The organism is Rothia gullae, from assembly GCF_024294905.1.
GTDB lineage: Bacteria > Actinomycetota > Actinomycetes > Actinomycetales > Micrococcaceae > Rothia.
Genome location: NZ_JANCOC010000016.1, coordinates 1 through 57671 on the forward strand (window position 1 = coordinate 1; position 57671 = coordinate 57671).

A 57671-nucleotide genomic window follows, 5' to 3' on the forward strand; every position below is an offset into this window, starting at 1 on the left:
GCAAGCACTAGGAGGCGCGGCGGCGAGAACGCAGCACCATCGCAGTGCCGGCACCAAGCACCAGCGTACCGCCCAGAGCCACAGACACCGCACCGAAACCAGTACGCGCCTGGCCGCCTGTGCCTTCCGATGAAACCTCCTGCGCTGCACGCCTTGACGTTTTGCGCCTCCCGTGAGGCACCCCTGTTTTAGTCGTCCCCGTTTTAAGAGAAGATAGAGTCATGGAAAAAATGAACGTCGAATCCTTCAACCTCGACCACCGTGCCGTAGCCGCACCCTACGTGCGTATCGCAGACCGCAAGGTCCTGCCCGGTGGCGACACCCTCATCAAGTACGATATCCGCTTCACCCAGCCGAACACCGCGCACCTGGAAATGCTGACCGTACACTCCATCGAGCACCTGAGCGCCGAGCACATGCGTAACCACACTGACCGTCTGATTGACTTCTCCCCGATGGGCTGCCAGACCGGTTTCTACGCGCTGACTCTGGGCCTGGAGCCCGAGGAGTTCTTCCCCATCCTGGAAGCAACCCTCAACGATATCCTTAACGCGACCGAGGTCCCGGCAGCGAACGAGGTGCAGTGCGGTTGGGGCGCCAACCACACCCTCGAAGGTGCGCAGGCTGCGGCTCGTGAGTTCCTCGCGGCACGCGATGAGTGGGCGCAGGTGATGGCATAATGAGCGCACAGATCCCGGAAGCTTTCGCATCCGCCTTCAACCCGGTGGACTTTGACCCGAACGCTTTTGACCCGGCTGAGGCATTCAACAGCATGTTTGAGCTGATGGACGGCATGTCCAACGCCATCATCATTCAGGTGGCTATGGATGAGGAGCTTGCACCCTTCCTGAAGGTGACCGAGGAGCTGCAGCCGTCCTTCACCGAGGGCGCGGCGGTATTCCACCCGCGTTACCTGCAGGTGGGTGAGGACCAGGTTCCGCTGCTGCTGGTTCGCTCCAAGATCGGTCTGGTGAACGCGGCGAGCGCCGTCACCGAGGCGATCAGCTACTCCTCGAACTGCCTGGGCGTCATTAGCGCAGGTACCGCCGGCGGTTTGGCTCGCGGCATTAACGTGGGCGACGTGCTGATTGGCGAGAACTACACCTACACTGATGCTGACGCGACCGCGTTTGGTTATGCGCGCGGCCAGGTTCCGGGCATGCCCGAAAGCTACGACGGTCAGGCGGACGAGTGGCAGGACGCTCTGGAGCATGCGCTCGCCGCACTGGAGCCTGTGCGTGAGCAGGCTGAAAGCCCGTGGGAGGTGCGCCGCGGCCAGATGCTGGCGGGTAACTCCTTCGTAACCGCCCACAACGTGAAGGACACCCGCGAGGCGTTCGAGGGTGCCATCAGCACCGACATGGAGACCACCGCGATTGCGCAGGTCTGCCACAACTACGAGATTCCGTTTATCGGGGTGCGTTGCGTCTCTGATCTGTGCGGCCCGGAGGCTGACCAGGACTTCCACCTCTCCGTGGATGTGGTGGCTCCTCGTTCGGCTTGTTACGCGCTGCAGCTGGCTGCTGAGCTGTGGACCGAAGCGCAGCTGGAAGTGCTGGATCTGGCTCTCTAAAGCTCTAGAACTAACGCTCTAGAGCATGCGGCACGATGTGAGCTCGCATGCGGCAAGTGCCGGGGCGTGAACCTGACGGGTTCGCGCCCCGGTCTTTTTGTGCCGCTCTTTGCGCCCCGGTCTTTTTGTGCCGATCTTTTTGTACTGGTTTTTGTACTCCAGTCTTTTTGCGATCAGGCACTTTGATGTATCCGGTCCGTAAGAAATGCAGAAATATTAACCGTGGTGAATATACATTCTGTGTGTCGTGGAGTACTATGAATGTGGAAACTGTCCGATCTCACAGAGGAGTACGTCGTGAAGTTCTGCCCGACTCTCGCCTCCGTCACCGGTCTGCTCGGTGGCTACAAGGTTGCATCTAGCACCGGCATCCGCCCGCTCGGTGGCGCTATTCTGGCACTGTGCGGTGCCGTGGCTTACAAGAATTGGAAGCGTAAGGCTGGCGCAGGCCGTGCCACCTTCCTCACCGCTGTCTACCTGGGCGCGTTCGGCGCCGCTCATCCGCTCGCCAAGAAGCTTGGCGCGTGGCCTGCAGTCTACACTGTGACTGCTGCAACCGCTCTGTGCTCTATCGTCATTGGACGTAAGCGACAGAAGTAGTCTTTGACGAAAAGACGGCGGAAAGGCAACGTTGCCTTCCCGCCGTCTTTTGCGTTCCCTCCCACCGTACCGGTTGGGTAGGGATGCGCCGGGGCGATGCGTGAAGGCAACACCTTCTGCGCAACGCCCCATCACTCGATGGGGAGTGCATCAACCGGTACCGCTCTCAGTCACCTGCTGAGCTGCGGCACCACCCGATAAGTTTCCCCGCCACCGGCGGGTACACCCCACGAGGTAAAGGAAAAGAAGAAGATGAATACCACTCCGGACTCATCCCCGGTACAGCAGGGAGTAGCAGTCTCCGAGAGCCCGCAGCTAGCGCGTGGACTCTCCCTGCGTCACATCATGTTCATCGCCCTCGGCTCCGCCATCGGCACCGGCCTGTTCTACGGCTCGGCATCCGCCATTCAGTTGGCGGGCCCCTCCGTGCTGCTTGCCTACGTTATTGGCGGCGCGGCAGTGTTCATGGTGATGCGCGCAATGGGCGAACTCGCCCTGGCACACCCGGTCTCCGGAGCGTTCTCCGAATACGCGACCCGCTACCTCGGACGCTGGGCGGGTTTTGTGACCGGCTGGACCTACGCCCTGGAAATGGCGCTGGTCGCCATCGCAGACGTCACCGCGTTTGCCGTGTACATGAAGTTCTGGTTCCCGAACAGCCCCTCCTGGATCTGGATTGTCTCGGTTCTGCTGATTCTGCTCGCCATTAACCTGGCGAAGGTCAAGGCGTTCGGCGAGACCGAATTCTGGTTCACCCTCGTGAAGGTCAGCGCCATTATCGCCATGATTGTTGGCGGAGTGGTTCTGCTCTTCGTGGGTGTGCAGGCACACGACTCTGTTGCGCCCTCCGTCACGAACCTTTGGGCTCTTGAAGGTGGCTTCTTCGCGAACGGATTTACCGGCTTCCTCGCTTGCTTTACCGTGGTGATGTTTGCCTTCGGCGGTATCGAGAACATCGGTATTGCCGCCGGTGAGGCGAAGGACCCTCGCACCTCGATTCCCAAGGCGATTCGCGCGGTGCCGTTCCGCATCCTCATCTTCTACATTCTGACCCTGTCGGTCATCATGTCCCTGTACCCCTGGCACTCGGTGACGAAGGCGAACTCGCCGTTCGTGCAGATCTTTGAGGGGCTGGGCATTCCGGCTGCTGCTTCGATTCTGAACGTGGTCATCATTACCGCCGCTATCTCTGCGCTGAACGCGGACGTGTACGGTGCCGGCCGCATGATGTACGGCCTGGCGAAGCAGAACCTCGCCCCCGCATCCTTTGCGAAGGTTACGAAGAACGGTGCGCCCTGGATGACCACCCTCATCATGGTGCTGGTTATGGCGGTCGGCGTGATTGTGAACGTGCTCTTTGAGAACGCGTTCGAGGTGGTCGCCTCCCTGGCAACCTTCGCGACCGTATTCGTGTGGGTCATGATTCTGCTAGCGCACATTGCCTTCAAACGTAGTGGCGCCGATACCGAGGCGCAGCCGGTACGCCAGCCCCTGTGGCTGAGCTACCTGGCGTTGGCGTTCATGATCTTTATCGTGGTGCTCTTCGGCTGCTTTGCCGATACCCAGCTGGCGCTGGTGATGGGCGCAATCTGGTGCCTGTTCCTGCTGGGCTACTACCGCCTCGTGGTGGTGCGCGCTCGCGCTGAAGCAGCAGAAGCATAGGGAGCAGAAGCACAGACACCGAATAAACGTAGAGCCCACTGAATAAACGTAGAGCCCGGGGCGAGGACTCGGCGTGAGAACCCGGCTGTGAAGCCCGGCGACCGGTAGTGTGATGAGCTACCTGTCGCCGGGCTTCTGCTCACCCTTCCACGAAAGCGCCCCGGTAGCGTAGAATGGAAAGAACGCGTCTGCAGTCCGCAGTAGACGACGTGTATTACAGGGCGTAAGCCCACCACCCGGCGGCAACCGTCCGTACGGGACGTATGCGGTACTAACTCTAGGAGTTAAAAGTGGCACTGGATCCCGCTGTCAAGCAGGCAATCATCAAGGAATACGCAACCCACGAGGGCGACACCGGTTCGCCCGAGGTTCAGATTGCAGTTCTGTCTCGTCGTATCGCCGACCTGACCGAGCACCTGAAGTTCCACAAGCACGATCACCACTCCCGTCGTGGCCTGATGATCCTCGTTGGTCGTCGCCGCAACATGCTCGGCTACCTGAAGAGCGTCGACATCGAGCGTTACCGTTCGCTGATCGAGCGCCTGGGTCTGCGCCGATAAAACAGGAGCGTCTTGACGCTTTTGTGGTGATTAATCGCCTTTAGGCGGTGTGTGCGGACGTGCTGTCAGCACTACCAACCCTCCTACACGGAGGCAGGTAGCGCCAGCGCGTCCGTACTGCCGCGTTGAGGGGCGCATCTTCCGCTCGCTAGATTCCAGCGCTAGATTCACAGCAAGAAATCGGTAGAAGACGCCGCCTCACCTGAAAGAAAGAATAGAAGGCCGTGCCGGCACACACGCCGCGGTCCTCGGTAGCGAATTACGGAACAACACCACCCCCACCTTGCCGACACACGTCGAGCACACGAAAAGGCGGAGGAGAGGTGCCGTGGTTTCCTATCGAAGGCCGACTCGTGCGCCGTACGGCCTGCCAAGAAGAAAGAAGGAACCGTGGAAGGTCCCGAAATCAAGTTTGCTGAAGTCGAAATCGACAACGGCATTCACGGTAAGCGCCACGTGCGCTTTGAAACCGGCCGCCTCGCAAAGCAGGCTGCTGGCTCCGTCCTCGTCACCATCGATGACGAGACCACCCTGCTCTCCGCAACCGCAATCGGCAAGTCTCCCCGTGAGGGCTTCGACTTCTTCCCGCTGACCGTGGACGTGGAAGAGCGCATGTACGCAGGCGGCAAGATCCCCGCATCGTACTTCCGCCGCGAAGGCCGTCCCAGCACCGAGGCAATCCTGGCTGCACGCCTGATTGACCGCCCGCTGCGCCCCGCCTTCACCAAGGGTATCCGCAACGAGGTTCAGGTCGTTGTGACCGTCCTGACCTACGAGCCGGACGAAATCTACAACACCTTCGCAATCAACGCTGCATCCGCATCGACCTCCCTGTCCGGTGCGCCGTTCAGCGGCCCCATCGGTGGCGTGCGCATGGCACTGATTGACGGCCAGTGGGTTTGCTTCCCCAAGTACTCCCAGCTGGAAAACGCTGTGTTCGACATGGCTGTTGCAGGTCGTATCGTCACTAAGGTTGACGGTACCGAAGATGTCGCCATCATGATGGTTGAGGCAGAAGCAACCGATAACTCCTGGAAGCTCATCAAGGAAGACGGCCAGACCGCCCCCACCGAAGAGATCGTCGCAGAGGGCCTGGAAGCAGCTAAGCCCTTCATCGCAGCACTGTGCAAGGCGCAGGCTGACCTGGTGGCTCGCGCAGGCAAGCCCGCTCTGGAACTGCCCTTCTTTGGCGGCCACGGTGAGGACGTCGACGCAGCAGTTGAGGCATTCGCAGCAGACCGCCTGGCAGAGGTGTACTCCATCGCTGGCAAGCAGGAACGCGAAGCAGCGGCAGCCGAGCTGCAGGAAGAGCTCATGGAAGCTCTCACCGGCGAAGGTAAGGAATTCGAAGAGCGCTCCAACGAGGTCTCCGTAGCATTCGCTGCCCTGACCAAGCACGTGGTTCGCCAGCGCATCCTCACCGAGCAGGTCCGTATCGACGGCCGCGGCCTGACCGACATCCGCCAGCTCACCGCTGAGGTTGAGATCCTGCCCCGCGTTCACGGCTCCGCTCTCTTCGAGCGCGGCGAAACCCAGATTATGGGTATCACCACCCTGAACATGCTCAAGATGGAGCAGCAGCTGGATTCCCTGCACCCGGTCAAGTCCAAGCGCTACATCCACCACTACAACTTCCCGCCGTACTCCACCGGTGAGACCGGCCGCGTGGGTTCGCCCAAGCGCCGCGAAATCGGCCACGGTGCACTCGCAGAACGCGCAATCACCCCGGTGCTGCCCTCCCGCGAAGAGTTCCCCTACGCAATCCGTCAGGTCTCCGAGGCTCTGGGCTCCAACGGCTCGACCTCCATGGGTTCGGTCTGCGCATCGACCCTGTCCCTGCTGAACGCCGGTGTGCCGCTGCGCGCACCCGTTGCAGGTATCGCAATGGGCCTGGTCTCTGACGAGGTTGACGGCGAGACCCGCTACGCAGCCCTGACCGACATCCTCGGTGCGGAAGACGCACTGGGCGATATGGACTTCAAGGTTGCAGGTACCTCCGAGTTCGTGACCGCTATCCAGCTGGACACCAAGCTCGACGGTATCCCCGCATCCGTGCTCGCTGGCGCGCTGACTCAGGCACGTGAGGCTCGCCTGCACATCCTCGAGGTTCTCGTCAGCGCGATTGACGCACCGGATGAGATGAGCGAGTTCGCACCGCGCATTATTTCCGTGAAGATCCCGGTTGCCAAGATCGGTGAGGTTATCGGCCCCAAGGGTAAGATGATCAACCAGATCCAGGAAGACACCGGCGCAGACATCTCCATTGAGGACGACGGCACCGTGTACATCGGTGCAGCTGACGGCCCCTCCGCCGAGGCTGCCCGTGCAGCAGTGAACGCTATCGCTAACCCGCAGGTTCCCGAGGTTGGCGAACGCTACCTGGGTACCGTGGTGAAGGTGACCGACTTCGGTGCGTTCATCTCGCTGACCCCCGGTAAGGACGGCCTGCTGCACATCTCCGAGATGCGTAAGCTCAACGGCGGCAAGCGCGTTGTTGACGCTGAGGACGTTGTCTCCGTGGGCCAGAAGGTCCAGGTGGAGATCACCAAGATTGATGACCGCGGCAAGCTCTCGCTGGCACCGGTCGTTGAGGGTGACGACGACGAGTAGTCGTAACCCCCGCTAAGCGATGAGGGGCGTTCGGCGCACCCGGTGCGGTTCATTCCCCGCCGGATGCACCGGGCGCCCCTTCGCTGTGCTTGCCCTGCATCTTTTGATGCTTACCCGCCCTACCAACTGTGGGACTGCCTACAGGTAGTGGGGCGGGAATGCTTACCTTCAGACGTACCTGTTGAAAGGTTCTTCTTTCTATGTCTATTTCCCTGCCCGTCGAGCTTGAGGCGATCGCCGAAGAGCTCAACTATGAGCACGGCCGCCTCATCTACGAGGGCGTAGGCGGTAACGAGGTGCGCCGCTCCATCCTGCCCGGTGGCGTACGCGTGATTACCGAAAAAATGCCCGGTACCCGCGGCGTATCCATCGGATTCTGGGTGGGAGTCGGCTCCCGCGACGAAGCCCCCGGCATGCTCGGCTCCACCCACTTCTTGGAGCACCTGCTGTTCAAGGGCACCGGCACCCGCACTGCCCTGGACATCGCATCCTCCTTCGATGCGGTAGGCGGCGAATCCAACGCCCTGACCGCTAAGGAACATACCTGCTACTACGCGCGTGTGCTCGACGATGACGCACCCATGGCGGTGGACGTCATCACCGACATGGTCACCAACGCCCTGCTGGACCCTGCTCACCTTGAGCAGGAACGCGGCGTGATCCTTGAAGAGATCGCCATGGACCAGGATGACCCAACCGACGTTGCTTTCGAAAACTTCGTGGAGCAGCTCATGGGTGAGAACCCGCTGGGTCGCTCCATTGGCGGTACCCCGCAGGAGATTACCGAGGTGCCGCGTGACGCCGTGTGGGAGCACTACAAGCGCTACTACACCCCGGATCGCCTGGTCATTTCTGCCGCAGGTTCGCTGGAGCACAGCACCATGGTCCGCCTCGTGCTGGAGGCGCTGACCCGCTACGGCTGGAACCTGCAGGAGGGCGTGGCACCGGCACCGCGTCGCGTACGCACCGACAGCGGCATTGTTCCGCTGAGCGAGCTGCGTGAGGTGGAGAAGGGCTTCGAACAGACCAACATTGTGATGGGCTGCCCGAGCATTATCGCCGGTGACGACCGCCGCTACGCGATGAGCGTGCTGACCAGCGCATTCGGTGCGGGCATGTCCTCGCGCCTGTTCCAGGAGATTCGTGAGAAGCGCGGCCTCGCCTACAGCACGTTCGCGTTCTCCGGTGCGTACTCGGATGCCGGATACTTCGGCATGTACGCGGGCTGCCTGCCCGCTAAGACCGAGCAGGTGCGTGAGGTTATGGGCTACGAGTTCGATAAGCTCGTCACCGCCGGTATTACCGAGGAGGAGCTGACGAAGGTCCGCGGTCAGCTGGCTGGCTCCACCGTGCTCGGTAGCGAGGATTCGGGTTCGCGCATGTCCCGCCTGGGCCGTGCCGAGCTGGACTCTGGACTGTTCACCAGCACCGATGAGCTGCTGGAGAAGATCCGCGCGGTCTCCCTGGAGGAGGTTCGCGACCTGGCGGCATACCTGGGGCAGCAGCAGATGATTACCACCATCGTGCGCTAACCCCTGAACATCCCTAACGCACAACGCTGATAAGGCATAGAATGCCCGTTCCCACACCCCATCTGAGGGGAGGGAACGGGCATTTTGTGTGCATCGGCATCTATCGAAGAGACGATTCCAAGAAGTGCTTCCGGGTGTTCTGCCGCCCACGCTCTTGACGCTCAGCATGAGCGGCAGCACAGAAAAAAGCTACTTCTGAGAGCTACTACTTCTGTGCCTTGGCAATAGCTTCCATCAGCACCTGGGCGTAGAGCTCCTGACCGGCAGCCTCCGGGTGAACACCATCGGAGGAGAGCAGACCGCTCTGAGTCTGCAGAGCCTGGCGGATCGTAGAGTTCCAATCTGCAATAATCACACGATTAGAATGCTGAGCCGCAAACTCACGAATCTTACCGTTCGAGTAGTCAATCCAGGTCAGGTTGCGCGGACCGTAACCGGTCACCAGCACCAGCTTCGCATCCGAAGGCATAGCAGCCAGCACCTGATCAAGCTGACCGTCCAGAATGGTCGAGTTCGCGGTCACCGACAGCACGAAGGTCTTACGAATCTGGCCGTTGGCACCCATGGACTTAATAATCGGCAGGGCCTTGGCGATGGTGCGCGCCTCCGCCGCATCAATCTGTGCCTCGGGCATCTTGTCGTATAGCTCGGGGGATACCGCGACCACAATGGAGTCACCCACAATGGTCACCTGCGAAGAGTCCACCGGACCGGTTGCAGCCTTCGACGCCGAGGGGCTTGCCGAAGCCTTCGCGTCCTTACCCGTTGCGCTCGGGCTTGCCGATGCGCTCGCAGCCTGCGCCTCCTGACGCGCTTTCAGGCGTTCAGCGGCGGCACGCTTGCCGTCCTCAACGGACTGCTGGGCGGTAGTCATCGCCGGAGCGGTGTGCACCGCCAGACCGGTCGAAGCGGCAGTCACCACAACAGCCAGAATCACTGAAATCGGCAGGAGCCTAGTGCGTGAAGACTGGAACAACGCCATAAAACGGTTCGCGCTACCGCGGAAACCGTAGCGGCGAATCGGGGTCTCAACCCAGCGGTACGACATCTCCGCAATAGCGAAGGTCGCCACCAGAACGCCCACGTTCACCAGCGGGGAGCGGTCCGCACCCATCAGGTAGTGCATGACCACGGCGAGCGGCCAGTGCCACAGGTACAGGCCGTAGGAACGTTCGCCCACCCAGCGCAGGGGAGCGAAGTTCAGCAGGCGGCGCAGCACCTCGGAGGCGCCAGCAAGCATGTCGGGAAGCATGCCCTGAATCACGCCCAGCGCCAGCAGGGAGGCGCCAAACAGGCCCCAGGGAATCGCACCGGGTGCCGATTCGGGAACAAGGATCGCGTAGGGAATCAGCGCGAACAGGGACAGCCAGCTAATCATGACGCGGGCGAAAGCAACCATGCCAAAAGGCTGAGCCACGCGGTACAGCACGGACTGCTGTAGCGGCGGGTACAGCGACCAGGGGCGCGCAAACGCCAGCAGGGCGCCGAGCAGCAGGCCGTACAGGTGAGTATCGGTGCCGTAGTAGACGCGGCTAATGGGTGCGTCGGACATCAGAAGAGCGGTAGCAACGCTCAGTGATGCAATAATGCCCAGCACTATAACCACGCTAAAACGACGCCACGAGCGGCGCAACAACAGGCCAAAACCAAGAATGAGCAGCGGCCACACCACGTAGAACTGTTCTTCCACTGCCAAGGACCAGAAGTTCGTGAAGAGCTCCGGAGAGGTCTGCGCGAAGTAGTCGTTACCGGCAAAAATGGAAATCCAGTTGGACGAGAAGGTCGCCGCACCGGCGAGCTGTCGGCCGAGGTTCACCTGAATATCGCCACCAATGAGCAGGCTGACCGGTCCCATGACCAGAATCAGCAGGGTAATGGCGGGAAGCAGACGGCGGGCACGGCGGATCCAGAAGTTACCCAGGGCAATTTTGCCGGTGAGGGCACCTTCACGCAGAAGCAGGGAGGTAATCAGGAAACCGGAGATGACGAAGAAGATATCCACGCCAATCATGCCGCCGGGTAGTACGGTGGGCCAGAAATGGTACACCATCACGAGGAGCACAGCGATTGCTCGCAGGCCGTCCAGACCCGGCAGAATATAACGCCGGTTAGCCTCATCTGGACGCACGGAGGAGGTAAAGAGGGACTTCATACTGTCTGTGTACTCCGTAGGACGGAAATTATAGAAATACTTCCTAATTATATGGTTGCTATCTTTAGATGACATACAAATGCCTGTATATGACGCATATAAGATTTTGTTTTTATACTGCTGAGGTTCTGCAGGGTATCTCACCCCGTGTGTGCGATGGTGTGAACTGTGCCCACACGGGGGATAATAGAGGCTGTACGTCACAGCATATGCCCCATCGTCGGGGTGCTCATAAGTTACGGAGGAGAGAATCATGACCCGCGAGGGTAACGAAAAAATCTGGAAGGTAGCGGTACTCGGTGCCGCGGGCCGTATGGGTTCTGAGGCGGTGCGCGCCGTCAACACCTCCGCAGACATGGACCTGGTGGCGGCACTGGGCCGCGGCGACGACCTGCAGGAGCTGGTCGATGCCGGCGCAGAGATTGTTATTGACCTGACCGTTCCCGAATCCAGCGAGGCGAATGTGCGTTTCGCGGTGGAGCACGGTATGCATGCTGTGGTTGGTACGACCGGTTGGACCCCCGAGCGCCTGGACTCCCTGCGCGAACTGCTGGCTGAGCACCCCGAGGTGGGTGTGCTCATTGCCCCGAACTTTGCGATTGGTTCGATTCTTGCCACCGAGTTCGCGGCGAAGGCGGCACGCTACTTCGAATCCGTAGAAATTATTGAGATTCACCACCCGAATAAGGTAGATGCCCCCTCCGGTACCGCTGTACACACCGCCCGCAAGGTGGCTGCCGCCCGCGCGGAGGCTGGTGTGGGCGCAAGCCCGGACGCCACCACCTCCGATCCTTTGGGTTCGCGTGGTGCTGTGATTGACGATATTCACGTACATGCGGTGCGTCTGCGCGGCATGGTCGCGCATCAGGAGATTCTGCTGGGCGATCCCGGTCAGCAGCTAGTGATTCGTCACGATTCCTTTGACCGTGCCTCCTTCATGCCCGGTGTTCTGCTGGGTGTGCGTGAGGTGGCGGCGCATCCGGGTTTGAACGTGGGCTTGGACGCCTACATGGATTTGTCGTAGAGGAGCGTTATGCCTGAACAGACTTCACCCGACACTTCGCCGGCACCTTCCGAGGCTCGTAGCCCCTGGTGGACTTCGTTGCGTCTGTGGACTGTCTGCGCCTGCGTGCTGATGGTGCTGACCGTGCTGATTCTGCCGCTGCCTTTGGCGGCGCGTGCCTCTATCCTGGGCGTGCTGATTTTTAGTGCCGTCTTTGTGACGGTGGATGCTGGCGGGTTCGGCAAGACCTTCGCGGCGCTAACCTGCGCGCTGCTGACCCTGTACCTGGTGCATATTGCGCAGCAGGGCTTTGTGATGCTGACTTCCGGTTCTGTGGCTGGCATTGTTCTTGGTGCGGGTATGATTCTGTTGCCGATTCTGGGTGCGTGGGCGCTGGTACGTGAGGTGCTTTTTGGTGCTCGTATTCAGCGTATGGCTCAGGAGCTGGCTGCTTCGGGTGAGCTGGTGGAGGATACCCTGCCGCGCACCCCGGCGGGTCGTGTGGACCGTGAGGCTGCGGCGGTGGAGTTTGAGAGCTTTGCTGCGGCGGTGGAGCAGGAGCCGAATAGCTGGAAGGCGTGGTTCAACTTGGCGTGCATGTATGATGTGGGCGGCGAGCGTAAGCGTGCTCGTGCGGCGATGTGTAACGCGTGGGCGTTGCGTTCGGGCGGTCAGGCGAAGGGTATTCGTTAGGTGCTAGCACTGTAATCCATCCTCAATACCGCATTTATTTTCGGTGTGGGGTTGATGGATAGTACCGAGGATATGTGCCCGGTTTTGTAGCCCCTGTGGTTGAATCCTCGCGAAAGTACTGCGGGTTTGAAAGAGTCCGAATAGTAGAACACGCATGAAAACTTATGCGTTCTGTAGCAAAAATCTGCATTTCGGGCGTACTCTGGACATATGTCTGAGAACCTTTCGAACCCCGGTACTTTTGTTGAGCCTGTCTTCGGTCGCCTCCTGACCGCAATGGTGACCCCCTTCGCGAAGGACGGCTCCGTTGATGAAAAGCAGGTCGCAGACCTGGCGAACTACCTTGTGGAGAACGGCCACGACGGCCTGGTGGTCTGCGGTACCACCGGTGAATACTCCACCATGACCGATGACGAGAACGAGCGTGTCTTCCAGATTGTGAAGGATACCGTTGGCTCTCGAGCGAAGATTATTGCCGGTGTTGGTTCGAACGACACTGCGCACACTATTGAGCTGGCGCACCGTGCCGAAAAGGTTGGCGTGGACGGCCTGTTGGTTGTGACTCCCTACTACAACAAGCCGACTCAGCCGGGTGTCTACGCCCATTTTGCGACCGTTGCGCAGGCAACTGAGACCCCCGTCATGCTTTACGATATTCCGGGTCGTGCAGGCATCTCCATCGCACCCCAAACCTACCGCCGCCTTGCAGAAATTGATAGTATTGTAGCGGTGAAAGACGCCAAGGCAGACTTCGGTGCCGCAACCGAGGTCATGGCAACCACCAACCTGCACTACTACAGCGGTGATGACGGACTGACCCTTCCCTGGATGGCAATGGGCGCCGTCGGCCTCGTTTCGGTGACCGCACACGTGGCACCCGCACTCTTCCGTGCCCTCATCGATGCTGTCGTCGCACAGGATCTGGTGGAGGCGCAGCGTCTTCACCTGGAACTGACTCCGATTGTCCGAGCAACCATGGGCCGCGCCCCCGGTTGCGTTGCCGCCAAGGAAATTCTTTCCTGGCAGGGTGTGCTGGATGAGCCCGTCGTTCGCCTGCCGCACGTACTCTCCGAATCGGAGGTTGCTCAGGCGATGCGAGCTGACCTGCTCTCCTCGAGCATTGCTCACACCCTAAAGAACTCCTAAACTTTAACGCAGAACCTGCACAACTTATCGTGCAGAGCGCGTATATATAGAGGATTTCGGCTACTGTCACACCCCGCTTTCGGGGTGCGTGATGTAGCCAACGGACGCGGACTCCACACCTAACACTAGGTGAGGGGTCCGCTCTGGCGTATTGCCGCGGTTTACCGCCCAATGAATCGGCCACCCACTCAGACAGAGCCCAGCTTAGGTAGAGGCACCCGAGCACTACGCCCCCGAATACTTTTGAATACTTTCGGTGATTTGGACGCACCGGCAGCACCTCCACTTCCTCGGCATATGAGAGTCGAACCGGCGGGAGTGCTGCGGTACGAAGCGTCGCCTACGAATCACAGACATCACAAGAAAACATAGAAGAAAGAGGAGACACACGATGAGCGTCTTTGAAGCGAATCTTCCCCTCCCGCCCCGCCTGAAGAAGGACACCCTGCGTGTGGTGCCCCTGGGCGGCCTGGGCGAAGTCGGTCGTAACATGACCGTGTACGAAATCAACGGCAAGCTGCTGATTGTTGACTGCGGCGTGCTCTTCCCCGAAGAGTCCCAGCCCGGCGTGGACCTGATCCTGCCCGACTTCAGCTACATTGTCGACCGTCTGGACGACGTGGTTGCCATGGTGCTGACCCACGGCCATGAGGACCACATCGGCGCGGTTCCCTACCTGCTGCGCCGCCGCCCCGACATCCCCCTGGTCGGTTCCGAACTGACCCTGGCACTGGTTGAGGCGAAGCTCGCCGAACACCGCATCAAGCCCTACACCCTCGCGGTGAAGGAGCACCAGGTGGAGCGTTTTGGCCCGTTTGAGTGTGAGTTCGTTGCTGTGAACCACTCGATTCCGGATGCGCTGGCTGTCTACATCCGCACCAAGGCAGGCAAGGTTCTGCACACCGGTGACTTTAAGATGGACCAGCTGCCGCTGGATGGCCGCATCACCGACCTGCGCCACTTCGCCCGCCTGGGTGAGGAGGGCGTGGACCTGTTCCTGCCGGACTCCACCAACGCTGAGGTTCCCGGCTTCACCCCGACCGAGAAGCACATCGGTCCGGTGCTGTCGAACGTTTTCCGTGACGCAAGCGGCCGCATCATTGTGGCGTCCTTCTCCTCGCACGTTCACCGCGTGCAGCAGGTACTGGATGCAGCCGCTGAGCGTGGCCGCAAGGTCGTGCTCGTCGGCCGCTCCATGGTGCGTAACATGACCATTGCCGAGAAGCTGGGCTATCTGAAGGTCCCCGCCAACGTGCTGGTGGATCTGAAGAAGGTTGACGACTACCGCCCCGACCAGATTGTGATGATGTGCACCGGTTCGCAGGGCGAGCCGATGGCGGCGCTGTCGCGCATGGCGAACGGCGACCACAAGATTCAGATTGAGCCCGGCGACACCGTAGTGCTCGCCTCCTCGCTGATTCCCGGTAACGAGACCAGCGTCTTCCGCATCATTAACGCCCTCATGAAGCTGGGCGCTAACGTGGTGCATAAGGGCAACGCGAAGGTTCACGTTTCCGGTCACGCTGCCGCGGGTGAGCTGCTGTACTGCTACAACATTCTCAAGCCGAAGAACGTTATGCCGGTTCACGGCGAGGTTCGCCACCTGATTGCCAGCGGTGACCTGGCGATGGAGACCGGCGTTCCGAAGAAGAACGTGCTGCTCTGCGAATCCGGCACCGTCGTGGATCTGCGCGATGGCGTGGCATCCGTGGTGGGCGAGGTTCCCTGCGAGTACCTGTACGTTGACGGCCGCTCCGTCGGTGAGGTCACCGAGAGCGACCTGAAGGACCGCCGCATCCTGGGTGAAGAGGGCTTCGTGTCCATCGTTACCGTCATTGACCGCGCAACTAAGCGCGTGGTGACCGGCCCGGATATTCACGCTCGCGGTATCGCTGAGGACGACTCGGTCTTTGACGAGATTGTTCCGAAGATTACCGCCGCTCTGGAGGATGCTCTGCACCGCGCACCCGAGAAGGTTCACACCGTGCAGCAGCTGCAGCAGATTGTGCGCCGCACCATCGGTGCCTGGATTTCTCGCCGTCTGCGCCGCAAGCCCATGATCGTTCCCGTGGTTGTTGAGAACACCTCGAAGGCCGCGAAGAACTAATACTCTGCGCGAGGCTAGTCGCCTGTCATAGCGAAAAGGCGGGGTCGATACGTTGTGTCGGCCCCGTCTGCTGTGTATCTGCAGAACGTACGGGCGAAAGCTGCGTGAAAGCGAACGCAGTAGGGGAGAAGCGCCTCATCGGTGCCCTATCAATGTCCCCATAGGCGCGAGCGGGGCGCACTTTTTAGCTCACTGATAACGAAAGAATCGGTACATTAACGGGAAGGTTGATACCCTAAAAGGTATGGCTCCACGGACCACGAAGGGTCGTAACACGACCTCTACTAAAGCAAACACTAAGAAGACCACCCGCAAGCGCACCACCTCCCGAGGCGGTGCCCAGCGCGGTGCTAATGCGGCAAACCCTGTAGCGGGCGCTATCTCCTCCGTCTGGCTGAGCATCGCTCACGCTATCGGCGGGCTCTTCCGCTCCATTGGTGCGGTGCGCACCGACCTTGCGCCCGAAGACCGCCGTGACGGCGGCGCACTCACCATCCTGCTGCTCGGCCTGATTAGTGCCGGAGTGGAGTGGTACAACTGGCGTGCCCACACCTCCCTCGGTTTGTTGCGTGCGCCCCTGGACGCCTGGCACACCATGCTGGGTGGTATTTTCGGTCAGGGTGCTCTGCTGGTTCCGGTGCTCTGCCTCATCATGGCGTGGTGCGTTTTCCGTGGACCCGACCTGATTAAACGTAATAACCGCGTGGCGTTGGGCTCCTTCATCATTTTGGTGACGACCTCCCTGTTCTTTGCTCGCCATGCGGGTCACCCGACCTTCGCGGATGGTTTTGACGCCGTCTGGGTTGGTGGTGGCGTGGCTGGCGTGCTGTTGGGCACTCCCATTGTGCGTGTGAGCGGCGGTATTGCGTTCGTTGAGATTCTGATTCACCTGCTGCTGGGTATTGCCGGTCTGATGGTTCTGACGAACACTCCGATTCGTCAGGTGGGGCCGCGTACTTTGCACCTGGTCGGTTTGGCTCTGGGTGAGAAACCGAACGGCACGACTCGAACCTCCGTTAAGGACAGCCCTTCGGATGCGACTCAGACCGTGGACCTGAACGCTGAGGAGCATGACCGCAGCTACCTGTACGCGGACGAGAAACCGGCACGTACGACTCAGAAGTCTGGTGGTCTGTTCGCTCGTCTGCGCGGCTGGTTGGGCATTGCTCCCGTTGCGTCGACCGATTCTTCCCTGGACGAGTACGCCGGTGATGAAGCATTCGTGAGTGCCGTGGTGGATGAGCCTCACCTGGAAACCACGCAGATGGCGGTACAGCCGGCGGACTCTGCACAGGATTCTGCGCAGGGATTCGCTCAGCAGACGCGCCCTGCGGCTAAGCCGAACCGTCTGTCCCGTCTGGCCGGTCGCCTCAATCAGGCGCCAGCTGCGCAGGGTACGTCCGCCCAGGGTGCTTCTGCACAGAACGGTGCTTATTCGAGTAGCCCTGACCTCTATGACGTTGAGGCATCGGATGCGCCCGCAGCCCGCCTGGATCAGGTGCAGCGTGCCGCCGTGGCGAACGGCCGTGTGAACCGTATTCCTGGCGAGGAGCCTCTCTTTGACGTTGAGGCATATGACGGCTTCGGTGCTTCTGAGGAAGCTTCACAGCAGACCAAGCCCCACCAGGTGGGGAACCCTGCACAGTCTGCGGCTCAGCCGCCGATTCCTACCCGTATGTATTCGCCGGGTGCGCACCCGAAGAACGCGGCCCCCGCGGCTTCGCGAGCGCCCGAGGCTGGCGCATCCCGCCCGCTGCAGAACAATACGCAGGTGGCGACCACCGAGCAGGCGCGCGGCGAGCAGGTTGTGCAATCCTCCCGCGGCGCGTACGTGCTGCCTTCTGAGGAGATGCTGGTTTCCGGTCCGCCCGCTAAGGAATCCTCCGAAGTCAACGAGCACGTGGTTGAGGCTCTGACGAACGTGCTGGAGCAGTTCAAGGTGGATGCGCAGGTTACCGGCTTCTCGCGCGGCCCGACCGTGACCCGTTACGAGATTGAGCTGGGTCCCGCCACGAAGGTGGAGCGTGTGACCGCGCTGAGCAAGAACATTGCGTACGCTGTGGCGAGTCCGGATGTTCGTATTCTGTCCCCGATTCCGGGTAAGTCCGCAATCGGTATTGAGATTCCGAATACGGACCGTGAGACCGTTGCCCTGGGTGATGTGCTGCGTTCCCCGCAGGCTCACGCGAACCAGCACCCGATGGTCATGGGTGTGGGCAAGGATGTTGAGGGTGGCTTCGTGCTGGCGAACCTCGCGAAGATGCCGCATATGCTGGTCGCTGGTGCGACCGGTGCCGGTAAGTCTTCGTTTGTGAACTCGATGATTACCTCGATTCTGATGCGTGCAACCCCGGACCAGGTGCGCCTGGTGATGGTTGACCCGAAGCGTGTGGAGTTGACAGCCTATGAGGGTATTCCGCACCTGATTACGCCCATCATTACGAACCCGAAGAAGGCTGCTGAGGCTCTTCAGTGGGTGGTTCGTGAGATGGACGCCCGCTACGACGACCTCGCCCACTATGGCTACAAGCACGTGGACGACTTCAACAAGGCGGTGCGTGAGGGTAAGGTTCAGCCCGATCCCGGTAGCAAGCGCACGGTACACGAGTACCCGTACCTGCTGGTGATTGTTGACGAGCTCGCCGACCTGATGATGGTCGCCCCGCGTGATGTGGAAGAAGCGATTGTCCGCATTACGCAGCTGGCGCGTGCGGCGGGTATTCACCTGGTGCTGGCGACCCAGCGTCCGTCGGTGGATGTGGTGACCGGTCTGATTAAGGCGAACGTTCCGTCTCGCATGGCGTTTGCGACCTCCTCTGTCACTGATTCTCGCGTGGTGCTGGATCAGCCCGGCGCTGAGAAGCTGATTGGTCAGGGCGATGCGCTATTCCTGCCGATGGGCGCTTCGAAGCCGATGCGTGTTCAGGGCGCGTGGGTGTCTGAGTCTGAGATTCACGCTGTGGTTGAGCACGTGAAGAAGCAGGCGCCGACCATCTACCGTGAGGACGTGATGGTCTCTGCCGTGAAGAAGCAGATTGATGAGGAAATCGGCGATGACCTCGACGATCTGCTGCAGGCGGCGGAGATTGTGATTACGACCCAGTTCGGGTCTACCTCGATGCTACAGCGTAAGCTGCGCATGGGCTTCGCGAAGGCTGGCCGCATCATGGACCTGCTGGAGTCGCAGGGTGTGGTGGGCCCCTCGGAGGGCTCGAAGGCACGTGAGGTGCTCATCCGCCCGGATGACCTGCAGGTGACCCTGGCGCGTATTCGCGGTGAGGAGCCTCCGGCTGCCGACCCGTATGCGAATGCGGTGGACCCGGGCGATGCGGTCACCGACTATTTCGATGAGCCCGATGATGAGGGCTCGGAGGACGCCTGGCAGCTGACCGGCCGCTAGTCTTTCAGCGCCCTATCCATTCGGCTGAGTCCACTCGCTAGTGGGTGCGTGACATGCACCCCGTATCGTCCCTGTGATGTCTGCTACGGCACACGTATAATGGACGGTACGGGGTGTTTGCGTATCCCCGATACGTTTAGGTGTCGGTGTGTACGCGGTCTCTCACCGTCGAAAGCCATCTACCCGTAAGGAGCCGTTATGAGTGAAGCTCGCAATTCCGCATCCGCCGGTGCCGTGAGCACCGCGAAGCCTTCGAACTGGAATGTGCCGAATGTGTTGACGGTTCTGCGTATTATTGCGGTTCCTTTCTTCATCGTTGCCTTGGTTGCGGGCGGTACTTTTGGTGCCGCTGATCCGACGCACCGCTGGCTGGCGTGGATTATTTTCATTCTTGCCATGCTCACGGACTGGGCGGACGGCTACCTGGCGCGCTCGCGTAACCTGATTACGAGCTTCGGTAAGATTGCTGACCCGATCGCCGATAAGTTCCTCACTGGCGCGGCGTTCATTGTGCTGTCGGCGCTGGGCGAGCTGTGGTGGTGGGTCACGATTGTGATTCTGCTGCGTGAGTGGGGCATTACGATTATGCGTCTGTTCGTTATTAAGTACGGTGTGATGGCCGCTAGTAAAGGCGGCAAGATTAAGACCGTGCTGCAGACGGTGGCGCTGGTGCTGATGCTTCTGCCGCTGGGTCAGCTGGGTCTTGGCTGGCTAATTCCTGGTTGGGTTCTGATGGGCGCGGTCACCGCGATTACCGTGTGGACCGGCCTGGTGTATGTGCGTGATGCGTATATTTTGCGTCGTAACTGGTTGCAGGCTCAGGCTTCCCAGGGCGGCGGTAAGTAGAGGCGAGGGGAGTGGCGTGTGCTGCTCCCCTTCGCTGTACCTGCGGCGCGTTGTGTGCCGCGTGAGGTTTTGGGCGGCGGTTCGCCGCTGAAAGGAGAGAATGATGGTTGTTCCCCTCATACTTGAAGATGCTCTGTCCCCTAAGCTTTCCTCCGCTGAGCCTGCTGATATTTTCTCCGGTACCCCGGAGGCGGCGGCGCTGCTGTTGCGTGATGCGGTGCAGTTGCGCGCCGCCCAGGAGGGCCCGGTGCAGGTGGCGACGGCTGAGTCGCTGACCGGTGGGGATGTGGGCGGCGCGATTTGTACGGTGCCAGGCGCATCCGCGTATTACCGCGGCGGCGTGATTTCGTACGCCTACGAGGTGAAGGCTCAGGTGCTGGGCGTGGACGCTCAGCTGCTGGCGCGTGAGGGTGCGGTGCATCCAGCGGTGGCGGTGCAGATGGCGGTCGGTGCGGCGCGCGTGTGCGGTGCCGATTATGCGGTGTCGACCACGGGTGTTGCCGGTCCTGATCCTGCGGATGGTCAGCCGGTGGGTACGGTCTATATCGGTGTGTGTTCCCCGGGCGGTTCTGAGGTGTTTGAGCGCCACTATTCGGGGGATCGCGCGCAGATTCGTGCGGCGGCGAGCGCGGATGCGATTGCTCTGCTGGCGCGTGCGGTGCGCGGCGGCGCCGGTGGGGTTCTGAAGGACGAGCTGGTGTAGGGTGCCGGGCTGTGCAGCCCCTACCTGAGAAAAAATTTACGGTTCAAATATATTCACAGGGTTCTTTCAGCTCCGCAGGAATAAAGGCATAGGTTCGCCTGTTTGAATAGATACAAGCCGTAAGAAGAAGATAAAAATGGCGGGGCTCCTAGCTCACGCTCCAAAAATCAGTTAGGCTTAACTCTGTACAGTCCCGCAGGTCGGGAATACCTACTCAGGAAAGTGATATAGAAGCTCATGGCTAAGCAGCGCGTATCGATTAATGGCATTACTAAGTGGAAGGAAATCGAGGAGACCCCCGGACAGGTCGCCCCGGTCGTTGAGGAAGCTAAGGTTGTTCCCCTGCGACAGGCAATCGGTGAGGTTCTTCGCGATGTTCGCCAGCGTCAGGGCCGCACCCTGCGCGAGGTTTCCCAGCGTGCCCGTGTTTCCCTCGGTTACCTGAGCGAAGTTGAGCGCGGTCAGAAGGAAGCTTCCTCCGAACTGCTGGCGTGGATTTGCCAGGCTCTGGACATTCCGATGTCCCAGATGCTGCGTGAGGTTGCTGACCGTATGGCGGTTCTTGAGGGCGTTCAGATTCCGGATACTGTTCCGGCTGAGATGTCTGAGCAGTACAAGAGCGATTACTACATTCTCTCGAAGTAACTCGAGGCGGCACATGCCGCGCTAAACGTGAAGCGATGCCGTGCATCCCCTTAATGTGGGGGTGTGCGGCATCGCTTATTCTGAGTTCGCTCTCGGGCGAGATGTGGGCGATGTGACGAATTATGAAGCGAACTAGCGGTGAAGCGTAAGGAGTGCTTGTGAAGCTGAGCGAATTTTGGGCGTGCATGGAGTATGAGTTCGGTGCCGGGTATGCGCCGGTGCTGGCGCGTGACTTGGTGCTGGGCTCGTTGGGCCATGTGACCGCTGCGGAGGCGCTAGACCAGGGCGTTACCCCGAAGGACGTATGGCTTGCGATCTGTGAGGAGCAGGAGATTCCGCAGGAGCGCCGCCTGGGTCCCGATAAGGAGCCGTTGCGCTAGTTGGTGAGTCTGGCGCTTTCTCGCGTAGGGGCGGGGCCTGCCGTTTGTTCGAGTGCTAGCGCCTGCGCGGGAGGTATTTTCGAATAAATTAGTCGAGATTTCGGGGTTTTTCGAAAATATATGCCGAACCCCTATCCGATTTATTCGAAACTGGGTCGTAATTTTGTTCGACTCGTGCTAGACTTTTCCACATCAGGAATTTTTCGGAAAAATCTTCAAAGTTTTCCACAGATTTTAAAAAATGGCCTTATCCTGTCAGGCTGTGACCCTAGAGTAGTTTCAGAAGGAACCGGTAGGCCAAAACCTTCAAGGTCTCGATCACGAGTCCCACCGATTCCGAAGAAACATTACTCCCAGTCAACCACTGACAACACAAAGAACGAGGTACTACCGTGGCTAAGAACACCAAGTCCCAGAGCGTAGCTCGCGTTCCCGAAGAGGGTCGCGCCAAGGCACTTGAAGCCGTGATGGCACAGATCGACAAGAACTACGGCAAGGGTGCAGTTATGCGTCTGGGTGATAAGGAAATCACCAAGACCGAGGTTATCTCCACCGGCGCTATCGCCCTGGATGCCGCACTGGGTATTGGCGGTCTGCCCCGTGGCCGCGTCATCGAGATTTACGGTCCCGAGTCTTCCGGTAAGACCACTGTTGCGCTGCACGCTGTAGCGAACGTTCAGAAGGCAGGCGGCGTGGCAGCGTTCATTGACGCCGAGCACGCGCTGGACCCGATCTACGCGGCTAAGCTAGGCGTGGACATCGACCAGCTGCTGGTCTCTCAGCCCGACACCGGTGAGCAGGCACTGGAAATCATGGACATGCTGGTTGGTTCCGGCGCCGTTGATATCGTGGTCGTCGACTCCGTTGCCGCGCTGGTACCCCGTGCCGAAATTGAAGGCGACATGGGTGACTCCCACGTGGGTTTGCAGGCTCGCCTCATGAGCCAGGCTTTGCGTAAGATTACCGGCCGCCTCTCCGCAACCGGCACCACCGCAATCTTCATCAACCAGCTGCGTGAGAAGATTGGTGTCTTCTTCGGCTCTCCCGAAACCACCACCGGTGGTAAGGCGCTGAAGTTCTACGCTTCGGTCCGTATCGATATCCGCCGCATTGAGACCCTCAAGGACGGCGCTAACCCGATTGGTAACCGCACCCGCGCCAAGATTGTGAAGAATAAGATGGCTCCGCCCTTCAAGCAGGCTGAGTTCGACATCCTCTACGGTGAGGGCATCTCCGTTGAGGGCGGCATCCTGGACCTGGCGGTGGAGAATGACATCGTCAAGAAGTCCGGCGCATGGTTCACCTACGACGGTGAGCAGCTGGGCCAGGGTCGCGAGAACGTTCGTAAGCTGCTCAAGGACAACCCCGAGCTCACCGAGGAACTGCAGTACAAGGTTCTGGTGAAGCTGGGCATCATTGAGGAAGAAGCCGACGAGCAGGTAGCTGCTGAGTCCGAGGGTAACGACCCGCTGGACGAGCTGGCTGAGGAGTTCTAAACCCGCCCGTGTAGCTTCTTGCTAACGTCACGACTGATTGCCGTGTGCTGTGCATTCCGCACGGTACACGGCAATCAGTCGTTAACGGGAGCCCGTTAATGGGCGTATCGGGGGTGCCGGGACAACGCCTAGCTAGAATGGGGGGGGGAGCGCCGTATAGCCGGGCGCACGGGTCATCAAGCGACCCAACTCATCAAGCGACCCAACTCATCAAGCGAGCCAACACGGGGGAGAGGAGGAACTGAACATGACGGAACAGCGCATGATGGAACAGTGCATGATGGAACAGCGCATGACGGAACAGAACGGTCATGAAGAGCGTGAGCGAAACAGCGCGCGTGACGGCGACGCCGGTTTTGCGGCGCTGGAGGCGACCGAACCGTACTTCGGTTCCTCAGAGCTTGGTAACTCTGTTGCCTTTGAGCCTGTTGCCCCGCCGGTTGAGGTAGGTGGCTTCGAGGCGCTCAATTTTGAGGCGCCCGCGCCCCTGGCTGAGCCCACCCTCAGCTGGGAGGCGTCTCTTGCTGTTGTGTCTCCTGCTGCTGAAGAGCCCCCGTATGAGGATGAGCCCCCATACCCTGACGAATCCTCATACCCTGACGAGCCTCCCTACGAGGACGAACCTCCGTATCCGGCAGAGCCTTTGTACCCTGAAACAGAGTACCCTGAAGCAGAGTACCCTGAAGCAGAGTACGCGGGGGAGTATTGGGCTCCCTCGGACGAAGCGGCCCCCGCAGACGCGATAGCGGAGCAGCGTGGGGGCCAAGAAACCGCACCCCAGAAACCTAAGCCGAAAGCGTGGCAGGCTGAAAAGCCTGCGCCTCAGAAGAAGCCTGCGCCTCAGAAGAAGTCAGCGGCCACAGAAAACGCACCCAAAAAGTGGGTGCGGAACAGGATCGCGGATTTGGTAGCCGCTGAGGAGTTCCCGGACTGGCACCCCGCCACGCACGGCTTTGTTGAAGAAAGCATCGCCCGCGATAACGGCGGCGACTACGTCGGTGAGTTCCGCGTGCCCGAGCTGCCCCTGCAGGCTGTGCCCGGCAAATTTGAAGATGGCAGTTCCGAAGAAGGTAGCGGGTCCCCGCGCCGCAGCCTGCTCGTTGACCCGAACCTGCCCGCCGTCTCCATTGACGAAGCGCCTGTTCGTGCCTTCACTCCCGGCGGTGCCGAGCCGCGCCCTATGGCGGCTGGGCGCATGAGTCGAGCGGGTGCCGCCTCCATCGGATCGGGGCTCACCGCCGAAGAGAAGGAAGAGATCGAGAGGCAAGCCGCTCAGCGGGATAAGCAGAAGAAACGCAAGTCTTCGCGTGCCTCCAAGAACACCGACTACAAGCGTGGGTTCCGCCGCATGAGCGCGGTGCAGCAAGAGAAAATGCGGAGCCGTTCGCCCTACGCGCCCGCCTTCGGGGCTCGAAGTGACGACGAGAAAACACGCAAGAGTCCTGCGGGCTGCGGCTCGGGGAGCAACCTATTTAGGGAGGGAAGTAGCTTGAACGAAGAACTCACCCCCGCCGAAGAAGCACTCATCCGCGGTATTGCCGAGGAGGAGGCGCAGGGCGTCGGTACCGGAAAGCGTCGTGTCGCTTCGGCTGGATCCCCAAAGGGCGGCTCTCGAGCACGCGGCTCCCAACCGGGCGGCTCTCAGATGAAAAATGCTTCCTCGCCGTCGGAAAACAACGTGCCTTCCTGGAAGCAGAAGGTGCGTGCCACCCGAGCCGCGGAAGAAACAGACCCCTACACGCGCGCTAAAACCATCGTGTACAACCAACTGGCGTACTCGGCAAAAACCCGAGGTCAGCTGCGTAAGAAGCTGCAAGCAGAAGGCTTCGACGCGGAGCTCATTGAGCCGCTGCTCGATAAGTTCGAGGCGGCAAAACTCATTGACGACGCCGAATACGCCCAAACGTTCGTGGCGCAGAAGAGCCGCACCAAGAAGCTCTCCCGCGCCGCGCTGCGCCGTGAGCTCGCTGAACGCGGAGTGCGCGGTGAAGAGGCGGAGAATGCCCTGGCTCAGCGTACCGACGAACAGGAACGTGAGGACGCCGCCGAGCTGGTGCGCAAGAAGCTGCGCCCCGGCATGGATTTGAGCGACCGCGCTGAAAAGGATAGGGTGACCCGCCGACTGCTGGGGATGCTGGCTCGCCGCGGGTACTCCTCCTCAGTGTCGATGTCGGTGATTCGTGAAGAACTCGCCGCCTACGGTGCAGAGGACGAGCTCTGGTAGAGGGCGAATAAACACAGCCCGCACGCACAGATAGACCCACCCGGCGTGACCGTAAAAATAGGCACAATAAAGGGTGAGCCCGCTACAGGCATACTCTGTGCTGGTCTCACCCTTTACGTTTTGAGCTTTATCAAACGCTTTGTCGAAAGGCTATATTCGCTGTTTACTCTGTTGCTTATTCAGCGGCTTCCAGACGGTTCGCGAATTCGGTGAGGGTTGCATCCTGAGAACCGGCGATCTCCAACAGCAGGCGCATCAGTTGCGCACCTTCACGGCGAATACGAGGCAACAGATCGGAACGCGCCGAAGAAGAAGTACAGCTCCAACAGGGCGCACACCGTCACCGCCGTGCACACCGCCAAATCCTCCGCCAGGTGCTCATCCAGCGGGGCATCCTCAAAGAGGGCAGAGTACAGCGCCGGCAGCGCCTTCTTGCGATCCACCCGGTAGTGCGGGTACTCCGGCGAGGAGGGGAAGCCCAGCATCGCCTCAACGAAGGGGAAGCCGCGGTGGTGCAGGCAGGTGCCCTCCGCATCGACCATGCGCACCTGCGAGCCGTCCGCCGAACCGATCAGCACGTTCTGCGGCGAAAAATCGCCCGAAGAGAGCATATACACCCTGCCGCGGTTGAGCTTGAACTGCTCGGGTACCGGCGGGCGCTTAGTAAAGAAGGGCTGCAGAACGCGGCGGAAACGGAAGGACAGCTCCTCAACGGCGGCGGGAAGAACGGGCGCGTCCTCATGCGCGGCGGGGCTAGAATCGGGGCTAGAGTCAGCACCGTGCTCGGGGGAGCACGCCTCATCAGCCACACCGTACAGCTTCTTCAAACCGCGCTCGGCCAAACCCGGCGAGGCAATAGCGCCCGGGAACTGCGCCTTGCGGTCGGCACGCGCCAGGTTCAGGCGGTAATCCTCGACCGCCTCGCCCATAATGCCGCTGGCGGCAAGGGAACGGTACGCCTCAATGTAGTAGTTCAGCGCATCCAGCGCCTGCCGTTCGGTGCCCTCCAGCAGGGCGTGGGCGACCGAATACTGCTCGCCCTCAACGGTTCCGGCGCTCACATCCTCCAGCGCCAGCACGCGCAGCTCAGGATCCGCGCCGTAAAGCTGGGGGAACAGACCCGGAACCTGCCGGTTCAGCGCCTCCAAACCGTAGCACTCACGCAGGTACCCGAAACCGCCCGCGTTCACCGTCGAATCCTTACGGCGGTAACGCTTCACAATAATCGAGGTCGGCAAAGACTGTGTAGACTCGAAAGACTGTGCAGACTCGGCGGCAGGCTCATACGCCACACGCACCACAACAGAACGCATGCCGGTGCCCAGAATCTGCACGCGCTCAACCGTGCGGGCAGCCACCTGCTCCAAAGAATGCGCCCAGCTGAGCAACTGCATCAGAGTCTGACGCATCGAAGCAGAATCAGCGCTCGCCTGAGGCGGCACGGGGGAGTAGGCGGCAATCGCCTCCTCAATGAGGGTGTTCAGAAGCTCCCCGTCAGGGGCGGGGGCGGAAGAACCGTTCGGAGACAGAGCCGGAAAGTTACTACTAAGGGAAACCTGCATAGAGCCATTATCCCCCATCGGATACCCTATAGGGCATGACTTCGACCCTCAGCGATTCCGCCCAGACCCCCGAAACCAGCCCCCGCACCTACGAAGTGCGCACTTTCGGCTGCCAGATGAACGTACACGACTCCGAACGAATGTCCGGCCTGCTGGAGGCTAACGGCTACGTTCGCGCTGAGGAAGGCACCCAGCCCGACCTGGTGGTTTTCAATACCTGTGCGGTCCGCGAAAACGCTTCCAACCGCCTGTACGGCAACCTCGGTCAGCTGGCGCCGGTCAAGCGCGCTCACAAGGGCATGCAGATCGCCGTGGGTGGTTGCCTGGCTCAGAAGGACCAGGACGCCATCATTGAGAAGGCCCCCTGGGTTGACGTCGTGTTCGGTACCCACAACATTGGTGCCCTCCCCACCCTGCTGGAGCGTGCCCGCCACAACCACGAGGCGCAGGCAGAACTGCTTGAATCCCTCGAAGTTTTCCCCTCCACCCTGCCGACTAAGCGCGACCACGTGTACTCCGGCTGGGTGTCTATCTCCGTCGGTTGTAACAACACCTGCACCTTCTGCATCGTGCCGTCCCTGCGCGGTAAGGAAAAGGACCGCCGCCCCGGCGACATTCTCGCTGAGGTTCAGGCACTGGTCGACGACGGCGCTATTGAGGTGACCCTGCTCGGTCAGAACGTGAACTCTTATGGCGTGGAGTTCGGCGACCGTCAGGCATTCTCCAAGTTGCTGCGTGCCTGCGGCGAGATTGAGGGCCTGGAGCGTGTACGCTTCACCTCCCCGCATCCGGCAATGTTCACCGACGACGTGATTGACGCGATGGCTGAGACCCCGAACGTCATGCCCGTGTTGCACATGCCGCTACAGTCCGGTTCTGACAAGGTGCTCAAGGATATGCGCCGCTCCTACCGTTCCAAGAAGTTCCTGAACATTCTGGACAAGGTGCGCGAGCGCATCCCGAACGCCGTGATTACCACCGACATCATTGTGGGCTTCCCTGGCGAGACTGAAGAGGACTTCCAGGACACCCTGAAGGTTGTGGAGCAGGCTCGTTTCTCCTCCGCGTTCACCTTCCAGTACTCGATCCGCCCCGGCACCCCCGCGGCGACCATGGAGAACCAGGTCCCGAAGGAGGTCGTGCAGGAACGCTACGAGCGTCTGATTGCCCTGCAGGACCGCATCGCCGGTGAAGAGAACCGCAAGCAGCTCGGTAAGACCGTTGAACTGATGGTCGTTGCGGAGGCAGGTCGTAAGGCTGAGCAGACTCACCGCCTCTCCGGTCGTGGCCCGGACCAGCGCCTCGTGCACTTCTCGGTGCCCGAGGGTTGCGAAACTCCCCGCCCCGGCGACATGGTTACCGTACCGATTACCGAGGCTGGTTCCTTCCACCTGATTTCTGACCCGACCGCCGAGCAGTACCAGCTGCGCCGCACCCGCGCCGGTGACGCGTGGGACCGCTCCCAGGCTGACTCTTGCGGTACCGGCACCACCCAGGTGCCCGGTGCGCCGGTGGGTCTGGGCATGCCGACCATCGGTCTGCGCCCCTAAAACCTATAACGAACCATGCGCCCTGTTCCTCGGGCTTTTGCCACCACCGCAAGTGGAGGTGAGGGAACCGGTAGAATGGGGCGCATGACTATCTCCGAAACTCTGCCCGTTATCGCTATTGTGGGCCCGACCGGCACCGGTAAGAGCGCGCTCGCCATTGAGCTGGCTCTGCGCCTGAACGGTGAGTGCATTAACGCTGATTCTATGCAGTTCTACCGGGGTATGGATATTGGTACCGCGAAGGTCACCGCGGAAGAGATGCACGGCGTTCCGCACCACCTGCTGGACATTATGGACGTGAGGGATGAGGCGTCCGTGGCGGAGTTTCAGGAGCATAGCCGTGAGCTGATTGAACAGATTCGTGCCCGTGGCCGCTACCCGATTCTGGTGGGTGGTTCCGGCCTGTATGTGCGTGCTGCCCTGGATAAGTTGGAGTTCCCCGGCACGGATGCGCGGGTGCGTGAGCGTCTGGAGGAGCAGGCGCGTACCGAGGGTATTGGCGTTCTGCACGCCCGCCTGGCGGAGGTAGACCCGGAGTCGGCTGCGCGGGTGAAGGATGAGCGCCGCATTATTCGCGCCCTGGAGGTGTTCGAGGTGACGGGCCGCCCGTTCTCGGCGTTCATGCCGGTGCGCGAGTACGTGACGGAGAGTATTCAGATTGGTTTGGATATGGATCGTGCCTTGCTGCACGAGCGTCTGCACCGCCGCGTGGAGCTGATGCACGAGCAGGGTCTGCTCGATGAGATTCGCACCCTGAATACGCAGGGACTGCAGGAGGGGAAGACCGCCTCCCGCGCGATTGGTTACGCGCAGTTCGCTCGCGCCCTTGAGGATGCGGACTACAGCGTGGAGCAGGCGATTGAGGATACGACCGTTGCGACCCGTCAGTTTGCGCGCCGCCAGCTGACCTGGTTCCGTGCGGATCCGCGCGTGCAGTGGCTAGATGCGCTCTCACCCACCCTTGCCGATGAAGCGGAAGCCATCATCCGCGAAAGCACCCGATAAGCCACAATAACGAGCCGCCGCCGAACAGATACCCCCTTGAACCGGTCGGCGCGGTAAAATCATAAACTGACAGGTCACCAACCTTAAGGACAGCATATGAGCGAGAACCCTTCCATCTGGGGCGAGCTGGCAGGCCTGACCCTCACCAAGGGTCACGGCACCGGTAACGACTTCATCTTTCTGACGGACGAGAACGCAGAAATTGCCCTCACCCCCGAGCTGGTAGCCCGCGCCTGCGACCGACACTTCGGCATTGGTGCGGACGGCTTCATTCGTGCTGCCCGCAGCACCGCCTCCCGCGCGGGTCAGAAGCTGCTCGAGGAGCACCCGGACGCTGTCTGGTTCATGGACTACCGCAATGGTGACGGCTCTATCGCTGAAATGTGCGGCAACGGTGTGCGCGCGTTCGTGGAGTACCTGCGCACTGAGGGCCTGATTGAGCTTGAGGTGGGTGAGACCGTCAAGATTGGTACTCGTGCCGGCGTGAAGACTGTGGCGCGCACCGAAGAGGGTTACGCGATTGATATGGGTCCGTGGAGCTTCATTCACGGTGAGGCTGCCCGTGAGGGTGGCGAGGACTGCCTGGTGTCTGCTCGCGGCCTGAAGACTCCGCGTGCTGGCCTGTCCATTTCGATGGGTAACCCGCACACCGTGGTGATGCTCGGCTCCGACGGTAAGCTGGACGGCCTGGACCTTCACAGCCTGCCTCAGGTGAGCCCCGCCCCGGTCAACGGTACGAACGTTGAGTTTGTGGTGCCGGTCGACCTGGACGTTGAGAGCGGCGCGCATGTGGGCGCTATCCGTATGCGCGTACACGAACGCGGCGTGGGCGAGACTCTGTCGTGCGGTACCGGCGCGTGTGCGGCGGCTGCGGCGACCCGTTTCTGGGGCGGCGAGGAAGCACCGGATGAGTGGCTGGTTCATGTGCCCGGCGGTACCCTCGCGGTGACTTTCGTGCTGGGCCCGGACGACCTGGAGCATGTTGTTCTGGCTGGTCCGGCGCAGATGGTTTCGACCGTCGTGCTGCGATAGCCTGCTGCGGTAGCGAGCAGTCCTAGACCAGAGATTTTATAGACAAAAGCGGCAGGTGTTTTCTGAGAACACATTCAGAAAACACCCGCCGCTTTTATATTTTTAAGCAATGAGCGCCAGAGGTTTTAGCCCTCGTAGCGGTGCACCTGCAGAATACGGAAGCCCTTCGAAGTCGCATAGCGCGACACCTCAAACTCGCCGGGGCGCAGCTCCTCAAGTTGTGCGTCCATCCACTTCTGCAAAGAATCGGAGCCCAGGTTCTTTTGAACCACCAGGTAGGCGTCACCACCGGGTGCCAGGCGAGGCAGCCAAGTCAGCAGTATTTCGTGCAGAACCTCCTTGCCCACGCGAATCGGCGGGTTCGACCAGATGGTGTCAAAACGCAGTTCGGGGTCAACCGATTCGGGGGTTCCCACGGTGATGTTCGACAGGCCGAGAGCGGAGGCGTTGCGTTCGGTCAGGCTAATGGAGCGGGAGTTCACATCCACCGCGTGCACCTGCGCCTGCGGTGCGAGCATCGCCAAAGTCAGGGTAATGGGGCCCCAACCGCAGCCGATGTCGAGCATACGTTCGCCCTGCGGGTCGGGTGCTTCCTGCAGCAAAATAGCGGTGCCCTTATCAATACCGGAGGGGCTGAAAATGCCGTTAGCTGTGGTGACGGTGACCTTGCGACCGGCAAGCTCCACCTGCACGGGGCGGGGCTTGAATTCGGTCTCGGGGGTTTCAGAGAAATAATGCTGCTCGCTCATGCTATCCAGTGTACCGGTAGGACAAGAACCCGCCGCACACGGGCAGAGAATGCGCGGGGCGGGTCAGCAGCTTGCACGCCCTGAGCGCACAGGCGACCGAACCCCCTACCTGATGCGGGCAACGGCGGTAGAATTAGAGTCGTATGAATTCTAAGAACATCCCCGTATCTGATACCGAAAAGCTGCCCAGCGATGAGCAGCTGCGCCGCACCGTAGACCGCGTTCTGGGCCGCTCCCAGGCCGCCGCCTCCGTTACTACTTATGACGCCGCCGGTACCGCGCATCACAGCGATAACTCTTCCAGCGCTCACGGCAACAATGGCCGCCGTGTGCTGGATACTCGCGCGCGTGAAATTTCTGACGTTCAGCGCGAACATTCCGAATATGACGGTGACCAGGAAGACCTCGCTGAGCGCCGCGCACTGCGCCGTATCGCGAACCTCTCCACCGAACTTGAAGACGTCACCGAGGTCGAGTACCGCCAGCTGCGCCTGGAGCGCGTGGTGCTGGCTGGCCTGTGGACTGAAGGCACCGTAGAGGACGCGGAGAACTCCCTGCGTGAACTCGCGGCACTGGCTGAAACCGCAGGTTCCGAGGTTCTGGACGGTTTGGTTCAGCGCCGACTCAAGCCGGACCCCGGCACCTTCCTCGGCTCCGGTAAGGCGCTGGAACTCAAGGACATTGTCGAGGCGACCGGCGCCGACACCGTCATTGTCGACTCGGAACTGGCTCCCTCGCAGCGTCGTGCCCTAGAAGACATCGTGAAGGTCAAGGTCATTGACCGCACCGCCTTGATTCTCGACATTTTCGCTCAGCACGCTAAGTCCCGCGAGGGTAAGGCACAGGTTGAGCTGGCTCAGCTGGAGTACATGCTGCCGCGTCTGCGCGGTTGGGGTGCGTCCCTGTCCCGTCAGGCGGGTGGCCGTGCCGCAGCCGGTGAGGGTATCGGTTCGCGTGGTCCCGGTGAAACCAAGATTGAGATGGACCGCCGCCGCCTGCGCGCTCGCATGGCGAAGCTGAAGCGTGAGATCGCTGCGATGGCGCCGGCGCGTGAGACGAAGCGCCTGAACCGTCGCCGTAACCGTGTGCCTTCGGTGGCTATCGCCGGGTACACGAACGCCGGTAAGTCCTCCCTGCTGAACCGTCTGACCGATGCCGGCGTGCTCGTGGAGAACGCCCTGTTTGCGACCCTGGACCCGACCGTCCGTAAGGCGCAGACCCCGGACGGTATCGGCTACACCCTCTCTGACACGGTGGGTTTCGTGCGTTCGCTGCCGACCCAGCTGGTGGAGGCGTTCCGTTCCACCCTGGAAGAGGTTGCTGACGCTGACGTCATCCTGCACGTGGTGGATGCTTCGCACCCGGACCCGGAGGGGCAGATTCGTGCTGTCCGCGAGGTCATTGCGGAGGTTGACGCCCGCCATATCCCCGAAATCATTGTGCTGAATAAGGCGGATGCCGCCGACCCGTTCGTGCTGGAGCGTATGCGCCAGCACGAGCCGGAGCACGTGATTGTTTCGGCGCGTACCGGTGAGGGTATTGAGGAGCTGAAGCAGAAGATCGCGGACACCATTCCGCGCCCCTCCATTGAAGTGAAGCTGCTGATTCCGTACTCGCACGGCGAGATTATTTCGCGCCTGCACGAGTGGGACGCCGAAATTAAGAGCACCGATTTCGTATCGGACGGCACCTTCGTGGTGGCTCTGGTCCGTGAGGATGTCGCCTCCGAACTGTCCGAGTATGTGCTGGAAGGCGACCTGCTGGAGGTCCTGGAAGAGGAACTTGCGGAGGCACACGCCCTGGCTGAAGCGACCGCTTCTGTTTCTGAGCAGCCCTCTACCGCTGAGGCTCTCTAGGGGCGGATGAGCGTGACCGAGAGCATCAACGCGCCCAAAAATGCCCCGGGAACCGTGCCCGGAACGGCGACCGACGGCACCCGATTCACCGGGCAGGAGCTTGAGACCCTGCCCGGTGCGAAGGATGCCCTGACCCTGCTGGACGAGGCGGTTGCCGCCACTGGCGGTCAGAATCGTGCCGGTCAGCGCACCATGGTGGCGCATGTGGCGCAGGCTCTTGAACTGCAGCGTCACCTGCTGGTCCAGGCGGGTACCGGTACCGGTAAGTCCCTGGGCTATCTGGTTCCTGCCCTGGCGAGGGTGGGGGAGTCGGACCAACCGATTGTGGTTGCGACGGCGACCCTTGCCCTGCAGGCGCAGATCGTGAACCGCGATATTCCGCGTCTTCTACAAGCGCTGGAGCCGCGCCCGGAGTCGCAGGCGCAGGTGGCTCTGCTCAAGGGCCGCAATAACTACCTCTGCCTGCACAAGCTGGAGGGCGGCTACCCGGAAGACGAGCCGGATGCTCTCTTTGACATGCCATCTTCGACCTCCCGCGTGGGCGAGGAAGTGGTGAGTCTGCGCGAGTGGGCTGACCGCACGGAGACCGGCGACCGTGACGAGCTGAAGCCCGGCGTCTCTGACCGCGCCTGGGCTCAGGTATCGGTCAGCGCCGCCGAATGTCTGGGTCGCCGCTGCCCGCTGGTGGAGGAGTGCTTTAGCGAAATGGCGCGTAGCCGTGCCGCTGAGGCTGATATCGTGATCACGAATCACGCCCTGCTGGCGATTAACGCTTTCGAGGGCATGAAGGTTCTGCCCGAACATGAGACGGTTATTATTGATGAGGCTCATGAGCTGGTGGACCGCGTGACCGGTGCCGTGTCTGGTTCTTTGACGGTTGCGATGGTTCGCCGTGCGGCGCGTAGCGTGAAGAAGCATTCGAAGGCTGATTCCGGCGCACTGGAAATGGCTGCCGGCACCCTGGAGACCGCGTTCGAGGGTCTCGCCGAGGGCCTGCTGAAGGGCCTGGACGGTCGCCTTTTGACCGCTATTTCTGCGGTCAATGATGCCGCCCGAACCACCCTGTCCGATACCAAACCGGACGGTCAGGACGTTGACGCCGGCCTGCAGATGGCGCGCTCGCGTGTCTCTGAGGTATACGATATGAGTAGCCGCATTCTGGAGGCTTCGGGAGAGCAGGACGTGCTGTGGATTTCTCGTCAGGGTGGCTGGGAGAACGGCCGCTATGTGGCTGCTTCCGATACTGACCCGGCGACCCTGAACATCGCCCCGTTGAGCGTTGGTCTACAGCTACGTGACGGCCTGTTCGCTGACCGCACCGTGATTTTGACGAGCGCGACTCTGACGGTGGGTGACTCTTTTGATGTTGCCGCCGGTGCTCTGGGACTACAGGGCGAGGGCGCGCCGCGCTGGACGAGCATCGACGTAGGTTCGCCTTTCGACTACCGCAAGCAGGGCATCATGTACGTTGCCGGGGATTTGAAGCCTCCGGGATTCGGTGTGCATCAGGGCCAGCTGGAGCGTCTGCGTGAGCTGTGCGAGGCGTCGGAGGGCGGGGCCCTGGGCCTGTTCTCCTCGAAGCGTGCCGCTGAGCGTGCAGCCGAGTACATGCGTGAGCACAGCGACCTGAACATTCTTCTGCAGGGTGAGTCTTCGCTCAAGGCTCTGGTGGAAGAGTTCAGCGAGGATGTTGACTCATGCCTGTTCGGAACGATGACCCTGTGGCAGGGCGTGGACGTTCCCGGTGACTCGTGCCGCCTGGTGGTGATGGACCGCATTCCGTTCCCTCGCCCGGATGACCCGATTGCGCAGGCTCGTGCGGAGGCGGTGAACCGTCACCGCGGTAATGGCTTTATGGCGGTTTCTGCTCATCACGCGGCGATTCGTATGGCACAGGGCGCGGGTCGCCTGATCCGTTCGGTGTCTGACCGCGGCGTGGTGGCTGTGCTGGATTCTCGTGTGGCGACTAAACGCTACGGCGGTTTCTTGATGAAGGCGATGCCGCCGATGTGGTCGACGCAGAATAAGGCAGCCGTGATTGGTGCACTGGCTCGTCTTTCGGCGAGTATTGAGCGTTAGCTCCGGCAGGCTCCATACCTGGATGTGCCGCCCTTCCACTTTGGAAGTATCCGTTTTGGAAATATAAAAATCACCCCGGTGATACGTGAACATTCACGTACCACCGGGGTGATTTTTATGTAGAGCTAAGAGCTTAGCGTTATGTCTCTAGAGGCTGCGCAGCACGGTCTAGAGACTGCGCAGCACGGAGACGACCTTACCCATGACGGTTGCGCGGTCGCCCATAATCGGCTCGTAGTTGGAATTGCGCGGCATGAGCCAGGTGTGGCCGTCGACCTGACGGAACACCTTCACGGTTGCCTCATCGTCAAGCAACGCTGCAACAATATCGCCGTTGTCTGCGGTGTGCTGCTCGCGGACAACCACCCAGTCGCCGTCGCAGATTGCGGCGTCAATCATGGAATCGCCCTTGACCTTGAGCATGAATAGCTTGCCGCTACCGACCAACTGGCGGGGCAGGGCGAACACATCCTCCACGGACTGCTCAGCGGTGATGGGACCGCCCGCTGCAATTCGTCCAACAAGAGGAACAGGCACGAGGTCCTCATCGCCGACTTCGAAGTTCGGCAACTCGGGCAGGGACGAGGAGGAGCTACCGTGCATGCCAACGCCGTTCTCATCCAGCACCTCAATGGCGCGCGGGAGCTTGGGGTCGCGGCGAATGTAGCCCATGGTCTCGAGGCGACCGAGCTGGTGGGTGACCGAGGATAGGGACGCAAGACCCACCATGTCACCAATCTGGCGCATGGACGGCGGGTAACCCTTTTGTTCAATCTCGGTGCGGATCGCGTCAAGAATCTTCTGCTGGCGCGCGGTCAGCGCCGGACGGGGTGCTGTTGCCATTTCTTTTCCTTCGGTCTGTGCCCCGAATTCTGTACTCCGGTCTCTGCAGTCTGTTTGAGACACAGTCCGGTCGGGGGCACGGATGGGTGCTTCACACGTTTTCTGATGGTGTCCTAAAAATTTTTTGTTCTGATGGTGTCCTAAAAATTTTTTGGTTCTGCCGAAATGGGGCTTATCTCGTCAGGGGGTGGAGGAATTCTATCCGTGCCGGAGCGATACCGGAGCGATACGCGGGCAACGAGTATGCGCCTCCGCCCTATAAAACTCAGCCAGCAGCACCTGCATTTGGTACAGAACCAAACTGTAACGGGTACAGAAACCTGCTGTGAGTAGGACTCATTAGGAGCGTGTGGAACGTCTCTTGACACCAGTGTAGAACACTGCACCGAAAAACTCAAACAAATATTCTAGATTTTTTCTTCGAAACTCGAAGAAATTTTTAGTACATTTCTGCTAAACTTTAGAACAAGAGTTCGTATAAACTCTTGAACCTCTCCTGAAATTTAGGATTTGCGGATGGATGTTCGAAAAATATTCGAAGATTCGATTCAGAGTCTTTCAGGAGGAGAGAGTGAATGAGTGTTCGAATGTATTCGAATTCTCTGCCTCTCTTCGCATGTTCTACCCCGGATGCTCTAGGGGGTATCTGGCGAAGAGAGAGCGCAGGGGATAGGGTGCTGGGGCGGCCCGGTGCAGCCCGGTGCATCCGACGCTCTGACCTAACTAGAGAATAGCTACCCAATAGTTATCGTCTAACAATCACCACTCCATAGTTATCACTCAACTAGGACCTCCGAGCGGGTATCGCTCGGCATTGCTAGACCCGCGGGGTAACCTCGGGGCGAGCTGAGAGAAAGGAACCACAATGACTACTGCAGTACCTATCGCTTCTCGTGGCACTTCTGCACACCTTCCGACAGGTTTGGTGGTACTTCACCCCGCCCGCACTGCGTCCGCCAGCACCGTGTCCGCCAGCACTGTACAGGGGCGTTCTCGTGTGCCTGCGTCTTCGCAGTCTGTTCGCTCTTCTCGTGCGGCTCATGCACCCCGTCCTGCGCAGGTGGCTCAGCCCGCCCACGCTCCCGCTGTTTATGCCTCTGCTGCTTCTGCTCAGACATCTTCTGTGGCTCAGGCGCCTGGCACGAAGAGTATTCTTCTGGCTAAGGGCGGCGAGTTTCTGCGCTCGGTTCCCTCTTCTATTCATCGTCTTGGCACTGTACGCGGTTTCCTGAAGGGTCTGCCTCTGCTGACTTTGGCGGCGCTGATTGTGCTCGGTGCTATTAGCTTCTTTGGCCCGGCGGCTTCGGCCTCCGTGGAGAACGCTTCGGTGACTCGAAGCGTCGTTGTGGTCAAGCACGGCGAGACCCTGTGGGATATTGCTCAGGCGGTGGATCCGCAAGGTGACACCCGTGATACTGTGGTTCGTATTATGGAGTTGAACTCGTTGACCAGCACCTCTGTTGATACCGGTCAACGTCTGGAAATTCCTCAGACTCAGCGCTAAGCATGGACCCGCGTGTGGTTGGCTTCTGCATGAGCTTGATGTCTTGACTCCGAATCCTCTATCTCTCAAGCTAGAGCGCTTGAGCCGAATTCTTGAGCCTATGAAAGAAATAGGAGTGCACCGATGCCTGTTCCCGTTGAATCCACATCCGTCGAAACTGAATCTGCACAGGAAACTGAATCTGTACAGAGTGCTCAGACCGCTCGTCCTGTGGTTGCCGTTTTGGGGGAACCCGGAACTCGTGGTGCCCTGGTGAAGATTCTTCAGGATGCGGGGGCTGAGGTCATCGTGACCGCTGTGGCAGAGCAGCTGCGTGAGGCCGACGGCATGGTGGTTACCGGCAGTGCGAGCTCTCTTGAGGTGTATGAAGATCTGAAAGCTAAGGACGCTGAGCGCGTGATTGGTCGCCGTGTTGCCGGCGGTCGTCCGGTGTTGGTCGCCGGTGCAGCGTTGAGCTGCCTCTTCGATTCGGTTACGGTGGAGCATCCGCAGATGGGGCAGGTTCAGGTGCCGTGCATGGGGGAGTGGCCCGGTGAGAGCGTGGAGCTTTCTACCCGCGACCTGGCGCCCGGTGTTTCTGCTCTGCGTTCTTCCGCCGATAGTGCGCTGCTCAAGAATCTTGAGGGTGAGGCTCACTTCAAATCTGAGCACGGCGTTTTTGAGTGGGTCTTTGATCAGAGCATTGAATATATTGCCCCTCCGGCGGTGACTTGGACTGTCACCGAGCCCGCCTATATCGCGGCGGTTGAGAACGGTCCGCTGACGGCGGTGCAGTTCTGTCCGGTAGGTTCTGGCGAGCTGGGGGCGGAGTTTATGCGCCGCTGGGTTGCGTCCCTGGCGGTGACCGGTCGCCTGTCTTCTGAGTCTCTGTCTTCTGGCGACTCCGCTACTGCTGCGGGAGGTAACTAATGTCTGCACCCGTTCTTGAACTTCTGCCCGCTGTTGATATTTCTGAAGGCTGCGCGGTGCGCCCTGTGGGCGGCACCCTGTCCGGTGGTGAGCAGCGCCTCGACCCTGTTGAGGCGGCTCTGACCTGGGTGAAGGCTGGTGCGCGCTGGATTCACCTGGTTGACCTTGATTTGGCATTTGGCCGCGGCACGAATACTGAGGTTCTGGCTGAGGTGGTTGCTGCCGTCCGTGCCGAGAATGCCCGCGGCTCCGCTCCGGTTCGTATTCAGGTCAGCGGCGGTGTGCGTAATGCTGAGAGTCTGGAGCGAGCCCTGAGCCTGAGCCCGGATCGGGTGAACGTGACCAGTGCGGCTCTGGCGGATTCTTCCTGGCTTGAAGGTACTCTGGCTCGTTATGCCGATTCTGATCTTCTGGCTCTTGGCCTCGATGCCCGCTATAACCCTGAACGGGGCTGGGTGACGGTGGCTCGCGGTACCGACTGGTCGGGTCCTGACCTGGCGGAGGCACTGGCGTGGCTGGAAGGCACGGGTGTGCGCCGCTATATCGTCACGGATGTGAGCAAAGACGGTTCTCTGGCGGGTCCCGGTGCGGAGCTACTGGATGAGGTGCTGGCTCAAACTGCTTGTCGGGTGGTGGCGTCCGGTGGTGTGGCGTCGCTGGCTGACCTTGTAAATCTACGTTCCATGGTGTCTTATGGTTTGGAGGGCGTGGTGCTTGGTAAGGCGCTGTATGTGGGCAACTTTAGTTTTGAGCAGGCTCTTGAGGCTGCTGGCTCCCGCTAAAGCTACCGGTTCGCGCTAGTCCGCTTACCTATCCCGCGTAGATTTCTTATCCGTACAGGCTCGCATAGGCTTTATATGTGGCGAAGCCCCGTCTTCCTCAGCGTGAGGGAGGCGGGGCTTCGTGATGACATAAACCAGGTTGCGGCTTATGCAGACCAGCTGGTTAGTGTGCGTTCTGGTTTAGTACACGTGCTGGTTTAGTACACCGGGCCGGTGAGCTTTTCTCCGGGGCCCTTGCCGGGCTCGTCCGGGAAGGGGGATGCTTCGCGGAATGCGAGCTGCAGGGTGCGCAGGCCGTCGCGCAGGGGTGCTGCGTGCTGGGAGCCGATTTCGGGTGCTGCGGCGGTGACGAGGCCTGCCAGCGCGGTGATGAGCTTGCGTGCTTCGTCGAGGTCCTTGAGGTCGTCGGCGTTTTCGTCTGTTGCTAGGCCACACTTGACGGCTGCGGCGCTCATCATGTGGATGGCTGCGGAGCTGATGATTTCGATGGCGGGTACGTCTGCGATGTCGCGCAGCTGTTCGTTGACGGCTTCGACCTGCTCTTCGGTGAGTTCGGTGTGGCCGTGTACGGGGGTTTCTTCTTCCGCGGTGAAGCGGAAATTCGTGTTTTCAGTGCTCATAGTCTTAGAATCTCATATTTCGTTTGTTTCGGTAAATGCGTCCTTAAGAGTGGGTGCTTCTGTGGACTTTCTGGGGGAGTCACCGTAATTTTTATGGTGTTTTGCGTCTATTTCCTTGCGTCTGTCGGGGATTCTGCGGTATGGTTATAGGCAGTTTGCAAGTGGAGCATGCCTCCCACCCGGTTGACCGCCGCAGGCGTTTGTTTGCGAGTTTTGAGGTGAACGGGTTCGTCCGCCGTTTTCGGCGTACGCTGGTTTGTGCCTCCGCTTGTGTAACTGCGGGGGCTTTTTTAGCGCCCGCAACGGATAGTATTCACGGGGAAACCCACAGAGCACAGGAGCTAGTCATTAGCGAACCACGCATTAACGATCGTATCCGCGTTCCCGAGGTCCGTCTTGTCGGTCCCGGTGGCGAGCAGGTAGGCGTTGTCCCTCTGAAGGACGCTCTGCGTCTGGCTGAGGACGCCGAACTCGACCTGGTCGAGGTTGCCCCGAACGCGAAGCCGCCCGTGTGCAAGCTCATGGATTACGGTAAGTACAAGTACGAAGCCGCAATCAAGGCTCGTGAATCCCGCAAGAAGCAGGCTAATGCCGTTCTGAAGGAGATCCGTTTCCGCCTGAAGATTGATACCCACGACTACGAAACCAAGGTTGGACACGCTCGTCGTTTCCTTTCCGGTGGTGACAAGGTCAAGGCAATGATTCAGTTCCGTGGTCGTGAGCAGCAGCGCCCCGAGATGGGTGTGCGTCTGCTGGAGCGTCTGGCGGCTGAGCTGGCTGAGGTGAGCACCGTTGAGTCTCGCCCCCGTCAGGATGGCCGCAACATGGTGATGGTTCTGGCTCCGCTTCGCGGTAAGGCAGAGGCTCGCCGTGAGCAGGGCGCCGGCGGTCGCAAGGGTCGCGAGCGTATTGACACGACCAAGGCGAAGCCAGTAACTAATTCTTTGGCAGACGCTATGCCTGCCGAGTTGAAGGCACAGGCTTCCGCCGAGTAGGGAACCGGGTCGTCACTTTAGGATGGGCACGCGCCTCCACCGTTGGGTGGGTGTTGCGGGTTCACCCGGTGCCGGTTCCGAGGCGCCTCGTTGGGGGCGCCTCACCTTTGGTCCTTGGGGCTGATGTGTGTATCGCTCAACCCCACTAAGCTACCCCGCTGTTGTGGCGGGGGATGAATGTAAGGAGAACGGCAGCTATGCCGAAGCAGAAGACCCACTCTGGTGCTAAGAAGCGCTTCAAGCTCACCGGTAGCGGCAAGGTTAAGCGCCAGCAGGCGAACCGTCGCCACTACCTGGAGCACAAGTCCTCTCGTCTGACCCGTCGTCTGGCTTCTGACCAGATTGTTACCGGCGGCCAGGCAAAGGTTGTCAAGAAGATGCTGGGTAAGTAAGCAACGCTTACTCTCTGCACCTGGCGCACCGATAGCGGTGCGCACTGATTAAAGACTCGCTCCTGTTCAGCGTGATATGTGAGCTGTTCAGGACATAAGACGAAGGAGACACACGTGGCACGTGTGAAGCGCGCGGTTAACGCGCACAAGAAGCGCCGTACTATTCTCGATCGTGCATCCGGCTACCGCGGTCAGCGTTCTCGCCTGTACCGTAAGGCTAAGGAGCAGGTCACTCACTCGCTGGTTTACAGCTACGACCACCGCCGTAAGAAGAAGGGTGACTTCCGTCGCCTGTGGATTCAGCGTATTAACGCTGCTTCCCGCGCACAGGGCCTGACCTACAACCGCTTCATCCAGGGCCTGAAGGCTGCTGGTGTTGAGGTTGACCGCCGTATGCTGGCTGAGCTGGCTGTTAATGAGCCCGCTGCCTTCAACGCACTGGTTGAGATTGCTAAGAACAACCTGCCCGAGGACACCTCGGCTCCCAAGGCTTAATTAGCCTAGGTTGTGTTCTTATCTCGAAGATTTAGGTTCGGGGTAGGATGCTTAAGCGTCGTGAGCGGCCGTCTGCACTTTTTGAGTGTGGGCGGCCGCTTTCTGCGTATTTGGGGATTGCGCTTGTGGCTGTTCTGCGTTTTTGGGTGTGCCTTTGCCTGTACCCTTTAAGGGTGAACTTTTTTGAACGTATTAGTACCCCCGTTGTGATGTCCAATCCGCAGGCAGATCGTGTGCGCGATATTGCGAAGCTGCGTACCCGCGCTGCTCGCACGAAGAAGGGCCAGTTCCTGGTGGAGGGCCCGCAGGCTGTACGTGAGGCGTTGAAGGCGCATCTGAAGAAGCCGATTCTGGATGCTGTCTACGTTACGGAGGCGGCTTTTGACCGTCATGAGGATATTGCTGAGCTGCTGGAGCAGGTGTACGGCACTTCCACCCCGGAGGAGGGTCGCCGCGTCTTTATGCGTGTGGTGACCGATGAGGTGCTGGAGGCGATGGCTGATTCGGTGAGCCCGCAGGGTATTATGGCGGTTTCCTTTATGGTGGATGCGTCGTTCTCGCTGCTGTGGGGTGAGGGCGCGTTGAACCCGAAGCTGATTGCTGTGCTGTCTCGTGTGCAGGATCCGGGTAATGCGGGCACTATTCTTCGCGTGGCTGATGCAGCCGGTGCTGACCTGGTGATTACGACTAAGGGTTCGGTGGATTTGTATAACCCGAAGACGGTGCGTTCTACGGCGGGTTCGCTGTTCCACGTGCCGATTATTCAGGGCGTGCAGCTGGAGGATTTCGCGGAGGATGTGAAGTCTCAGGGTGCTGCTGTGCTGGCTGCTGACGGCTATGGTGCGGTGAATCTGCAGGAGCTGAGTGAGTACACTGCGGCTCGTTGTGCCGGTGCGGAGGCGAGTGCTCCTTCCGGCGTGAAGGATAATTTTGATCTTTCTAAGCCGACGATGTGGCTTTTCGGGAATGAGGCGCAGGGCTTGAATGCTGAAGAGAAGGCAGCGGCGACCATGCGCGTGGCTGTTCCTGTCTATGGTTCGGCTGAGTCTTTGAATGTGGGTACGGCTGCTGCTGTGTGCCTGTATGCTTCGGCGATGGCTCAGCGCGGCGTTTCTCGCTAGGTTTTAGGCGGTTCACGGCTGTGGTACAGCGGTGGGCTGCTTTAGCCTCATAGGTTTTAGTTTAGGGCTGAGAAAGGGAAATTATGTCTGCTCCTTCTGGTCATTCTGGCCATTCGGGTTCGGGTGCGATTATTGCCGCGCTGGGTGCGAACCTGGGTATTGCGGTGCTGAAGTTTTTGGCTTTTGGGCTGACTCGTTCTTCGTCGATGTTGGCGGAGGCTATTCACTCGGTGGCTGACTCAGGTAATCAGCTTCTGCTTCTTTTGGGCGGTCGTGCTTCGCAGAAGCAGGCTGATGAGGAACATCCGTTTGGTTATGGCCGTAACCGCTATATTTACGCGTTTATTGTTTCGATTATTATCTTTGCCCTGGGTGGCTTGTTCGCTCTGTATGAGGGTTATGAGAAGTTGCATGACCCGCACGGTATTACTGAGTGGCAGTGGGTTCCGGTGGCTGTTCTGGTGGGTTCGATCCTACTGGAGGGTAATTCGTTCCGCGTGGCGGTGAAGGAGTCGCGTGATTTGAAGGGCAAGCAGAGCTGGATGCGTTTCTTGCGTACTTCGAAGAACCCGGAGCTTCCGGTACTTCTGCTGGAGGATGCGGGTGCGCTGCTGGGTCTGATTTTTGCGCTCTTTGGTGTGGGCATGACCCTGCTAACCGGTAATGGCCTGTGGGATGCGTTCGGCACTTTGGCTATTGGTGTGTTGCTGGTCTTTATTGCAGTGTTCCTTGCGGTCGAGATGAAGTCGCTGATTTTGGGTGAGGCTGCTTCTCCGGAGGATTTGGCGAAGATTCGTGCGGCGATTGAGGATGGCGATAGCGAGCGCATTATCCACATTAAGACCGTACACTTGGGTCCTGAGGAGATTCTGGTGGCGGCGAAGATTCGTATTCATGATGCTGACACTGGTTGTGCGGTAGCTGATGAGATTGATGCTGCCGAGGTGCGTATTCGCCAGGCCGTTCCTGCGGCACGCATCATTTATTTGGAACCGGATATTTTCCGGGCTTAGTTCTAGGAAATTTTTTGGTATGACCGTTGAGACAGTTGTTGATGGTTTGCTGAAGATTTTCTTCGGCTTAATCATTATTTTGGTGTACCTGCGCCTGACTCACCGTTCTCAGGCGGGTCACCAGACCCCGATTGATACTATCGGTAACTTTGTCATCGGTGGTCTGATTGGTGGTGTGCTGTATAGCGAGCAGATTAGCTTGTTCTACTTCCTCGTCTACCTGGTGTTTACGCTGTGCATGATTCAGCTACTGAACATGGCGACGACGAAGATTCGTTTTCTGCATATGGCGGTGCGTGAGCAGCGCGTGCCGGTCATTGCGGATGGTGATATCGATATTAAGAGCTTCTATCAGGTAGACGTGGTGCTTGACCCGATGCGCCTGATTGCTGACCTGCGTGCGCAGGGTATTTATGACCTGGAAGAAATTGAGTTCGCTCAGATTGAACCGAATGGTGCGTTGAGTGTGATCCGTAAGGGTGATGGTGTGCCGAACTTTGCTCTGATTGTGAAGGGTAGCTTGGTTACTCGCGATATCGCGGATGCGCACAAGACCGAGGATTGGGTGTACCTGCAGTTGCGTGCCGCTGAGGTTGAGCTTGAGGATGTCTTCCTCATGGAGTTCAAGAACGGTAACCGCCTTCTGATTCTGCTGAATGACGGCACTAATATTCGCCGTGAGGTAGCAGAAGCCTCGAATATGAATGATGAGGAAGAAGAGTGGCAGGAAGGCGTGGAGGAAGCTCCTGAGCCTGAGGAGACTGAGGATGCCGAGAACGAAGTAGCGGAGCACGCTGCTGAGGATGCGCATCCGATGATGGATTCTAAAGCGTAGAAGAAGGTAGAGAAAGAATGAGTGAAGTGTCGCCCTCGTTTGAGGTTCAGGTGGTTGGCGCCGCCGTGGTTGATTCTTTGGTGGCTCCGACCCGTATGTTGGTGGCTCAGCGTTCTGAGCCGCAGACTGTTGCCGGTATGTGGGAGTTCCCGGGCGGTAAGGTCGAGCCGGGGGAGAGCTGCGAGCAGGCGCTGGTGCGTGAGCTGAGGGAGGAGCTGGGCGTGCAGGCGCGTTTGGGTGCTGAGGTGCCCGGCGCGTATCCGCAGGGCTGGCGTCTGAGCGAGCGTCTGGCGATGCGCGTGTTCTTTGCGGAGATTCTTTCGGGCACTCCGGATACTTTGGAAGATCACAGCGCGTTGCGGTGGATGCCGTTGCCGAAGTCTAAGAATGACGCGCAGGCGTACGATGATTTGCTGGGTTTGCCGTGGATTCCAGCGGATTTGCCGATTGTTGTGGCTCTTCTGCAGCAAGTGCAGGATGCAGGTACTGGCGAGGCATAATCCTGGTGGCGTGGCGCTAAGACTCTGTGCTAGTTCTCTGCGTTAGTTCGTTGCGCGGCTAATTTGCCGTTGTGCGAGAAGTTTGCGGCGGTAACAGGATAAATTTTCTCTATCTTTTTGACACTGTTTGAAGGCGGGATTCCCTGTGGGGAGTCCCGCCTTTATTCATATTTTGAGGGTGATTTATGCGCCAGGTGATCCTGACTTGTGTGTTTATTAGGGTGTTTATTCAAAGTGCGTAAAGTTATGGCGACAGGTCGTGTCTAAGAGCCTGCGCCGTAAAGACATAGGCGATTTTAGGCGTGTTTTAGGCGTGCTCAGCCTCATAATCCGGGATGCAATCCTGCACCAATCACCGTATGTTTATTAGGTAAGAAAAAACTATCTAATTGGTGATGCCGAGATGAACTTTTGGGAGCCTTCCTCGGAAACTTTTTGATCGGCCTGCGCGAAGGCCTCGAAGCGGCACTGGTTGTCGGCGTCCTGCTCGCCTACATCCGCAAAACGCAGCGCACCCACCTGCTGGCACCCATGTGGGCCGGCGTCGGTGTGGAGATCCTGCTGTCCCTCGGCTTTGGCGCTCTGCTAACCTTCGTCCCCCAAACCCTCACCTTCGAAGCTTAGGAAGCCATCGGCGGTTCCCTGTCCATCATTTCGGTTGGCTTCGTCACCTGGATGATTTTCTGGATGGCTGAAAACGCCCGCATGCTTTCTGCCGAGCTTAGGGGCAAGCTGGACGCTGTGCAGACCAGCGCCTGGGCTGTGGTTCTGCTGGCGGCGCTTTCCGTAGGCCGTGAAGGCCTGGAAACCACCCTGTTTATCTGGTCGGCTACCCGCACCGCCGGTCAGGAGGCGAACGCAACCCCCATGCTCGGCGCACTCGCCGGTTGCTCCTCCAATTCCAGTGCGCAGACTTCTGCGAGCGCTTCCCCGACCGCTGTGAAGGATTCCCACTCTTTCTACGGCAAGCATCAGAGTGGCATTTCTACGGAGGTGCAGGACCGCATGTATTTTGCGGCGCTGAACTTGAAGACTACCGACCGTGACGAGATCCAGTCCCTGTTCAAGGAGTGGAGTGCCGCTGCTGCGAAGTTGCAGGCGGGCGAGTTGGTGGGGGAGGACCGCTCCTATGAGGCGCCTCCTAAGGACACCGGCGAGGCGATGGACCTGTCTGCCGCGAACCTGACCCTCACCTTTGGTCTGGGTCGTAGCTTCTTTGTTGATGATGAGGGTAAGGATCGTTTTGGCTTTGCGAGCAAGCTCCCGGAGGCGCTGGTCCGCATCCCTCATATGACCGGTGATGCGCTGGAAGCTAAGCCGCATACCGGTAGTGCGCTGTTTGCTGTGCCGCCGGGTGTAAAGGATGAGAACGACTACATCTGCTCGGGTCTTTTCAGCTAGTGGGTGTATGGAACTAGCGCCTGCTTGGGGTTGCTGAGCGGCGTGTCTGTGTTGTTGAAAGCAGGAGGTGGGGTCACCTCCTGCTTTCTCTTGTTGAGGCGTGTGCAGCCGCTATTTTGCGGGTGTTGGGGTGCTTGGGTTGTCTCTTTGTGGGTTTTTGTTGGGGAAGGGTTTTTGTCATATATGGGTTCGACACGGGTGCATACTTTGGAAACCAATCGGTAGGCGGGTAGTATTGAGGGAGAAATCACATACGTATTGGGAGGCAATGATGACTGCTCAACCCCCGTTTGATCCGGGTGCCTACCGCTCCGACGCGGTTCCCTCGGACACTCAAGCTATTTATATTCAGGAAGGCGGCGCTGAGCCGCGCGGAATTCTGTTCCACTCGCCGACCAAGCACCCGAAGATTCTGCGTCTGCAGGAGATTATGATTGTCTCCGCGCTGCTCTGCTTTATCCACGGTGTTATTTCCTCGTTTGTGCCGGGTAACCTGTCCCCGTTGCAGGGTCTGCCGGAGGTCGGTGTTGCAGGCGGTATCGGTCTGCTGGTTGTTTCTGCTGTTGTGTACATCTGGGTGTACTTCACGATTCAGAAGGGCAAGCGTCTGGGCCTGACTGTCGGTCTGATTTTTGCAATTCTGGGTGCGTTCGTGGCGATTATGTCTCTGATTGGTAATGTCATTGACGCTCAGCGCTACGGCTTCGTGCCCCTGTACGCGGCATGGTTCATTGCGAACGTGCTGTGGATTCGTGCTTCTTTTGACCCGGCTGTGAAGCAGGCTCTGAAGTAGAAGCGCCCTCTTCAACCCTGTTGTTGAAAAGATATACTCTAGAACGCCCGGATGGACTATCCGGGCGTTCTGCTGTTTACGCTCCCTTCTCTGGTCTAAAATGGATAGGATATGCGCCCGTCGCCTTCCCCTTGTCCCGCCCCCTGTGCGGGTAGCCGGGGGAGAGCAGGCGGTGCTACCTAAGGTGTATAACGAGCCAGCCGGTATAGTGCCGGTGGTATGCAGAGAAGAGTGACAATGACCGATTCCGTGCAGGAACACGAGGGTCTTAACGGCCCGGCTCAGGTTCTCGCCCGCCTTGCGCAGGTTCTGGAGGAGAACCCCGAGAACGGTTTGGACGCTATCCGTGAGGCTTTTGAGGCTGAGCGTGAGCGCGCCCGCCAGGAGATTCGCGAGAAGGCTAAGGACTTTGACAGCCTCAAGGAGGTGCGCCTGAGCTTCTTCGGGGAAAAGGGCATCATGAGCATCGCTAACCGCCAGATGCGTGACCTTCAGAACCAGCACAAGGGCCCGGTGGGTAAGCTGATGGGTCAGGCTCGTGCAGCCCTGACTGAGGCTATTGAGGCTCGTACTGCTGAGCTGGAGGCTGAGCGTGAGGCTCGCATCCTGGCTGAGGAAGCTGTGGATGTTTCTGCTGCTTCGCCTCGCCGTTCCCTGGGCGGCCGCCACCCGATTGCTCTGATGCAGGAGCGCCTGACTGATATTTTCGTCGGTATGGGTTGGGAAGTTGCTGACGGCCCGGAGCTGGAGTCTGAATGGTACAACTTTGACGCTCTGAACATTAAGCCGGATCACCCGGCACGCGAAATGCAGGATACTTTCTACGTTGAGCCGAAGAGCGCTCACCTGCTGTTGCGCACTCACACGTCGCCGGTGCAGATGCGCTCGCTTCTTTCGCGTGATTTGCCGCTGTACATTGTGTGCCCGGGCCAGGTGTACCGCACCGATGAGCTGGACGCGACCCACACCCCGGTCTTCCACCAGATTGAGGGCCTTGCTGTGGATAAGGGCCTGACGATGGCTGATCTGAAGGGCACCTTGGAATACATGGCACGCGCCATGTTCGGTGAGGACGCTAAGATTCGCCTGCGCCCGAACTTCTTCCCGTTCACTGAGCCTTCCGCTGAGCTGGATTTGTGGCACCCGAACGCTAAGGGCGGCCCGCAGTGGATTGAGTGGGGTGGCTGCGGCATGGTGAACCCGAATGTTCTGCGTGCTGCGGGTATTGATCCTGAGGAGTACTCGGGCTTCGCTTTCGGTATGGGTATTGAACGTACCCTCATGTTCCGTAACAACGTCGCTGACATGCATGACATGGTTGAAGGCGACATCCGTTTCTCTGAGCAGTTCGGGATGGAGATCTAAATTATGCGTGTACCCCTGTCATGGCTGCGCGAGTTCGTGCCTGTAGCTGAGGATGCTTCGGCTGAAGATTTGATGGCGACCCTGGTGAAGGTTGGCCTGGAAGAAGAAGACGTTCACCGCCCCTCTGATGAGCTGTCCGGCCCGATTGTGGTTGGTCAGGTGCTCTCTATGGAGCCGGAGACCCACTCGAACGGCAAAACCGTGAACTGGTGCCAGGTGCGTGTGGTTCCGGAGGGTCAGGAGCAGACTCTGACCGGTAAGGGCATTGAGCCTTCCGGTGTTCAGGGCATTATTTGTGGTGCCCACAATTTCGTACCCGGCGACAAGGTTGTTGTGACCTTGCCCGGCGCTGTTCTGCCCGGTGGTTTCGCGATTACTGCCCGTAAGACTTACGGTCACAAGTCGGCTGGCATGATTGCTTCGACTCGTGAGCTGGGTATTGGCGATGATCACGGCGGCATCCTGGTGCTTTCGACTCTGGGCCTGGACCCGGAGCTTGGCACCGATGCGATGGAGCTGCTGGGCCTGTACGATCAGGCTGCTGAGGTGAACGTGACCCCGGACCGCGGTTACGCGTTCTCTCTGCGCGGTATTGCTCGCGAGTGGTGCCACGCTACCGGTTCTTCCTTTGAGGATTTTGTGCTGGCGTACGGCGAGCGCGCCCCGGAGGCGAACGAATCTGGTCACGCGGTTTCTCTGCGTGATGACGCCCCGATTCACGGTAACCCCGCATGCACTCGTTTCGTGATGCGTGAGGTGTCGGGCGTGAAGGCGGATGCGCCGGTTCCGACGTGGATGTCTTCGCGTCTGCGTCTGGCGGGTGTGCGCTCGCTGTCGCTGCCGGTGGATATTTCGAACTACGTGATGCTGGAGACCGGTCAGCCGCTGCACTTCTACGATGCTGACAAGGTTCAGGGTGAGATTGTGGTGCGTCGCGCCGCTGCTGGCGAGAAGCTGGTGACCCTGGATGGTGTTGAGCGTACTCTGCACCCCGAGGATATTGTCATTGCTGATGATTCCGGCGTGATTGGTCTTGCCGGTGTGATGGGTGGCGCCTCGACTGAGGTGACCGATTCGACTACCCGTATTTTGGTGGAGTCTGCTCGTTTTGATGAGGTGTCGGTGGCTCGTACTGCGCGCCGTCACAAGCTGATTTCTGAGTCTTCGAAGCGTTTTGAGCGTGGCGTGGATCCGCAGATTCAGGCTGCGGCTGCTCAGCGTGCGGTTGAGCTGCTGGTTGAGCTGGCTGGTGCTCAGGTTGAGCCGGGTGTTACTGATGTGTCGCTTGGATATGAGCCGGTCGTGATTGATCTGCCTGCTGATTACACTGCTGGTCGTATTGGCGTGGATTACTCGCCGGTGCAGATTGAGTCTTGCCTGCGTGAGATTGGTTGCTCGGTGGAGCGTACTGAGTCTGGTTACGCGGTGACTGTTCCGTCGTGGCGTACTGACCTGCGTGCGAAGGAGGACCTGACTGAGGAAATCGCACGTATTGACGGTTACGAGAACATCCCCTCGACTCTGCCGGTGGCTCCCGCGGGCCGCGGTTACACTCCGGAGCAGGCGGGTAAGCGTCGTGCGCTGAATGCGTTGGCGGCTTCGGGTCTGACTGAGGTTTTCGCGTACCCCTTCGTGTCGGCTGATGCGAACAACCTGTGGTCGGCTCCGTGGGTGAGCACCCCTGAGAACCCGGTGACTGAGGTTCCTTCGGTTCGCCTGGAGAACCCGATTTCTTCGGCTGAGGGCTGGATGCGCCGTTCGCTGCTACCGGGCCTGGTTGAGGTTCTGAAGCGTAACTTGTCTCGTGGTTTCAAGAACCTGGCTATTTTTGAGGCGGGTCACGTGTTCATTCCGGGTGAGCAGCTGGGTTCGGAGTCTATTCCGCCGCTGGGTGCTCGTCCTTCGGATGAGGTTCTGGCTGATTTGAATGCCGGTATTCCGCAGCAGCCTACTTTCATTGCTGGCCTGTTTGCAGGTACTGAGCATGAGGTGATGCCGGGCGCTGCTCCGCGCGCTTTCGATTGGCGTGACGCTCTGGATGCTGTGCGTTTGGTTGCTGACGCTGTTTCGGCTGAGATTCAGGTGCGTAATGGTGTGCATACTGCGTTCCACCCGGGCCGTGTGGCTGAGGTGCTGAACGCTGCCGGTGAGCGTGTTGGTTTTGCTGGTGAGTTGCATCCGAAGCTGCTGCAGGAGCTGAACCTGCCTGAGCGTACCTGCGCGTTTGAGTTGGATTTCTCGGTGCTGTTTGCTGGTCGTATTGAGGCGCGTCAGGCTACTCCGGTGCTGACTTTCCCGGCTGCTACTCAGGATGTGGCACTTCTGGTTGACCGCGATCTGCCTGCTTCTGAGGTGGAGCGTGTTCTGCGTGAGGGCGCTGGCGAGCTGCTGGAGGATATCCGCGTCTTTGATGATTACCGCGGTGTCGGTATTGATGAGTCGAAGAAGTCTTTGGCGTTTGCTCTGCGTTTCCGCGCGCCGGATCGTACGCTGACTGCTGATGAGGCGTCGGCTGCTCGTGAGGCTGCTGTGGCTGCGACTGTTGAGCAGCTGGGTGCGGAACCGCGTGTCTAACCGGGTCTAACCCTATGGTGTAATGCCTAGTGCTGACGGGGTGGGAGTTGTTGGCTCCCACCCCGTAGCTTGTGGCGTTGCGTGGTGGGTTTACCTGTTGGGTTGGTTAATGAAGCGTTGATAAGCGCTTTCATTGGTGAACTCATGCGGTTATGGGTACCCTAGAAGATAGATGAAGTGAGGGAGAGAGTAATGGCTAATCGAGAGAACTCGAGCGAACAGGATGAGCTTTTGAAGTCTGATGTCGAAGAAACCTACTTTGAGGAATCCCAGTACGAGGATTCTGAGTATGAGGAGTACGAGGATTACGACGATGAGGAAGAGAACTCCTCTCTTTTCGCGATGAGTGAGGAAGAGCTGGATGACCGTCCGGGCGTGAACTGGCTGTCGGTTCTTTCTGCTGCTGTTGCGGTTATTCTTTCCATTGTTTTGGCTATTGCGGGTGTTCGTGCTTTTGCGTCGGTGAATAATAACGCCGAGTATGCCGGTAAGAGCTGGGTCATTCAGGGCACCTACCAGGATTTGACTCCTGACCTGATTACGAAGGGTAATGTGGCTCGTTATAAGGGCAACCTGCCGGCTGATGACGCGCTGAATGATAAGACGTATGTGTCGAACCTGAAGGATAAGTATCAGGTGACTTCGGGTGCTCCGATTGAGTTCCGTGGTTCGCAGACTGGTGATGTTCCTTCCGAGTTCCCGCGTGAGGTGGATGGCCTGTTGGTGGAGAAGGGCGGCACTCTTGAGGTCGTCTACACCGCTGAGAAGGGCACGTTGAAGCCTGTCACTGAGGACAGCGTGAATGCTGAGCGTTTTGCCGGTATCGCAAGTATTGTTGGTGCGGTGCTGGTGCTTCTGCTGGGCCTGGGTTTTGCTGTGTGGCTGAACCGCCGTTCGCGCGATATCGAGTATGAGGACCTGGATGGTCTGGTGGAGGATGAGCGCTAGGCGTTTTTCGAATCTTGAGGATTGGCCGATTGACATTTTGTTGAGGGAGCCTGTTTCTGGCGCACGTGGTGTTGCTGGAGGCAGGCTCCTTTTTCGCACTCGCCTACCGGATGGTCTCTTGACCGGGGCAACGCGTCAGCCCACAATGTTCTTGCACGCCATGCATTCATTGCGAGGTTATGCGCCCGAATGGGTAGATACACGCTACATTCGGGGCGTTTTGTGTGACAGCTGGTGAGATAAACCCTGAAAATTCCCTCATATCTTGGAATAATCCATATTTGGTGCGCATATTTATGTGCATATGTATTATCTTGGGTAGTAAAGAATGTTGCGCTGCGCCACCGTTGGGCAGCTCCGTTCTGAATTCGTGATTGGCACCGTAGGAAGAAGAGATTATGCCTTTCCCCTCGACCAAGATCGCGCGTCAGGCACGCATCGTTGAATTGCTGCAGACCCGACGTATCCGCTCCCAGGCTGAACTGGCGCAGTACCTAACCGATGATGGTATGAAGGTTACTCAGGCGACCCTTTCCCGTGATCTTGTTGAAATTGGCGCTGAGCGCATCCGTGATGAAGGCGCCGGCTTGATTTATGCTGTGCCGAATTACCCTGCTCGTCGTGGCGGCGGTACTGCACCTGATGCCCGTATGATTTCCCTGTTTACGGAGCTGCTGATTACCGCTGAAGGTTCGGCGAATATTACGGTTCTGCGTACTCCTCCGGGTGCTGCACAGTTCTTGGCTTCGTCTATTGATCAGGGCGGTCTTGAAGCGATTATGGGAACTATTGCAGGTGACGATACGGTCCTAGTGGTTACTCGTGACCCCAATGGTGGGGCTGCGCTTGCCGAGAGCTTCTTGGATTGGTCTGCTGGTCAGTAGTAGTTGGGGCGTATCTTGCGCTGTTCTTCTGATGTTTTGGGGGAACGGTTGAAGGTACGCCCTTCTGCTGTCTTCGGGCTCTTCTTGCGGGCTTCTAGCTCGGCTTCTCTTTTTCTAAATATACCGATTTTTCTGTGGTGAGAGTTTTCTATCATGTCTGAAATGCACGATTCAGCGAACAATATTGCCTACCTTTTGACGGAGGCTGCTTCTGATTCTGGGGCTAGGGCGGCTTTGGCGATTCCGGCTTCTGACTCTGCTGATGTGCAGGTGGTGAGTTACGCGCAGCTGGCGTCTGCTGCCGCGCAGGTTCAGCGTCATCTGGCGGCGCTTGGTGTTGAGCGTGGTGACCGTGTGGCGTTGTCTATGCCGAATGTGGCGTTGATGCCGGCGTTGTATTACGGCATTGTGGCTGCGGGTGCGATTTGTGTTCCGTTGAATCCGCTGTTGTCGGGTGCTGAGCTGGAGTATCATTTGCGCGATAGCGGGGCGAAGGTGCTTTTTGCTTTTGCGGGTACTCGTCTGGCGTCGGAGGCAACCTCGACGGTGCCGGTGAAGAACGGTTCGGTTCGTTGCGAGATTTTCACCGGGGGAGAGGGCTCACCGGTGGCTCCTTTTGAGGCGTCTGCCGATAGCGCGCTGTCGGCTGCTGTTCCGTCGGCTGCTGTTCTGGAGCCTGTCCCGGTGGCAGCGAGTGATGCGGCGATTATTTTGTACACGTCAGGCACGACGGGCAAGCCGAAGGGCGCGACGCTGACTCACGCAAATATCCTCTCGAATGCTCGTAGCTGTGTGAGTGTTTTTGGGTTCACCGCTGAGGACGTCATTTTTGGTGGTCTTCCGCTGTTCCATGCGTTCGGTCAGACGGTGTCGATGAATGCGGCGTTTGCGGCGTCGGCTACGGTGGCTTTGCTGCCGCGTTTTACTCCCGATGGCGCGCTGAACCTGATTGAGGGCGCGGGGGTTTCGGTGCTGGCTGCGGTGCCGAGCATGTACGTGTCGTTGGCGGCGGCGCTGGAGGCTGAGCCTGAGCGTGCGCGCTCGCTGCGCGGCCGCATCCGTTTCGGTATTTCGGGTGGTTCGCCGTTGCCCGCCCCGGTACATGCTGCGTGGAAGACGCTGATTGAGTGCCCGGTGTATGAGGGCTATGGTTTGAGCGAGACTTCGCCGGTGGTTTCGTTTAATCAGGCGGAGTTTGGCATGGTGCTCGGCTCGGTGGGTCGTGTGCTGCCGGGCGTGCAGGTGCAGGTGCGTTGCCCGGAAGGTTCCGAGTGCGCGCCGGGCGTGAGCGGTCAGCTGTGGGTGCGCGGCGAGAATGTGATGGCTGGTTACTGGAATAATCCGGCGGCTACTGCTGAGGTTTTTGACGGCGAGTGGTTTGCGACCGGTGATGTTGCTCGTGTTGATGAGCAGGGCAATATTTTTATTGTGGATCGTATTAAGGACATGGTTCTGCGTAACGGCTATTCGGTGTATCCGCGTGAGATTGAGGATGTTCTCTACACCCATGAGCAGGTGCAGTCGGTAGCGGTGCTGGGTGTGCCGGATGAGCGCGTGGGTGAGGAGGTCGTCGCCGTGGTGATGCCGCGTCCTGGTGCGGATGAGGGTGTGCTGCAGGCGGAGTTGAATGCTTTGGCGCGTACTCGTTTGGCGGCGTATAAGTATCCTCGCCGTTACGTGATGGTGGAGAGCATGCCGCTGGGCCCGACCGGTAAGATCCTCAAGCGTGACTTGCGGGTTTCGATTCAGCAGGGCTGAACCCGCCAGGTGGTTTGTGGCGCTGTTCTGAGGACAAGCGCGGGCTAAGAGGGTAGAATCTTGTAGGCGGCTTCTACCGCGTTATTGTTCCCGGTTGTTATACCTGGGCTGAACCATCCACGAAAGAGAGAGCATGAGCGTTCCCGCTTCTGAGGCTTCGCGAACCCCTATTGAGCAGTTGATTCCGGCTGCTTGCGCTACGATTCCGAATTACCCGCACGAGGGCATCCTCTTTTACGATGTGACCACTCTCTTCGCTAATGCTGAGGTGTTCAAGGCGTGCATTGATGAGCTGGCTACCCGTTTTGAGGGTCAGTTTGATGTGGTGGCTGGTGTTGAGGCTCGTGGCTTCTTGCTGGCGTCTGCGCTCGCGTACGCTACGGGTACCGGCGTGATGACGGTTCGTAAGGCGGGTAAGCTTCCGCGTGAGACGTACCGTGAGGAGTATGCGCTGGAGTACGGTAGCGCGGCGATTGAGATTCACTGTAATGATTTCGCGCCGGGTACTCGTGTGCTTCTGCTGGATGATTTGCTGGCGACTGGCGGTACCCTGGTGGCTGCCGCGAAGCTGGTGGAGCGCGCGAACCTGAAGGTCGCCGGCGTCGGCGCTCTTCTGGAACTGGAGGGCCTGGGCGGTCGTGAGGCGCTGGACGGTTACCGTCTTGAGACGCTGAGCTTGGTCTCTGAGTATCCGCTGCCGTCGAAGTAGTTTTATAGATGTGGAGGTGCCCCGCCGGTTGGTCCGGTGGGGCACTTTTCTGTGTATGCTTGGGCGGGTTTTCTGTGGGGGTAATATTTCGGCGCTACGGAGCCTGTCCTGTAAAATAGTGACCCGTATTTTTGGGTGTCTGTCGCACCCTGTCTTTGAGACACTATAGGTTTAAGGAGCTTACGTGTCATCTGAATCTTTGCCCCAGCAGTCTGCTGATTCTTCGGCGGCTGAGAAGCTGTTTGCTGAGCAGATGGCTGCGGAGCGTGAGTATGTTGCTCGCGTGTATGCCCGTCTGGATGAGCTCCGTGAGGAGACGGCTGAGAAGCTGGCTGCTGTGCGTAAGAATCAGGCGGTGGGCGGTCATCAGAACCGTTCGGAGCGTGACTCTTTTGCTACTCACTATGAGGATCGTTTGGCGCAGCTGAATGCTGTGGATTCTCGTCTGACCTTTGGCCGCCTGGATATGGACCGTGAGGGCGCTGATGCGGTGCGTTATATCGGCCGTATTGGTATTACGGATAGCAATCAGCAGCGTCTGCTGATGGACTGGCGTGCCCCGGAGGCGGGTACGTTCTATCAGGCGACTGCTTTCCAGCCGATGGGTGTGCGCCGTCGCCGTCACCTGATGCTTGAGGGCCGTACTGTCGTCAATATTGAGGATGAGGTCTTCGATTCGGAGATGCTGCAGGATGAGGATTCCCTCCACGGCGAGGGCGCTCTGCTGGCGGCGTTGAATAAGAAGCGTACCGGCCGCATGGGCGATATTGTGGCGACGATTCAGGCTGAGCAGGATGCGATTATCCGCTCGGAGCTTCCGGGCGTACGTGTGGTGCAGGGTGGTCCCGGTACCGGTAAGACCGCTGTGGCGCTGCATCGTGCGGCGTATCTGCTGTACACGAACCGTGAGCGCCTGTCGAAGGCTGGCGTGCTGGTGGTTGGTCCGTCGAATTCGTTCATGTGGTACATCGAGCGTGTGCTTCCGTCGCTGGGCGAGACCGGCGTGGTGATGTCTTCGCTGGCGACCCTGTATCCGGGTCTGCGTGCTGTGCCTGAGAAGGACCGTGCGGTTGCCGCGTTGAAGGGCGATTTGCGCATGGTGAAGGTTATTAAGCGTGCGGTGGCGGATCGTCAGAAGGTGCCTGCTCAGGTTCAGCGTCTGAATGTTGAGGGCACTGATGTTGAGCTGACTCCGGAGATGGTTCGTTCGGCTCGTTCTCGTGCTCGTTCGACCGGCAAGCCGCATAATGAGGCTCGCGAGACGTTCGTGAAGATTCTGTTGAAGGAGCTGACCGCGAAGCTGGATGATCAGCTGAACCGTGCGGCGGGTCGTGTGGTGGAGCGTCCGTACTTGCAGGATGATGTGCGTGCCTCGATGGATGTGCGCCGCGCCCTGAACTTGGCGTGGATGCCGCTGTCGCCGGAGACCCTGTTGCGCTCGCTGTTTTCGAAGCCGCACTATCTGGAGTCTGCGACTCGTGAGTTGTCGATGGCTGAGCGTGAGCTGCTGGCTCGCCCGGCGGATGCCCCCTTCACGGAGGCTGATGTTCCTCTGCTGGATGAGGCTGCTGAGCTTTTGGGTGATTTTTCGAAGGTGACCGGTGCGGCTGCAGCGGCTCGTGCAGCTGCGGAGCATCGTGCGAACATTGAGAATGCAGCGAAGGCTTTGGAGAATGTTCACCAGTCGCTGGAGGATATTGGCGCTGATGGCGTGATTACTCCTGAGCAGATTGCGATGATGAATGAGGTTCGTGGCGAGCGTATGACTGCTGCGGCTGCGGCGTCGGCTGATCGTACGTGGGCGTATGGCCATATTGTGGTGGATGAGGCTCAGGAGCTCTCACCCATGCAGTGGCGTTTGCTGATGCGTCGTTGCCCGATGAAGTCGTTTACGATTGTGGGCGATATTGCTCAGGCTTCTTCTGCTGCGGCTGCTTCGTCGTGGTCGCAGGCGTTGGAGCCGTTTGTGGGTGAGCGTTTCACGCTGGAGGAGCTGACGATTAATTACCGTACTCCGGCTCAGATTGCTGAGGCGGCGGTGTCGGTTGCTCAGGCTGCTGGTTAT

General features: G+C 59.4%; 48 protein-coding genes and 1 pseudogene (1 of these 49 running past the window's edge). 43 read left to right on the top strand and 6 right to left on the bottom strand.

Annotated elements, in window-relative coordinates:
- Window positions 1–7 precede the first annotated feature (7 nt).
- Window positions 8–181: a hypothetical protein gene (locus NML54_RS08485; RefSeq protein ID WP_254757472.1), complete on the bottom strand. Its 174-nt coding sequence runs from the start codon at window positions 179–181 to the stop codon at window positions 8–10.
- Between the two features lie 40 nt (window positions 182–221).
- On the opposite strand from NML54_RS08485, the gene NML54_RS08490 reads away from it, so the two are divergent.
- The 7 genes from NML54_RS08490 (at window position 222) to NML54_RS08520 (ending at window position 8537) form a co-directional block, all read left to right on the top strand.
- Window positions 222–680 (top strand): S-ribosylhomocysteine lyase, encoded by a 459-nt coding sequence (locus NML54_RS08490; RefSeq protein WP_254757474.1) that lies wholly within the window; start codon window positions 222–224, stop codon window positions 678–680.
- A complete protein-coding gene (gene mtnN, locus NML54_RS08495) occupies window positions 680–1573 on the top strand; it encodes a 5'-methylthioadenosine/S-adenosylhomocysteine nucleosidase (protein ID WP_254757476.1) in 894 nt (297 codons plus the stop codon). The genes NML54_RS08490 and mtnN overlap by 1 nt, the downstream gene beginning before the upstream one ends.
- Before the next feature lie 261 nt (window positions 1574–1834).
- Window positions 1835–2173 carry a hypothetical protein gene (locus NML54_RS08500; protein WP_049328014.1) on the top strand — a complete coding sequence of 113 codons (339 nt, stop codon included), beginning with the start codon at window positions 1835–1837 and terminating at the stop codon, window positions 2171–2173.
- A gap of 252 nt (window positions 2174–2425) precedes the next feature.
- Entirely contained in the window at window positions 2426–3835 is a 1410-nt protein-coding gene (locus NML54_RS08505; RefSeq protein WP_254757478.1) for an amino acid permease, read from the top strand.
- A 290-nt stretch (window positions 3836–4125) separates the two neighbouring features.
- Window positions 4126–4395, top strand: a complete 270-nt coding sequence (gene rpsO, locus NML54_RS08510; RefSeq protein ID WP_005507098.1) for a 30S ribosomal protein S15 — start codon at window positions 4126–4128, stop codon at window positions 4393–4395.
- Between the two features lie 390 nt (window positions 4396–4785).
- Entirely contained in the window at window positions 4786–7005 is a 2220-nt protein-coding gene (locus NML54_RS08515) for a polyribonucleotide nucleotidyltransferase (protein ID WP_254757480.1), read from the top strand.
- Window positions 7006–7205: 200 nt separating this feature from the next.
- The gene (locus NML54_RS08520) at window positions 7206–8537 is read left to right on the top strand and encodes a M16 family metallopeptidase (RefSeq protein WP_254757482.1); all 1332 of its coding nucleotides are present in this window, start codon (window positions 7206–7208) and stop codon (window positions 8535–8537) included.
- Window positions 8538–8742: 205 nt separating this feature from the next.
- On the opposite strand, the gene NML54_RS08525 is transcribed toward NML54_RS08520, so the two are convergent.
- Window positions 8743–10689: an acyltransferase family protein gene (locus NML54_RS08525; RefSeq protein ID WP_254757484.1), complete on the bottom strand. Its 1947-nt coding sequence runs from the start codon at window positions 10687–10689 to the stop codon at window positions 8743–8745.
- Between the two features lie 253 nt (window positions 10690–10942).
- On the opposite strand from NML54_RS08525, the gene dapB reads away from it, so the two are divergent.
- The 11 genes from dapB to NML54_RS08580 all read left to right on the top strand — a co-directional run bounded on the left by dapB (window position 10943) and on the right by NML54_RS08580 (window position 25332).
- Complete coding sequence (gene dapB, locus NML54_RS08530) at window positions 10943–11713, top strand: 4-hydroxy-tetrahydrodipicolinate reductase (RefSeq protein WP_254757486.1); 771 nt, start codon at window positions 10943–10945, stop codon at window positions 11711–11713.
- Between the two features lie 9 nt (window positions 11714–11722).
- Window positions 11723–12385, top strand: a complete 663-nt coding sequence (locus tag NML54_RS08535; RefSeq protein ID WP_254757488.1) for a tetratricopeptide repeat protein — start codon at window positions 11723–11725, stop codon at window positions 12383–12385.
- Window positions 12386–12595: 210 nt separating this feature from the next.
- Window positions 12596–13531 carry a 4-hydroxy-tetrahydrodipicolinate synthase gene (gene dapA, locus NML54_RS08540; protein WP_254757490.1) on the top strand — a complete coding sequence of 312 codons (936 nt, stop codon included), beginning with the start codon at window positions 12596–12598 and terminating at the stop codon, window positions 13529–13531.
- 391 nt (window positions 13532–13922) lie between these two features.
- Window positions 13923–15638, top strand: a complete 1716-nt coding sequence (locus NML54_RS08545) for a ribonuclease J (protein ID WP_070633924.1) — start codon at window positions 13923–13925, stop codon at window positions 15636–15638.
- 244 nt (window positions 15639–15882) lie between these two features.
- Window positions 15883–19038 (top strand): DNA translocase FtsK, encoded by a 3156-nt coding sequence (locus tag NML54_RS08550; RefSeq protein WP_254757492.1) that lies wholly within the window; start codon window positions 15883–15885, stop codon window positions 19036–19038.
- 198 nt (window positions 19039–19236) lie between these two features.
- Window positions 19237–19884 (top strand): CDP-diacylglycerol--glycerol-3-phosphate 3-phosphatidyltransferase, encoded by a 648-nt coding sequence (pgsA, locus tag NML54_RS08555; protein WP_005507107.1) that lies wholly within the window; start codon window positions 19237–19239, stop codon window positions 19882–19884.
- Window positions 19885–19987: 103 nt separating this feature from the next.
- Window positions 19988–20587, top strand: a complete 600-nt coding sequence (locus NML54_RS08560; RefSeq protein WP_254757541.1) for a CinA family protein — start codon at window positions 19988–19990, stop codon at window positions 20585–20587.
- A 237-nt stretch (window positions 20588–20824) separates the two neighbouring features.
- On the top strand, window positions 20825–21232 hold the full coding sequence (locus NML54_RS08565) for a helix-turn-helix domain-containing protein (RefSeq protein WP_254757494.1): 408 nt from the start codon (window positions 20825–20827) through the stop codon (window positions 21230–21232).
- Between the two features lie 158 nt (window positions 21233–21390).
- Window positions 21391–21612, top strand: coding sequence for a DUF3046 domain-containing protein (locus tag NML54_RS08570; protein ID WP_254757496.1), 222 nt, complete (start codon window positions 21391–21393; stop codon window positions 21610–21612).
- 392 nt (window positions 21613–22004) lie between these two features.
- On the top strand, window positions 22005–23108 hold the full coding sequence (gene recA / locus NML54_RS08575) for a recombinase RecA (RefSeq protein ID WP_012903908.1): 1104 nt from the start codon (window positions 22005–22007) through the stop codon (window positions 23106–23108).
- Window positions 23109–23355: 247 nt separating this feature from the next.
- Window positions 23356–25332: a regulatory protein RecX gene (locus tag NML54_RS08580; protein ID WP_254757498.1), complete on the top strand. Its 1977-nt coding sequence runs from the start codon at window positions 23356–23358 to the stop codon at window positions 25330–25332.
- A gap of 269 nt (window positions 25333–25601) precedes the next feature.
- Here the strand turns inward: NML54_RS08580 and NML54_RS08585 are convergent, their stop codons facing one another.
- Window positions 25602–26894, bottom strand: a complete 1293-nt coding sequence (locus NML54_RS08585; RefSeq protein WP_254757500.1) for a hemin ABC transporter substrate-binding protein — start codon at window positions 26892–26894, stop codon at window positions 25602–25604.
- Between the two features lie 35 nt (window positions 26895–26929).
- Here NML54_RS08585 and miaB point away from each other — a divergent pair, with 35 nt between their 5' ends.
- The 3 genes from miaB (at window position 26930) to dapF (ending at window position 30481) form a co-directional block, all read left to right on the top strand.
- Window positions 26930–28444 (top strand): tRNA (N6-isopentenyl adenosine(37)-C2)-methylthiotransferase MiaB, encoded by a 1515-nt coding sequence (gene miaB, locus NML54_RS08590; RefSeq protein WP_254757502.1) that lies wholly within the window; start codon window positions 26930–26932, stop codon window positions 28442–28444.
- An 84-nt stretch (window positions 28445–28528) separates the two neighbouring features.
- The gene (miaA, locus tag NML54_RS08595) at window positions 28529–29449 is read left to right on the top strand and encodes a tRNA (adenosine(37)-N6)-dimethylallyltransferase MiaA (protein ID WP_371925804.1); all 921 of its coding nucleotides are present in this window, start codon (window positions 28529–28531) and stop codon (window positions 29447–29449) included.
- 96 nt (window positions 29450–29545) lie between these two features.
- Window positions 29546–30481 (top strand): diaminopimelate epimerase, encoded by a 936-nt coding sequence (gene dapF / locus NML54_RS08600; protein WP_254757506.1) that lies wholly within the window; start codon window positions 29546–29548, stop codon window positions 30479–30481.
- Window positions 30482–30606: 125 nt separating this feature from the next.
- Here dapF and NML54_RS08605 read toward each other — a convergent pair whose 3' ends face one another.
- A complete protein-coding gene (locus NML54_RS08605) occupies window positions 30607–31230 on the bottom strand; it encodes a class I SAM-dependent methyltransferase (protein ID WP_254757508.1) in 624 nt (207 codons plus the stop codon).
- Window positions 31231–31373: 143 nt separating this feature from the next.
- Between NML54_RS08605 and hflX the strand changes: the two genes are divergently transcribed.
- Together hflX and NML54_RS08615 are read left to right on the top strand one after the other, a co-directional pair.
- Entirely contained in the window at window positions 31374–33086 is a 1713-nt protein-coding gene (hflX, locus tag NML54_RS08610) for a GTPase HflX (RefSeq protein ID WP_254757510.1), read from the top strand.
- 6 nt (window positions 33087–33092) lie between these two features.
- On the top strand, window positions 33093–35165 hold the full coding sequence (locus NML54_RS08615) for an ATP-dependent DNA helicase (RefSeq protein WP_254757512.1): 2073 nt from the start codon (window positions 33093–33095) through the stop codon (window positions 35163–35165).
- A gap of 168 nt (window positions 35166–35333) precedes the next feature.
- On the opposite strand, the gene lexA is transcribed toward NML54_RS08615, so the two are convergent.
- Complete coding sequence (lexA, locus tag NML54_RS08620; protein ID WP_254757514.1) at window positions 35334–36008, bottom strand: transcriptional repressor LexA; 675 nt, start codon at window positions 36006–36008, stop codon at window positions 35334–35336.
- A gap of 865 nt (window positions 36009–36873) precedes the next feature.
- Between lexA and NML54_RS08625 the strand changes: the two genes are divergently transcribed.
- The 3 genes from NML54_RS08625 (at window position 36874) to NML54_RS08635 (ending at window position 39203) form a co-directional block, all read left to right on the top strand.
- On the top strand, window positions 36874–37512 hold the full coding sequence (locus NML54_RS08625) for a LysM peptidoglycan-binding domain-containing protein (RefSeq protein WP_254757516.1): 639 nt from the start codon (window positions 36874–36876) through the stop codon (window positions 37510–37512).
- 123 nt (window positions 37513–37635) lie between these two features.
- The gene (locus NML54_RS08630; protein WP_254757518.1) at window positions 37636–38421 is read left to right on the top strand and encodes a type 1 glutamine amidotransferase family protein; all 786 of its coding nucleotides are present in this window, start codon (window positions 37636–37638) and stop codon (window positions 38419–38421) included.
- Window positions 38421–39203: a HisA/HisF-related TIM barrel protein gene (locus NML54_RS08635; RefSeq protein WP_254757520.1), complete on the top strand. Its 783-nt coding sequence runs from the start codon at window positions 38421–38423 to the stop codon at window positions 39201–39203. Before NML54_RS08630 ends, NML54_RS08635 begins: the two co-directional genes overlap by 1 nt.
- Window positions 39204–39400: 197 nt before the next feature.
- On the opposite strand, the gene NML54_RS08640 is transcribed toward NML54_RS08635, so the two are convergent.
- Window positions 39401–39823, bottom strand: coding sequence for a DUF1844 domain-containing protein (locus NML54_RS08640; protein WP_254757522.1), 423 nt, complete (start codon window positions 39821–39823; stop codon window positions 39401–39403).
- 140 nt (window positions 39824–39963) lie between these two features.
- Here NML54_RS08640 and infC point away from each other — a divergent pair, with 140 nt between their 5' ends.
- From infC to NML54_RS08725, 17 genes and pseudogenes are all read left to right on the top strand, one after another.
- Complete coding sequence (gene infC / locus NML54_RS08645; protein WP_371925805.1) at window positions 39964–40818, top strand: translation initiation factor IF-3; 855 nt, start codon at window positions 39964–39966, stop codon at window positions 40816–40818.
- 197 nt (window positions 40819–41015) lie between these two features.
- Entirely contained in the window at window positions 41016–41210 is a 195-nt protein-coding gene (rpmI, locus tag NML54_RS08650; RefSeq protein WP_004006287.1) for a 50S ribosomal protein L35, read from the top strand.
- 114 nt (window positions 41211–41324) lie between these two features.
- Complete coding sequence (rplT, locus tag NML54_RS08655; RefSeq protein WP_005507127.1) at window positions 41325–41705, top strand: 50S ribosomal protein L20; 381 nt, start codon at window positions 41325–41327, stop codon at window positions 41703–41705.
- 209 nt (window positions 41706–41914) lie between these two features.
- Window positions 41915–42826: a TrmH family RNA methyltransferase gene (locus NML54_RS08660; protein WP_254757543.1), complete on the top strand. Its 912-nt coding sequence runs from the start codon at window positions 41915–41917 to the stop codon at window positions 42824–42826.
- 83 nt (window positions 42827–42909) lie between these two features.
- Window positions 42910–43839 carry a cation diffusion facilitator family transporter gene (locus NML54_RS08665; RefSeq protein ID WP_254757524.1) on the top strand — a complete coding sequence of 310 codons (930 nt, stop codon included), beginning with the start codon at window positions 42910–42912 and terminating at the stop codon, window positions 43837–43839.
- 19 nt (window positions 43840–43858) lie between these two features.
- Entirely contained in the window at window positions 43859–44674 is an 816-nt protein-coding gene (locus tag NML54_RS08670) for a DUF421 domain-containing protein (RefSeq protein WP_254757525.1), read from the top strand.
- A gap of 17 nt (window positions 44675–44691) precedes the next feature.
- Window positions 44692–45174, top strand: coding sequence for a (deoxy)nucleoside triphosphate pyrophosphohydrolase (locus tag NML54_RS08675; RefSeq protein ID WP_256500392.1), 483 nt, complete (start codon window positions 44692–44694; stop codon window positions 45172–45174).
- Window positions 45175–45609: 435 nt separating this feature from the next.
- A pseudogene (locus NML54_RS08680) lies at window positions 45610–46005 on the top strand (FTR1 family iron permease); the annotation flags it as partial.
- Window positions 46006–46041: 36 nt separating this feature from the next.
- Window positions 46042–46575 carry a Dyp-type peroxidase domain-containing protein gene (locus tag NML54_RS08685; protein WP_256500399.1) on the top strand — a complete coding sequence of 178 codons (534 nt, stop codon included), beginning with the start codon at window positions 46042–46044 and terminating at the stop codon, window positions 46573–46575.
- Between the two features lie 271 nt (window positions 46576–46846).
- Complete coding sequence (locus NML54_RS08690; protein ID WP_254757527.1) at window positions 46847–47368, top strand: ABC transporter ATPase; 522 nt, start codon at window positions 46847–46849, stop codon at window positions 47366–47368.
- A gap of 237 nt (window positions 47369–47605) precedes the next feature.
- Window positions 47606–48733 carry a phenylalanine--tRNA ligase subunit alpha gene (gene pheS / locus NML54_RS08695; protein WP_254757529.1) on the top strand — a complete coding sequence of 376 codons (1128 nt, stop codon included), beginning with the start codon at window positions 47606–47608 and terminating at the stop codon, window positions 48731–48733.
- 3 nt (window positions 48734–48736) lie between these two features.
- Window positions 48737–51307 carry a phenylalanine--tRNA ligase subunit beta gene (gene pheT / locus NML54_RS08700; RefSeq protein WP_254757530.1) on the top strand — a complete coding sequence of 857 codons (2571 nt, stop codon included), beginning with the start codon at window positions 48737–48739 and terminating at the stop codon, window positions 51305–51307.
- Between the two features lie 192 nt (window positions 51308–51499).
- Window positions 51500–52255, top strand: a complete 756-nt coding sequence (locus NML54_RS08705; RefSeq protein WP_254757532.1) for a hypothetical protein — start codon at window positions 51500–51502, stop codon at window positions 52253–52255.
- Between the two features lie 398 nt (window positions 52256–52653).
- Window positions 52654–53139, top strand: a complete 486-nt coding sequence (locus NML54_RS08710; protein ID WP_254757533.1) for an arginine repressor — start codon at window positions 52654–52656, stop codon at window positions 53137–53139.
- Window positions 53140–53292: 153 nt separating this feature from the next.
- Window positions 53293–54897: an AMP-binding protein gene (locus NML54_RS08715; RefSeq protein ID WP_254757535.1), complete on the top strand. Its 1605-nt coding sequence runs from the start codon at window positions 53293–53295 to the stop codon at window positions 54895–54897.
- A 133-nt stretch (window positions 54898–55030) separates the two neighbouring features.
- Window positions 55031–55606, top strand: coding sequence for an adenine phosphoribosyltransferase (locus NML54_RS08720; RefSeq protein ID WP_005507865.1), 576 nt, complete (start codon window positions 55031–55033; stop codon window positions 55604–55606).
- Window positions 55607–55790: 184 nt separating this feature from the next.
- Window positions 55791–57671, top strand: the 5' portion of a protein-coding gene (locus NML54_RS08725) for a HelD family protein (protein ID WP_254757537.1). 414 nt of this gene lie beyond the right edge of the window; 1881 of the gene's 2295 nt are visible here — the first part of the coding sequence; the start codon lies at window positions 55791–55793; its stop codon lies beyond the right edge, outside the window.

Excerpts from the sequence above, each read along its gene's own strand:
- NML54_RS08490 (WP_254757474.1), top strand. The coding sequence starts at position 222 with ATGGAAAAAATGAACGTCGAATCCTTCAACCTCGACCACCGTGCCGTA.
- mtnN (WP_254757476.1), top strand. The coding sequence starts at position 680 with ATGAGCGCACAGATCCCGGAAGCTTTCGCATCCGCCTTCAACCCGGTG.
- NML54_RS08500 (WP_049328014.1), top strand. The coding sequence starts at position 1,835 with ATGTGGAAACTGTCCGATCTCACAGAGGAGTACGTCGTGAAGTTCTGC.
- NML54_RS08505 (WP_254757478.1), top strand. The coding sequence starts at position 2,426 with ATGAATACCACTCCGGACTCATCCCCGGTACAGCAGGGAGTAGCAGTC.
- NML54_RS08520 (WP_254757482.1), top strand. The coding sequence starts at position 7,206 with ATGTCTATTTCCCTGCCCGTCGAGCTTGAGGCGATCGCCGAAGAGCTC.
- NML54_RS08525 (WP_254757484.1), bottom strand. The coding sequence starts at position 10,689 with ATGAAGTCCCTCTTTACCTCCTCCGTGCGTCCAGATGAGGCTAACCGG.
- dapB (WP_254757486.1), top strand. The coding sequence starts at position 10,943 with ATGACCCGCGAGGGTAACGAAAAAATCTGGAAGGTAGCGGTACTCGGT.
- NML54_RS08535 (WP_254757488.1), top strand. The coding sequence starts at position 11,723 with ATGCCTGAACAGACTTCACCCGACACTTCGCCGGCACCTTCCGAGGCT.
- dapA (WP_254757490.1), top strand. The coding sequence starts at position 12,596 with ATGTCTGAGAACCTTTCGAACCCCGGTACTTTTGTTGAGCCTGTCTTC.
- NML54_RS08545 (WP_070633924.1), top strand. The coding sequence starts at position 13,923 with ATGAGCGTCTTTGAAGCGAATCTTCCCCTCCCGCCCCGCCTGAAGAAG.
- NML54_RS08550 (WP_254757492.1), top strand. The coding sequence starts at position 15,883 with ATGGCTCCACGGACCACGAAGGGTCGTAACACGACCTCTACTAAAGCA.
- pgsA (WP_005507107.1), top strand. The coding sequence starts at position 19,237 with ATGAGTGAAGCTCGCAATTCCGCATCCGCCGGTGCCGTGAGCACCGCG.
- NML54_RS08560 (WP_254757541.1), top strand. The coding sequence starts at position 19,988 with ATGGTTGTTCCCCTCATACTTGAAGATGCTCTGTCCCCTAAGCTTTCC.
- NML54_RS08565 (WP_254757494.1), top strand. The coding sequence starts at position 20,825 with ATGGCTAAGCAGCGCGTATCGATTAATGGCATTACTAAGTGGAAGGAA.
- NML54_RS08580 (WP_254757498.1), top strand. The coding sequence starts at position 23,356 with ATGACGGAACAGCGCATGATGGAACAGTGCATGATGGAACAGCGCATG.
- NML54_RS08585 (WP_254757500.1), bottom strand. The coding sequence starts at position 26,894 with ATGCAGGTTTCCCTTAGTAGTAACTTTCCGGCTCTGTCTCCGAACGGT.
- miaB (WP_254757502.1), top strand. The coding sequence starts at position 26,930 with ATGACTTCGACCCTCAGCGATTCCGCCCAGACCCCCGAAACCAGCCCC.
- miaA (WP_371925804.1), top strand. The coding sequence starts at position 28,529 with ATGACTATCTCCGAAACTCTGCCCGTTATCGCTATTGTGGGCCCGACC.
- dapF (WP_254757506.1), top strand. The coding sequence starts at position 29,546 with ATGAGCGAGAACCCTTCCATCTGGGGCGAGCTGGCAGGCCTGACCCTC.
- NML54_RS08605 (WP_254757508.1), bottom strand. The coding sequence starts at position 31,230 with ATGAGCGAGCAGCATTATTTCTCTGAAACCCCCGAGACCGAATTCAAG.
- hflX (WP_254757510.1), top strand. The coding sequence starts at position 31,374 with ATGAATTCTAAGAACATCCCCGTATCTGATACCGAAAAGCTGCCCAGC.
- NML54_RS08615 (WP_254757512.1), top strand. The coding sequence starts at position 33,093 with ATGAGCGTGACCGAGAGCATCAACGCGCCCAAAAATGCCCCGGGAACC.
- lexA (WP_254757514.1), bottom strand. The coding sequence starts at position 36,008 with ATGGCAACAGCACCCCGTCCGGCGCTGACCGCGCGCCAGCAGAAGATT.
- NML54_RS08625 (WP_254757516.1), top strand. The coding sequence starts at position 36,874 with ATGACTACTGCAGTACCTATCGCTTCTCGTGGCACTTCTGCACACCTT.
- NML54_RS08630 (WP_254757518.1), top strand. The coding sequence starts at position 37,636 with ATGCCTGTTCCCGTTGAATCCACATCCGTCGAAACTGAATCTGCACAG.
- NML54_RS08635 (WP_254757520.1), top strand. The coding sequence starts at position 38,421 with ATGTCTGCACCCGTTCTTGAACTTCTGCCCGCTGTTGATATTTCTGAA.
- NML54_RS08640 (WP_254757522.1), bottom strand. The coding sequence starts at position 39,823 with ATGAGCACTGAAAACACGAATTTCCGCTTCACCGCGGAAGAAGAAACC.
- infC (WP_371925805.1), top strand. The coding sequence starts at position 39,964 with ATGGTTATAGGCAGTTTGCAAGTGGAGCATGCCTCCCACCCGGTTGAC.
- rpmI (WP_004006287.1), top strand. The coding sequence starts at position 41,016 with ATGCCGAAGCAGAAGACCCACTCTGGTGCTAAGAAGCGCTTCAAGCTC.
- NML54_RS08660 (WP_254757543.1), top strand. The coding sequence starts at position 41,915 with ATGTCCAATCCGCAGGCAGATCGTGTGCGCGATATTGCGAAGCTGCGT.
- NML54_RS08665 (WP_254757524.1), top strand. The coding sequence starts at position 42,910 with ATGTCTGCTCCTTCTGGTCATTCTGGCCATTCGGGTTCGGGTGCGATT.
- NML54_RS08670 (WP_254757525.1), top strand. The coding sequence starts at position 43,859 with ATGACCGTTGAGACAGTTGTTGATGGTTTGCTGAAGATTTTCTTCGGC.
- NML54_RS08675 (WP_256500392.1), top strand. The coding sequence starts at position 44,692 with ATGAGTGAAGTGTCGCCCTCGTTTGAGGTTCAGGTGGTTGGCGCCGCC.
- NML54_RS08685 (WP_256500399.1), top strand. The coding sequence starts at position 46,042 with ATGCTCGGCGCACTCGCCGGTTGCTCCTCCAATTCCAGTGCGCAGACT.
- NML54_RS08690 (WP_254757527.1), top strand. The coding sequence starts at position 46,847 with ATGACTGCTCAACCCCCGTTTGATCCGGGTGCCTACCGCTCCGACGCG.
- pheS (WP_254757529.1), top strand. The coding sequence starts at position 47,606 with ATGACCGATTCCGTGCAGGAACACGAGGGTCTTAACGGCCCGGCTCAG.
- pheT (WP_254757530.1), top strand. The coding sequence starts at position 48,737 with ATGCGTGTACCCCTGTCATGGCTGCGCGAGTTCGTGCCTGTAGCTGAG.
- NML54_RS08705 (WP_254757532.1), top strand. The coding sequence starts at position 51,500 with ATGGCTAATCGAGAGAACTCGAGCGAACAGGATGAGCTTTTGAAGTCT.
- NML54_RS08710 (WP_254757533.1), top strand. The coding sequence starts at position 52,654 with ATGCCTTTCCCCTCGACCAAGATCGCGCGTCAGGCACGCATCGTTGAA.
- NML54_RS08715 (WP_254757535.1), top strand. The coding sequence starts at position 53,293 with ATGTCTGAAATGCACGATTCAGCGAACAATATTGCCTACCTTTTGACG.
- NML54_RS08720 (WP_005507865.1), top strand. The coding sequence starts at position 55,031 with ATGAGCGTTCCCGCTTCTGAGGCTTCGCGAACCCCTATTGAGCAGTTG.